The organism is Frankia sp. QA3, assembly GCF_000262465.1.
Taxonomy (GTDB): domain Bacteria; phylum Actinomycetota; class Actinomycetes; order Frankiales; family Frankiaceae; genus Frankia.
The window spans coordinates 3,207,098-3,247,638 of sequence record NZ_CM001489.1 but is presented as its reverse complement, the minus strand read 5'-3'; the positions used below and the strand labels follow the sequence as shown (position 1 = coordinate 3,247,638).

Genomic DNA, 40,541 nt, shown 5'->3' with positions numbered 1-40,541 from the left:
GTCGCAAGCGTCGCGAGGGTCTGGGCCGGCGCAACGCCCAGCTCGGTGGCGACCGCGAGGACCGCCAGCGCGTTGAGGACCGAGTGCCGGCCGGGGATCGCCAGCATCAGGGTGCCGATCTCCTGACCGGCGTGCAGGACGCCGGCGCGGGCCGTGTCGTCCCCGGGCGCCGTGGCGACGTCCACGGCGCGCCACAGGCGATCGGTCCCGAATCCGTAGTCGAGCACCGGCGCGCCCGCCGGCGCTGCCTGCCGGCGCAGCTCGGCGAGGACGGCGGCCACCCCCGGGTCGTCACCGCAGACCACCAGCCGGCCGCCCGGGCGCACCCGCCGGGCGAACGCGGTGAAGGCGGCCTGGACCGACGCCTCGTCCGGGAAGATGTCCGGGTGTTCCCACTCGACGTTGGTGATCACGGCGATGGCGGGTTCGAGGCCGGCGAAGGCGCCGCCGTACTCGTCGGCCTCCAGCACGAACACGTCGCCGCCGCCGGCGAGCGCGTTGCCGCCGAGCTGGGAGACCTCCGCACCGATGACCGCGGTGGGGTCGAGCCCGGCCGCGCGTAGCACCAGGGTCAGCATCGCCGAGGTGGTCGACTTGCCGTGCGAGCCCGCCACGGCGACCAGCCGGTAGCCGGCGGTCAGCTCCGGCAGCCATTCGGACCGGCGGCGAACCGGCAGGCCCAGCGATCGAGCGGTGAGGATCTCGGGATGGTCGTCGGCGAGGGCGCTGGAGGCGATCACGACATCCGCGCCGGCGAGTTCGGCGGCGATCGCCTCCGCCGCCGGCGCGGGCCCGACGCGGACGGGCACCCCGCGGGCCCGCAGGGTCGCCACGCGGGGGGAGTCCTCGGCGTCGCTGCCGCTGACCCTCCCGCCGCCGGCGAGATGGATCTGGGCCAGTGGCGACAGGCCGGCGCCGCCGATGCCGAGGAAGTGGACGTGCTGGGTGCGCTGACGGGTCACGCAGGCAGTACACCATCACCCCCCCGCCTCACCACGCTCCCCCTTGATCGCGCCCCCCGCCAACCTCGGAGGCGGGGCTGCTGGCCCAGGAAGATCACCGGAGGTGATCTGACGGAGTTCGGGTATCACAGTTGGCCAGGGGTCCCCGCGAATCGCCGGAGGCGGGGCTGCTGGCCCAGGAAGATCACCGGAGGTGATCTGACGGAGTTCGGATATCACAGTTGGCCAGGGGTCCCCGCGAATCGCCGGAGGCGATTCGCGGGGAGGGCTTGTGACGAAGCGGACGTGGCAGGAAGGGACGTGACGCGCCGACAGCATCCTTGACCACCGCCGTAGCCGTGCCTACTGTCCGATTCACAGTCGGAAGTTGACATAACTGTAACCGTCTAGCTGACGGTGAAGGTTGAGACTCTGACTGCTTTCCCCCGCTCGCCGCGTGAATCCGCCATCCCGCGGCGCCGCAGGGGCGGGGTAACCCCCCGTCCGACCACCGACGCCGCTGGAGGACCGACACCGCATGGCTGCCCCACAGAACTATCTCGCGGTCATCAAGGTCGTCGGGATCGGTGGTGGTGGCGTCAACGCCGTCAACCGGATGATCGAAGTCGGTCTCAAGGGCGTCGAGTTCATCGCCATCAACACCGATGCCCAGGCCTTGCTCATGAGTGATGCCGACGTCAAGCTCGACGTCGGTCGCGAGCTGACCCGGGGCCTCGGCGCCGGGGCCGATCCCGAGGTGGGCCGGCAGGCCGCCGAGGACCACCGCGAGGAGATCGAGGAGGTCCTCAAGGGAGCCGACATGGTCTTCGTCACCGCCGGGGAGGGCGGTGGCACCGGCACGGGTGGTGCCCCGGTCGTGGCGAACGTGGCCCGTTCGCTCGGCGCGCTCACCATCGGTGTCGTGACCCGGCCGTTCACCTTCGAGGGCCGGCGCCGCGCCACGCAGGCGGACACGGGCATCGACACTCTGCGCAACGAAGTCGACACGCTCATCGTCATCCCGAACGACCGTCTGCTGGCGATGACCGACCGTGACATCAGCGTGCTGGACGCCTTCCGCAGCGCCGACCAGGTGCTGCTCTCCGGTGTCCAGGGCATCACCGACCTGATTACCACCCCCGGCCTGATCAACCTCGACTTCGCCGACGTGAAGACGGTCATGTCGCACGCCGGCAGCGCGTTGATGGGTATCGGGCGGGCCCGTGGCGACGATCGAGCCACGGTGGCCGCCGAACAGGCCATCGCCTCCCCGCTGCTGGAGGCGAGCATGGACGGCGCCCAGGGCGTGCTGCTCAACATCTCCGGCGGCTCGGATCTCGGTCTGTTCGAGATCAACGCGGCTGCGGAGCTTGTCGCGGACGCGGCCCATCCCGAGGCGAACATCATCTTCGGTGCGGTGATCGACGACGCCCTCGGTGACGAGGTGCGGGTGACGGTCATCGCCGCCGGGTTCGACACGGTGCAGGATCGGCGGATCAGGACGCCCAACGTCACGGGGCGGCGGCCCCCCGGCCAGGGTGGGGCCGCCGGTGGCGGCGTCGGGAGCGGGGCTCCGGCCCCGGCCCCGGCCGCCTCGCCTGCGACGACGATCCTGCCGCCGCTGCCGACGATCCCGAGCGCCCCGCCCCGCGCCGTGCAGGCCGCGCCGCCCCCGCCTCCTCCGCCGCCGGCACCGGCGCCCGTCCAGCCTGCCCCCCCGACGCCGAGCTACCTGCAGGCGTCGCCGGCGCCGATCAGCCAGTCGAACGTCGGCCACTACCATCCCGAGCCGCTGCCGGGGGCGCCGGCCGCCCACGAGCCCGCCTCCCCGGGCGAGTCGACCGTGATCCCGACGGTGGAATCGCGTATCGCCCCGCCGGTGCGGGAGTCGGTGGAGCCGGCGAGCGCCGACCCCGGCTACGGCCAGCAGTATCGGGTCGACCCGCCGCGGGCGACGGGGCCGCGGCCGACCTACCCGCCGCGCCGCCCGGTCCGGCCGGTCGCCGACGACGACGAGCTGGACGTGCCGGACTTCCTCAAATAACCCGCGCCAGGCAGACTTCCGGCCATGCCGGTTCTCGTCACCTCGCGTGCGGGCGGGGTCAGCGCGCCGCCGTTCGGCGGGCTCAATCTCGGTGATCACGTTGGCGACGCCGCGGACGCAGTCGCCGCCAACCGGCACCGCCTGGCCGGGCGGCTGCGGATGCCGGTGCAGTACATGCGCCAGGTACATGGCACGCGCGTCGTGGTCGTACGCGAGCCCGCCCCGCCCCCGGAGGCGGACGCGCTGGTCACCGACGTGCCGGGCCTCGCCCTGGCGGTGATGGTCGCCGACTGCGCCCCGGTGCTGTTCGAGTCCCCGACCGCGGTGGGGGTCGCGCACGCCGGGCGGGTCGGCATGGCCGACGGGGTGATCGACGCGACGCTGGCGGCGTTCGACCGGCTGGGCGTCGCACCGGAACGGCTCACGGTCACCGTCGGCCCGTGCGTGTGTGCGGGATGCTACGAGGTGCCGGCGGAGCTGCGCCGGGAGGTCGAGCAGCGGGTGCCGGGCAGCGCGGCGGCGACGCGGCGGGGGACCGCCGCGATCGACCTACGGGCCGGCATCCACCACCAGCTCACTGCGGCGGGTGTGACCGATATCGCCATCGCTGCCCGCTGCACCGCGGAGGACCCGGAGCTCTACTCCTACCGCCGGGACGGCCGTACCGGCCGGTTCGCCGGCGTGGCGTGGCTCGGGCCGGCGGCATGATCGGGCGTGCGGACCCGTCCGCCGGCGCCGATCGGCCCGCAGCGGCGGGCGGCGACCCGGCCCGCCGGGCGGAGCTGGCTCGCCGGCTGGACGTGATCTCCGAACGGATCGCCGCCGCGGCGCGGGCAGCCGGCCGCGATCCGGCCGGGCTAACCCTCATTGCAGTCAGCAAGACCTATCCGGCCGAGGACGTCGTGATGCTGCACACACTCGGGGCCCGCCAGTTCGCCGAGAACCGGGAGCAGGAGGCCGGCCCGAAGGTGAATATGGTCACGCGCCTGCTCGGGGAGCCCGGCGGCGGTCCGGCGGCCGGCGGCGGGGGCGCGCCGGCCGGTGCGGGCGGGGCGGCCGGGGGGCATGAGCTCACCTGGCACTTCGTCGGCCAACTCCAGCGCAACAAGGCCAGATCCGTCCTGCGTTGGGCGGACTGGGTGCAGTCGGTGGACCGATCGAGCCTGGTCGGCGTCCTGTCCCGGCTCGCGGTCGAGCGGGGCCGTCCGTTGTCGATCTGTCTGCAGGTCTCGTTGGACTCGTGGAGTGATTCAGGGGGGCGGGTGGGGTCCGTGGTCACCGGTTCGGGCCGGGGCGGCGGCGATCCCATGGAGCTCGCGGCGCTGGCTGATCTTGTCGAAGAGGCGCCCGGGCTGACACTGCGCGGCGTGATGGCGGTTGCTCCCCGTGGCGAACCGGCACGTCCCGCATTCGCTCGGCTGCGTGCCGTCGCCGAACGGCTGACCGTGGACCACCCTCAGGCCACCGTCATCAGCGCCGGCATGTCAGGCGATCTTGAGGCCGCGGTGGCCGAAGGCGCGACACACCTTCGGATCGGGACCGCTTTGTTCGGTGAACGGCATGGTGTCCCTTAGAGTCGCGCCCATGGGGCTCGGGCGCAGGGCGATGGTCTACCTCGGTCTGGCCGAGGAGGACGAGGACTATCTCGACGACGACTACGACGACGACCGTCGTGCGGTTGGTCATGACGATCGGCGTGCTATGCACGAACCGGTCCCGATGGACCGCACGGTCCGTCGGATCGACGCACGGGAGGAGCCGGTCGCCATGCCGCGACGTCCGCCGGTCGAACCACTGCGCCCCGCGGGACCTGTGCCGATGCGCCGGGTGATGCCCGTCGAGGAGTCGCACCCCTACCGGATCACGACGCTTCAGCCACGTAGCTACAATGAGGCGCGGCAGATCGGCGAGGAGTTCAGGGACGGCACCCCCGTTATCATGAACCTCACCGACATGGACGATGTCGACGCCAAGCGGCTGGTCGACTTCGCCGCCGGGCTGATCTTCGGGTTGCGTGGCGACATCGAGAAGGTGACCAACAAGGTCTTCCTGCTCTCGCCGCACAACGTCGAGGTCACCGAGACGGACAAGCGACGCATCCGTGAGGGTGGGTTCTACAACCAGTCATGACGGGGAGCGCGGACCAGTGACGCGTCCCCAAGGTCCCCAGGAGAGAGCACCATCAGCACACTAGGCGACTTGATCTCATGGGTGCTGCTGGTCTACTTCCTGTTCCTGATAGCGCGGTGGATCACGGATCTGGTTCTCGTCCTCGGTCGATCGTTCCGCCCGACCGGCCCACTGTTGTTGATCTTCGAATCCGTGTACACGGTGACTGACCCCCCGTTGCGGTTCATCCGGCGTATCCTGCCCCCGTTGAGGGTGGGTAGCGTCTCGCTTGACCTCGGGTATCTGGTGCTCTTCTTGGTGATCTTGGTGCTGCGGAGCTATGCCCAGAGGCTGTGACGGGGTTGTGTGCACACCGCGAACGCGGGCGCGGCAGACTGCCCGCAGACCGCCCTCTCTTCGGGGAGCGGCGATGCCGCACGAGGAGGCGACGTGGCTCTGACACCACAGGACGTTCAGAACAAGGTCTTCAGTCCGACGAGGTTCCGCACCGGCTACAACGAGGATGAGGTCGACACCTTCCTCGACGAGGTCGAGGCGGAGCTGACTCGGCTGCTCGATGAGAACAGCGACCTGCGCCGGCAGCTCGACGAGGCCCGCCGCTCCGGCGGCGGCGGCCCCGGGGTGCCCGCGCAGATCCTCGAGGAGAACCAGGGGCTGCGCCGCCAGGTCGAGGAGGCCCGCCGCCAGCTGGCCCAGGTCCAGGCGCAGGCGGCCCAGGCCGCCAGGGAGCGCGCGCAACAGCAACAACAGCAGCCGCCCTCGCCGCCCGCCCCGCAGGGCGGCGCCCCGACCACGGTGATCCCCGCCGTCGGCTCGGGTGGCGGCGGTGTGCCCGCCCGCACCGGTCCCGCTCAGGCCTCCGAGGCCGAGATCGAGCAGCGGGTCGCCCGCACGCTCGTGCTGGCCCAGCGCACCGCCGACGAGGCGCTGCGCGAGGCGCGCGCCGAGTCCGAGCGCGCCCGCCGCGAGGCCCGCGTGGACGCCGACCGCATCATCGGCGAGGCCCGTGCCCACGTCGCCGAGCAGCTCGGCGGCCTGGAGGACGACAAGCGCCGCCTGGAGGGGCAGGTCGAGCAGCTGCGGGCGTTCGAGCGCGAGTACCGCACCCGGCTGCGCGCCTACCTGGAGATGCAGCTGCGGGACCTGGACGGCATGCCGACCCAGCCGCCGGCCGTCGGCGCGGGCAACACCCCCCGGCCCGGCCTGAACCCCGGTGGGCCGACGCCGCAGGCGGTGGGAATGGGCCCGAACGGCGGCCAGCAGAGCCCCGGCCACCAGCCGACGTTCCCGCCCGGCCCGCCGCTGCCCGCCGGCGCCATCGCCCGTGACAACGGCCACGGCCGCCCGGATCTGGACCCCAACCGGCGCGAGGCGCCCGGCATGCAGGAGTTCTGATCCGTCGCCTCGCCCCCGCCCCGCCCCGCCTCGTAGAGATCGTCCCTGCCATGGCCGCGTCGTCCGTGACCACGCCGCGTGCGGCCTGGCCTCCCGATTCGGTGCCGGCGAGCACCGCCGTGGCCGCCGCGGTGCCGCCGAACCCGCCGGCCCGACCCGGTAGCGCCCAGCGCCCTGGCCCGCAGCCGGTCTTCCCGGATCACCAGGACGTGGCATGCTGACTCTTTGTGGCGCACTGCTCGCGCTCTGCGCGGTGCTGGTCATCGTCGGCATCGTAGCCGGCAGCGGTTTCGTTTACGCCTCTCTGATCCTGACGCTCGTCGCCGCGGCGCTGCTGCCGTTCGGCGCGCTGCGCCGAACCTCCTCCTGACCGCTACGGTGCGCCGGCCCCGCCGAGTCGCCGCGTCCTGCGAGCGTCGCCGCATGCCCGGGCCGGGCCGGCGAGCGCCCGGCACCCCGGCTGTCGCCGAGGGGCGCCGGGATCGCCGCCCGCAGGCCGCCCGCCTGCGCTAACCGGCCGCCGGGGCGTGGCGCGCCAGGCTGAACACCAGGCCCAGCTCCGCGGCCGCCGAACGCACGCCCGTCCCGCCGCCACCCGGACCGTCCGGCCCCGCCGCCCCGGCCGCCTCGGTGGCCGCAATGTCCTCGGTGGTCTCGGTGGCCTCGGTGAAGGAGACCGCGAGCACCTCCTCGGCCACGGCGGCGCCGTGGGCGCGCAGGGCGAGCGAGGTGTCCTCGCGGGTCGCCGACCAGCGCACGTCCACCCGGTCGGTGATCTCCAGGCCGGCGGCCTTGCGCGCATCCTGCAGCACCCGCACCACGTCGCGGGCGAGCCCGGCCTGGGCCAGCTCCGGGGTGATCTCCAGGTCGAGCGCGACCGACAGTCCCGACTCGGCGGTGACGGCCCAGCCCTGCCGCGGCGTCTCCGTGATGATGAGTTCGTCGCCGGACAGCTCGACGGGCTCGCCGTCGACGGTGACGGTCAGCCGGCCGTCCACGGGCGTTGCGGCGCTCGCGATGGCGGCCGCGACGGCCTTGGTGTTCTTGCCGAAGCGCCGGCCCAGGGCGCGGAAGTTCGGCTTCACGGAGATGTCCACGACGTCCGAGGTCGCCGGTTCGACGGCGGTGACGTTGAGCTCCTCGGCGATCTGGGCGCGCAGCTCGGCGGACAGCTCGCCGAAGGCGGCGGCGCCGACGACGGCCCGGGGCAGCGGCTGGCGGGTGCGCACCCCGCTGCTGGCCCGCGCGGCGCGGCCGAGTTCGACGATGCGGCGCACGAGGTCCATCTGGGCGGACAATCGCGCAGAGTGCAGCTCGGCCGGCAGCTCGGGCCAGGCTGCCAGGTGAACCGAGTCGGGCGCCTTCGGGGATGCGTCGGCGAACAGCCGGGCCCACAGCCAGTCGGTCAGGAACGGCGTGAACGGGGCCATCACCCGGGTCAGCGCGTCCAGGCAGGTGTACAGGGTGTCCAGGGCGTCCGGGTCGCCGGCCCAGAACCGCCGCCGCGACCGGCGGACGTACCAGTTGGACAGGTCGTCGATGAACCGGGCGATCCGCCGCCCGGCGCGCAGCGAGTCGAAGCCGGCGAGCGCCTCGTCCACCTCGCTCACCGTGGCCGCGAGCTCGGACAACGCCCAGCGGTCCAGCACGTGCCGCTCGGCCGGCGCCGCCGCGGCCGGACCCTCGCCGGGACGCCAGCCGGCGGCGCCCGCATACAGCGCGAAGAAGGACGCGGTGTTCCAGTAGGTCAGCAGGACCTTGCGGACGATGTCCTCGATCGCCTCGTGGCCGACCCGGCGGTCCGACCACGGGGAGCCGCCGGCGAGCATCAGCCAGCGCACGGCGTCCGCGCCGTGCCGCTCGAACAGCTCGAACGGGTCGAGGACGTTGCCGACGTGCTTGCTCATCTTGCGGCCCTCGGCGTCGAGCAGCAGCCCCAGGCACAGCACCGTCTCGTACGAGGAACGGTCGAACACCAGGGTCCCGATCGCCATCAGGGTGTAGAACCAGCCCCGGGTCTGGTCGATCGCCTCGCAGATGTACTGCGCCGGGTACTGCCGGGCGAACTCCTCGGCATTGCGGTGCGGCGCGCCCCACTGGGCGAACGGCATCGCGCCGCTGTCGTACCAGACGTCGATCACCTCGGGCACCCGGTGCGCGGTCGCGCCGCAGGTCGGGCAGGCGATGGTGACCTCGTCGACGAAGGGGCGGTGCGGGTCGAGAGCGGCGAGGTCACGCCCGGCGAGCTCGGACAGCTCCGCGAGCGAGCCGACGCAGACGAGATGGTCCGGGTCGTCGTCGCAGCGCCAGACCGGCAGCGGCGTGCCCCAGTAGCGGTTGCGGGACAGCGCCCAGTCGACGTTGCCGCGCAGCCACTCGCCGTAGCGGCCGTTCTTGATCCGCTCCGGGTGCCAGGCCGTCGCCGCGTTCTGGGCCAGCAGCTGGTCGCGGATCGCCGTGGTGCGGATGTACCAGGACGGCAACGGGTAGTAGATCAGCGGGGTGTGGCAGCGCCAGCAGTGCGGGTAGCTGTGGGTATAGGTCTGGGCCCGCCACAGCCGGCCCCGCTCGCGCAGGTCGGCGGTCAGCGGGGCGTCGGCATCCTTGAAGAACATCCCGCCGACGAGCCCGACGTCGGCGAGGAAGCGGCCGTCGGTGCCGATCGGGTTGACCACGGGCAGCCCGGCGGCCCGGCAGACCGCGAGGTCCTCCGCGCCGAACGCCGGCGCCTGGTGCACCAGGCCGGTGCCGTCGGTGGTGGTGACGTAGTCGGCGAGCACCACCGAGTGCGGCGTGCCGGTGCCGGCCGCGAACCGCTCCGCGCCCAGCAACTCGAACGGGCGGGCGTAACGGGCGCCGGCGAGCGCCGTGCCGCGGAAGCGTTCGACGACCTCGGCGTCCTCGCCGACCGCGGCGGCGACCAGCGGCTCGGCGACGACGAACAGCTCCCCGCCGGCCGCGCGGACCAGCGCGTAGTCGACGTCCGGGTGCGCGGCGACCGCCGTGTTCGACACCAGCGTCCACGGCGTCGTCGTCCACACCAGCAGCGCCGCGCCGCGCTCGGCGAGCCCGAGGGAGTCGGCGACCAGCGGGAAGCGGACGTAGACCGACGGGTCGTCGACGTCGGCGTAGCCCTGGGAGACCTCATGGTCGCTCAGCGGCGTCTCGTCGCGCGGGCAGTACGGGGTGACCCGGAAGTCCTCGACGAGCAGACCCTTGTCGAAGATCTGCTTCAGCGACCACCAGACGCTCTCGATGTAGCTGGTGTCCATCGTGCGGTAGGCGCTGTCGAGGTCGACCCAGTAGCCCATCCGCTCGGTCATCGCGGAGAAGTCGGCGACGTGGCGCAGCACCGACTCGCGGCAGCGGGCGTTGAACTCGGCGATGCCGTAGGCCTCGATGTCGTTCTTGCTGGTGAAGCCGAGCTCCTTCTCCACCGCGAGCTCGACGGGCAGCCCGTGGCAGTCCCAGCCGGCGCGGCGCGGGACGTGGAAGCCCTTCATCGTCCGGTAGCGGGGGAACAGGTCCTTGAAGACCCGCGCCTCCACATGGTGGGCGCCCGGCTTGCCGTTCGCGGTCGGCGGCCCCTCGTAGAAGACCCACAGCGGGCGGTCCGCCGTGGACTCCAGCGAGCGGTGGAAGACCTTGGCGTCCCGCCAGCGGGCGAGCGTCTCGCGTTCGAAGGCGGGCAGGTCCACCTGCCCCGGCAACGGGGCGAAGGTGGGGGTACGCGGGGCGGTGGTCATCGTGGCGGACCCGGTCTTCCTCGGTCGTGTCTGGCGTCGGACCAACGGAGGGACGACGCCTCACCGGCCGCGCGCGACGGTGACCGGCGGGCCTGCCCGCCGCCACGTCCCGCCCGGGACCGGGGGTACCGCGGTACCACCCTCCTTGCACGTCCCCGCTCGACCGAATCCGCCGGGGGCGGACCGGGCGGGCCGTGGGACGGCCTCTCGTCAAAGCTCGCGGCGGCCGGGTCTACTGGGGGCACCGCCGGCTCGCGCCCGCGGGGTCCCGTTCTGCCGGCGGCTCGGGGGTGATCTTCACGACGTGCTGGCCACCGGGCTTCCACCAACCCCGGCTCGCTCGGGCTGCGCCCGCCGCTACTCGTCCCCGTCGACGCCGTGCCGCTAGGAGGGAAGTCTAGTCGACCGCTCGGCCGCTCGGCCGGTGCCCGGCGGGGATCCGTCGGCGCACCCCGTGCGCGCTGGCCCGTAGAGTGGATCGGGTGGGGGAGGCGACGACCATCGGGAGTAGCGTGTCCGAAGATCCCGTCGGCCGTGGGTTGGCCGCCACGAGCGGCGCCGCGGGCGCGTCCCGGCGTCCGGTGGCCACGCTGACGGCGGCCGCCGTCGTGATCCTGCTGCTCGACGTCGTCACCAAGCACATCGCGGTGGCCAAGCTGTCCGACCGTGGTCCCGTCGACGTCATCCCCGGCGTCCTCGACCTGCGGCTGACCCGCAACTCCGGCGCCGCGTTCAGCCTCGCCGGTGGGGCGACGGTCGTGCTCAGCCTCGTCGCCCTGGCCGTGATAGCGGTCGTGGTCTTCACCGCCCGTCGGCTGCGGTCGGTGGGCTGGGCGATCGTGCTCGGTGCCCTGCTCGGCGGCGCGCTGGGCAACCTCACCGACCGGGTCTTCCGCGCGCCCGGCCCGCTGCGCGGCCACGTCGTCGACTTCGTCCACCTGCACCACTGGCCGATCTTCAACGCCGCCGACTCGGCGATCGTCTGCGGCGGCATCCTCGCCGTCGTGCTGTCACTGCGGGGCATCGGGCTGGACGGCACCCGCTACGGCGATCCCCGCGCCGACCAGGCCGCGCCCGGCGCCCCGGTGCCGGACGGCGGCTCCCCGGCGGTCGCTGGGGATGCCGGCGTGATCCGGGCCGATCCGCCCGCCGACGCCGCCGGCCGAGGCGGCACCGGGCCGGGCGGGCAGTGACCGGCGCCGGGGGAGACCTGCGTTCGCTGCCGGTCCCGGACGGTCTCGACGGCGTCCGCCTGGACGCCGCGATCGCGCGGATGTTCGGGCTGTCGCGGACCGCGGCCGCCTCTCTCGTCGACGACGGCCAGGCCAGCCTCGACGGTCGGATCCGTGGCCGGTCCGACCGGGTCAGCGGCGGCGCCTGGCTGGAGGTGCGGCTGCCCGCCCCGCCGCGCCCGGTCACCGTGGAGCCGACCCCGGTGGCGGGTCTCGGCATCCTGCATGACGACGACGACATCGTGGTGGTCGACAAGCCGCCCGGCGTCGCCGCCCATCCGGCCCCCGGTTTCACCGGGCCGACCGTGATCGGCGCGCTGGCCGCGGCCGGCTATCGCATCTCCACCTCGGGCGCCGCGGAGCGCCAGGGCGTCGTGCACCGCCTCGACGTCGGGACCTCCGGGGCCATGGTCGTCGCCAAGAGCGAGCGCGCCTACACGTTGTTGAAGCGGGCCTTCCGTGAGCGCCAGGTGGACAAGCGCTACCGCGCCGTCGTGCAGGGCCATCCCGATCCGCTCAGCGGCACCGTCGACGCGCCGACCGACCGCCATCCCCGCCGGCCGGGCCTGTTCGCCGTCGTCGCGGACGGCAAGCCCAGCGTGACCCACTATGACCTGGTGGAGGCGTTCCGCTCGGCGTCGTTGCTGTCGATACGCCTGGAGACCGGCCGAACCCATCAGATCCGGGTGCACATGTCGGCCCTGCGCCATCCCTGCGTCGGCGACCTCGCCTACGGCGCCGATCCCACCCTCGCCGAGCGCCTCGGCCTGAGCCGGCAATGGCTACACGCGGCCCGCCTGTCGTTCGACCATCCCGGTCACGGCGGCCCCGTCGAGTTCACCAGCCCGGACCCGGCTGACCTGGCGGAGGCGGTGGAACGGCTGCGGGAGCAGGCATGACCGAACCGGCGGCGGTCGAGGAGCCGTCCCCGCCGACGCCGGACGTCCCGCCGGCCGCGCCCGCCGCGGCCGAGTCGCCCACCGCGCCGGCCGGAGCCGGCGCGGTCGAGCCGATCCCCGCTCCTCCCGTGGTGGAGGTTCTTCCCGTGGTCGAGGCTCTTCCCGTGGTGGAGTTGTCCGCCGGTGTCGAGCAGGCGCCCGCGGCAAGCACCGGCCCGGCGATGCAGGCGGCGCCGGCGGCCCTGGGGCCATCACTCGCGGGGCGCGACGGCTCGCCGACGCCGCGGGCCGCGAACCTGCTCGACCGGCTCGACGACGCCGCGCTGCCGACGGTGTTCCGCATCCTCGACGCCGCCCGGTCCCGCCTCGCCGACACCGCCGATCGCGAGGCCTGTCGCGCCCGGCGGCTGGCCGATCGGGCCCGGCGCGGGCGGGTGGGCGGCGACGGGCCGGCCGACGCCGAGGCCGAGGGCTCGCCGGCCCTGCTCGACGTGGTCGGCGTCGCGCCCGGCGGCGTGGTGGACCGGGGGGCGCGGGTGCTCGTCCTCGGCCTCGTCGCGCTGATCGTGGTGAGCGCGGCCGCGGCGATGCTGCAGAGCGTCGACCGGGACCGGCCGTCCAACGCGACGGCGCCCACCGACGCGCCGGCCGTCACCCCGCCACCGGCGCAGCCCGTGGCACCGACGGTGACGATCGGCCCCGGAGCACACGACTCGGTCGCCGAGTACCTCGGGGCCAGCCAGCAGAACCTCGCGTCCCTGACCGCTGCCGCACCCGCCGCGGACCTTTACGCCGTCGCGAGCCTCGCCGCCCCGGTCACCCCCGACCAGATGCTCGACGTCCTCGGTACGTACCGGGCCGTGCAGGTGTTCTTCACCGCCGGCTCCGGCGGCGAGGTCGAGCAGGCCACCGTGCGCGACCCGGTCGCCGACGTCCACGCCGCCTTCGCCTCGGCGGCGGCACAGGCGCAGGCGCGGGCCGCGGCCGAGGCGAAGGCCGGCGAGGGTACCGCGGACGATCGCGACCGCCAGGCCGCGGCGCAGCTACGGGCCGGGTGCGCGTGCCTGTTCGCCGCGGTGGTCCGGGCGCCGGCCGGGCGGTTGTCGCAGCTGGCGGCCGATCCCCGGGTTCGGGTCGTCGATCCCGCGCCGCCCGGCGCCGGGCCGCCGGCCGTGAGATTCCTCCCACTGTTGCCGGATCGCCGCTGACTGCGGGCGCGCCGTCCCGCATTATCTGGCCGGGTCGCTGCCATCCGGCGGACATGGCGCGGAGCCCCTGGCCGCCGCCGTCGTCGACCCCCGTACCGGTGGCGGCGGGCACGCGGGAGGATGACGGGGAACGCCCTCGTCAGCGCGGGATTGCCGGGCTCGGGGACGACGCCGGTCGCGGCGTTCACGACAAGCACTTCGGCCGACAAGCGGACGATGATGACAACCCGACGATGACGACAACCCGACGATGACGACAACCCGACGATGACGACAACAGGACGATAAGGAGCCCAGGGGTGAAGTTGGCGAAAGGCACCCGAGAGGTCTTCGACGCGGAGAGCCTGGTGGAGGAGTACCTGGGTCCCCGCAAGCGCGGGCTGCGTTACGCCTACCCCTACTACGACGGCCTGATCACCAACGGCGACCCTGATCTGCTGTGCACGGGCGACCTGCTGGCGCCCTGCCTGCTCGGCGTGCACGTCGACGTCGACCGGATGCACACGCTGACCGCGCTCACGCCGCTGTTGCAGCGGGCGCTGGACAAGCTGCCGCCCGGCATCGAGCTCATCGAGGCCGACGAGGTGACCCTCGACCTGGTTGCCGCGCTCTACGACCCGCTCGACGACCCCGACGTCTCCGATCGGGACGTCAAGGGCTCCCTGATCGCCAAGGTGCTGCACCGCAAGCGGCCGGCGCTCGTTCCCCTGTTCGACTCCAAGGTTCGGATCTTCTACCAGCATGAGGACTGCGTCCCGCCGTCCCCGCGCGACGGCCGCAGCTGGCGGCAGTACATGGGGTTGCTCGTCCGGGCCATGCAGTACGACCTTCGGGAGAACGCCGAGGAGTTCCGCCGGCTCGCCGCGCTGGTGCCCTCGAGCGGCCCGCCGGTCACCCCGCTGCGCATGCTTGACGTCGTGGTGTGGATGAGCAGCGCAGTGTGACTCGTCCCCGACGACGGCCCGGGGCCATCGCCCGCAGCCGGCTGCGAGAATGGGCGACGTGCTGAGCTACGCCGTCCGCGGGCTCACCCGCCGACACGGGGTGGGCGAGCACTCCGTCCTCGCCAACGACCGGATCGACCTCGACGTCCGGCAGGGCGAGGTGTTCGGGGTGCTCGGACCGAACGGCGCCGGGAAGACCACGCTGGTCCGCCAGCTGATGGGTCTGCTGCGGCCCGACGCCGGCACGATCATGATGTTCGGCCGCGACATCCGCGCCGCCCCGGACCTGCCCGCCCGGCTGACCGGCTACCTGGGCCAGGACGACCTCGCCCTGGCGGAGCTGCCCGTCGCCACCGCGGTGGCGACCACCGCGCGGATGCGCGGCGTTCCCCGCGCGGCCGTGCGGGAGGTCCGGGACGCCATCCTCGACGAGCTCGGCCTCACCGCCGTGGCGGACCGGCCGCTGGCCCGGCTGTCCGGCGGGCAGCGGCGGCTGGCCTGCGTGGCCACGGCGCTGGTCGGCGACCGGCCGGTCCTCGTCCTCGACGAGCCGACCACCGGGCTCGACCCGGTCGCCCGCCGTGCCGTGTGGGGGGCGTTACAGCGCCGCCGCGACACGACGGGCACCACCATCGTGCTGATCACGCACAATGTCCTGGAGGCGGAGTCGGTGCTCGACCGGGTCGCCGTCCTGGAGTCCGGGCGGGTGATCGCCTGCGACACCCCGGGCCAGCTCAAGGCGTCGGTGTCCGGCGACGTCCGGCTCGACCTCGCCTGGCGCCACGAACCCCCCGCCGACGACCCCACCGTCGCCATGCTGGCCGGCCTCGCGACGACCAACGGCCGGCGCTGGACGGTCCGACTGGACCCGGCGACCGCCCGCGAGGCCCTCGGACGGCTGACCACCGGCGCGGCCCTCGCCGCGCTGGACGATTTCAGCCTCGCCACCCCGTCCCTGGAGGACGTCTACCTCACCCTCGGCGGGGCGTCCCGAGACCTGGAGCGGACATGACTGTGCACCTACGTCGTCCGGGCCAGCAGGTGTGGTCCCGATGACCATCGTCCCGGACGCGCGCGACGCGTCGGCGATCCTCTCAGCACTGCAGCCGGAGCCGTCGCCGGAACCGTTCCTGGACCCGTCGTCGGGGCCGTCCACGGTGCCGTTGCCGCTGCCGATCCCGGCGCGGCTCGGGCCGCCGAAGATGCCGCTGGCCACCCCGTTCGGCACGGCGTTCGGCGCGGTCTACCGCGGGCAGCTCGCCCGGTCGAAGGTCGGCCGAATCCCGCTGCTGTTCGTCGCGTCGTTCCAGTCGATCGGGATCCTCGTCCTGCTGCGCGGCATCCTCGACGTCGACAACACCACCGCCGCCGGCCAGGTCGTCGCGGGCTCCACCGTGCTGGTGGTCGCGTTCGTCGCGCTGAACCTGCTCGCCCAGCGGTTCGGCGCGCTGCGGGCGGCCGGCGCCCTCGACTACTACCTGACCCTGCCGATCCCGCCGGCGGCGGTCGTGCTGGGCACGGCCGCCTCCTACGCGACGTTCGCCGCGCCCGGCACGGTCATCACGGCCGTGCTCGGCGCCCTGCTCTACAACCTGCCGATCACGGGCCTGTGGCTGCTACTGCCCGTCGTCCTGCTCTCCGGGGTGTGCCTGGCGGGCCTCGGGGCCGTGGTCGGCCTGCTCGCCCCGCGCCCGGAGCTGGCGACCATCGCCGGCCAGCTCGGGATGAGCATCGTGCTGTTCCTCGGGGTCATCCCGGCCGACCGGCTGCCCGAGATCGGCCGGTTCGCCCGGGACGTGCTGCCGAGCAGCTACGCCGTGGACGCGCTCGCGGCCGCCTTCCAACCCGGCGTGGACTGGTCGAAGGTGGTCATCGACCTCGCCGTCTGCGCGGCCGTGGGGATTGCGGCGCTGGCCGTCGCGGCGGTGACGCTGCGCCGCGTCGGAACCTCCTGACCTGAGCGGGCCGCCCGCGCCGGCGCCCGGGACCACTGTCGCACCCACTGTGGTCGGGCTGGTCGCCCGGCACGATAGTGTCAACCGTCCGCGGTGGCCGGCGCCGCTGCCGAACGTGATGCGGACGAGGAGACGGACACCTCTTGGCGGGGCGGGCGACGTGACGGAGCGTTCAGGGGAATTCCGGGGGGTCCCGACGGACCGCCCGGGCGCCGAGACGTCCCCGACCTCTCCCCTGCCCTCGCCGCCGGCCCGCTTGCGGTGGCGGGTGCCGCTCGGCGGCCGGCCGGACCTGCTCGCGGGGCTGATCTGCGCGGTGGCGATGGTGGTCGTCGGGTTCCCCCTCGGCCTGCTGTGGGCCGCCGTCGCGCCGCACCTCGACATCACCGGTGCCCTGCACGGCAACGAGTCGGCGTTCGCGGTCCAGAGCGACATCGACGCCCGCTTCGCGATGATCTGCGCGATCGCCGGGCTCGTCGGTGGTCTGCTGGCGTTCTGGCGGGCCCGGGACGCGGGTTTCCCGGTGCCGCTCGGGCTCGCCGCGGGCGGCATCGGCGGCGCGCTGATCGCCGGCTGGATCGGCCACCTTCGCCGGTCCCCGGATCTGCTGCACAGCCTGCCGCCCAACGCCTCGCCGGTGCTCGTGGACCTGGTCGACCTGCGGGTCCGCGCGCACGGGCTCTACCTGGTCATGCCGGTGGTCGCGCTGGGGGCCTTCGCGATCGGCCTGTGGGCGACCTCCCGGCCGAGCCGGCGCCCGCGCGCCGGCGGCTCGCAGCCGCCCCACCCCGTCACCGGTCCGGGTAGCGCCGGGCCCGGACCCGCGGGCGGTGTCAAGGGCCCGGACGGGCCGAAGAGCCAGGCGGACGGGCTGCAGAGCACGGCGGACGTCACGGGTCTGCGGACCCGACCGGCGAGCGCGGGGCCCGACGGCCCACGGGCACCCGACTGACCCTGGCCGGTTCCTCCTGGGCGCCACTGCAGCCTCACCAGCCGGCCACTGTGCAGCTTCACGGCCACGGTGCAGCTTCGGCTTCACGGCCAGATCACGGCCAGACCGCGCCGAGGTTCAAGCACGGTTTTGCGGCGCCCAGGGCCGAAAAACCGTGACCAAACCTCGGCACCACTGTGTGCCCAGCCTGTGACGCACGCCGAGGACCGCCGAGGCGCCGTTGCGTACGTGGTCGAGCGCAGCGAGATGCTGGAGGTTGATGACGGTCGTCGAGCCGGAGAACGGTGACCAACCTCCAGCAACTGGAGCCGCGCCCTCCGGTGCGGCGGCAGCGGGTCAGTTCGGGCTCGGGTCCACCCGGCGCAGCTCGCTGGACCCGATCGTGGTGATCTTCTGGAGCAGGCCGACCTCGCGGCGCAGCAGCGCCCGCTCGACGCGCAGCCGGGTGGTCGCGTCCGGCGCCGCGAGCAGGCCCTGGCGTTCGGTGAGGTCGGTGACGGCCGCCGCGGCGATCACGTAGGACAGGGCGATGGGATCGTCGGGCAGATCCGGTAGGGAGATCTGCACCGTGCCGGTGGCGGCCAGCCGCTCGGCGTAGGCGCGCATCAGCCGCTGCACCGGCGCCACGGACTCGCGGGCAGCCTTGGCGTCACCAAGCTCGTCGGGCAGGAACTCCACCTCCCCGACCAGGTAGGGCGCGCTGTGCTGGTCCACCGCCCCGATGCGGAACCGCTGCCCGCCGACGGTGATCAGGGAGAACCGGCCGTCCGGATGCTCCTGCACCCGGCGCAGCACCGCCGTGCAGCCGACCTCGTGGATCGACGGCAGCGCCGGCCCCGTCTCGCGGCCCCGCCGGATCGCCACGACCCCGAACCGGCGCGCCTCGTCGGCGGGCTGGGCGAGCAGCTCCCGCACCAGCGCGCGGTAGCGCTCCTCGAAGATCTCCAGGGGCAGCACGAGCCCGGGGAGCAGGACGGTCCCGAGCGGGAACAGCGGGAGTTGCGCGCTCATCGCCGGTGCCTCCCCCTTTCTGGCCCACCCGGGTCCTGCTCCACCCGAGCCGGTCGGATCGCCGATCGGCCGGCGCCGCCGGGGTGCGCACCGCGGCGGGTCCACCGCCGGGGCCGGGCATCGAACCAACCTTGTCCCGCGCCGGCCGCGGTGTCCATCCGCCGACCCCTGTGATTCTCACCGAACGAGGGCGTGTCGGCGCCGCCGGTGGTCCGCCCGGGGTGGCGCCACCGGGCCCGGGGGTCCTCCCGCGACCGGCGTTCGGGCGAGAATGGGCCGGTGTGGGGAACCGAACCGGAGCTGTTGGTCGTCCTCGAACATCCGGATCGCACCGCCGGCCCGCTGGCCATGCTGGCCGAGCTCGGCCGGGTGACCTCGGCGCTGCCGCCGCGGCTGGCGCTGCTCGCGGTGCCGGCGTCGCGAGCGGCGGAGGTGGGGGCCCGTGCGGGGGTGCGCGGCGTCTTCGTCGACGGGGTGCCCCCGGCGCTGCGGGAGACCCTCAGCCCCGCGGAGGCCCTGTTCGTCGACGGCTGGCTGGCGCGCCTGAGTGACAAGGACCGTCCCGCCGAGGGACGCCCCTGGGACGCCCCCGGCGCCTCGCCACCCGACCCGCCGCCACCCGACCCGCCGCCCGCCGGCTGACCCCGCCGGCTGACCCCGCCGGCTGATCTCGTGGCCGGCTAGAACACGCGCCGCGGAGCCGACCAGGTCGCCCCCGCCCCGGAGGAGCGCCACACCATGTGCAGCTCGTCGCCGACGCGGGCGAGGACCTCCAGGTGGCCGTCGAAGTTGCTCTGGATCATCGAGACGGCGTCGACCTTGCCCAGGGCGGCGGCGAACGGGCGCGGCCCGCTCCAGAACGGCGTCGGCGCGCCGTTGTTCCGGTAGTAGTGGATGAGCCCGCCGCCGGCGGCGGGGACGACCACCTCGAAGTTGCGCGCTCCGTCGGAGAAGGAGCTCTGGATCAGCGACGGGTTGCCCGTGACCCCCTCGCCGAAGACGGGCCCGGTCCGCCACACCGCCGAGTTGTCCCGGGTCAGGTGCACCAGCCGGCTGCCGACCCGGGCGACGGCCTCGAGCATGCCCGCGCCGCCGCCGAGGGTGCCGTGGATGAGGCTGACCGCGTCGACCCGGCCCAGGTTCGCGCCGAACAGCCGCGGCGGGCTCCACGGATAGCCGTAGACGTCGTGGTTGCGCCACAGGTGCAGGATGCCGACGTCCGCGGCCGGGATGAGCAGCTCGAAGTTGCCCTTCGCCCCCAGCCGGCTCTGGACGAGCGACGGCACTCCGCCGACGCCCTGGGCGAGCTGCTTGGGGTCGTGCCAGGCGAACGCCCCGGTGCTGTCGCGCCACAGGAAGTGCAGCGCCGACCCCGCCCGGACGGCGACCTCCAGCGGTCCGGGATTGGCCAGGGTGCTCTGGACCATGGCGAGGGCGTCGACGCGGCCGAGGGACTGGGCGGTCTGCCACGGGTCGCGCCAGGGGAAGCCGGCGGCGTCGTTGTCCCGCCACACGTGGGTGAGCCCCGCGAACGCCGACGGCACGACGACGTCGAAGTTGCCGAGGCGGCCGAGCCCCTTCGACTGGACCAGCGCCGGGTTGCCGCCGACGCCGTGGCCCCAGCCGATGTGGCTGTGGGTGTAGCGGCACAGCGCGAAGCTGTTGGAGCGCATCAGGCAGTCCGCCGGGGCCGGCGCGCAGGTGTCGCAGTTGCCGTTCGGGGCGCCGAACGCCCCCCACTGGCCGCCACAGTCGCAGCCCGCGCCGCCGTACTCGTCCGGCGCGCCGAAGATGTGTCCGGTCTCGTGGGTGAAGACGCGGTCGATGTTGTCCGGGCCCCAGCCGTCGTTGGCGTACGACATGACGATCCGGGGACCGCCGACCGACGAGTAGGCGAAGTAGCCCAGCGGATATTTGGTGAAGAACGCGCAGTAGGCCCAGCGGGTGCCGAGCCGGGCGCGCAGCGCGTCGACGTAGTCGTAGACGCCGTCGAAGTTCGCCGCGTGGCCGAGCCGGCCCATCGCCGGGTCCCGCCACAGGGCCTCCAGATCGGCCGCCTTCGGGTTCGCCGGCACGGGCAGGCGCACGAGCTGGATGTCGTAGTGGAACATGAGGTCGGCCGCCGGGTTCGTGGTGGCGTACCAGGACAGCCCGTTCTGGACCTCGGCCACGACCTTGGTCCGCTCGGCCGCCGTGAACTGGAGGTCGACGGTCGGCCCCTCGACGAGGATCAGGCCGATGGCGACGGAACCCTCCAGCTTCGAGCTGGTCGGGGAGCCTGCGGCGCCGGCCACGGGGCCGGCGGCGGCGCCGGCGGTCAGCGTCATCAGCGGGCTCTGCAGGAGCGAGCGGCCGTTGGCGAAGGCGCGCGGGGCCGGCCGGTCGGGGTCCGGCCCGGCGGATCCCCGCGGGGGCGGGACGTCGGTGCAGGGCCGGTCCATGTCCCACGGATGGCCGTCGCGGGGGCGGTCCTGCTTACGCCGGCGGTAGGCGGTGCTGGCGCGCAGCCGGAAGGCGTCCAGCCCCAGCGTCTCGGCCCGGTTCAGGCCGGGGGAGATGCCCGTGGTCGACACCACGCTGCCGTCGGCCGGGGGCAGCAGGCCCGCGCCGGTGCGGGCCGCGAGCAGCCCCGCCCCGCCGGGCGCACCGTCCCGCGGGCGGCCGAGCACCTGGACCCGGCCGTAGCGGTGCAGGGTCCGTTCGCCGCCGGCGCCGGGGGGCGCGCCGTCGTCGGACGCCGGGTTGCCGGCCTCGGCCAGGCCGGTCGCGTCGGCCCTCGCGGGAGCCGCAAGCAGCGAACGGCCGGCCGCCGCGTCGGTCGGGGTGATCAGGGCGCGTTCGTCGACCGGTACGTCCCCCGCCATGCGTGATCGTTTTCCCTTCGATGAGGAATGGCTGTGCGGAGTTGTATCGTGTTGCGGCTTTGTTGTGTCGGCTTTTGCGGAAGCAAGCGCCAGGAGTGTCCATCCGGCATGTGTGCCCCGGTTTGTTCCCATACGGGCCGCGCGGGGATCCGGACGGGGCGAGGCGTGCCGCCGTGGGCGGACGATCGGGCCTGGCCTCGGCCTCGGCGGTCACCGGCAGGTCAGCCGACCGCCGGCGGGCGGGTCAACGCTCGGGTGGGAAGGGGCTCTGGCCGGGGGAGATGTCCGGCCAGGCGGAGCCGACGGCCGACCGGTCCGGCGCACCCATCGCCGGACCGCCCAGCGCGGAGCCGCCTGCCGCCGGACCGCCCGGGCCGGAATTACCCGTCGGGGAAGCGGCCATCGCGTCGGCGACCTTGCGCATGATTGCCTCGACGAGGCGGACGGCCTGGGGGGTCGAGAGGTTCAGCACGATCTCCGAATCCCCTGCGACCTGGAATCGCACCGAAACGTCCGCCATGACGAGTTCCCCTTCCTCGTGGCTCGCCACCCCTGCGCAGGTGCGTTGCCAGAGGTGACGTTACGGGGCGAAGGGTGCGTCGCGTGCGGGACCTCGGCGCCGCGGCGGGCGCCGTGACCGGCTGGTAGGCACCCGCGACCGTGCGGGTAGGGTCACCGTGGTGAGCACTAGGGTGGCGACGGTCGGTGACTGCGTGGCCGTGCTGGAGCAGGCGTTCCCGCCGGCCTGGGCGCAGTCGTGGGACGCGGTGGGCCTGGCGGTCGGCGACCCCGAGGCCCCCGTCTCGGCGGTGCTGTTCGCCGTCGATCCCACGCCCGAGGTGGCCGTCGAGGCGGCGGGCGGGGCCCAGCTGCTCGTCACCCACCATCCCCTGTTCCTGCGTGGGACCCACGGGGTGGCCGAGACCGGACCCGGCGGGCGGGTCGTCGCCACCCTGATCCGCGCCGGGGTCGCGCTGTACACGGCGCACACCAACGCCGACGTCGCCGACCCCGGCGTCAGCGACGCGCTGGCCGCGGCCCTCGGGCTGCGCCGGGTCGGCCCGCTGGACCCGGCGGGGGCGGGCGACACCGCGGCGCAGCCGGCCGGAACGCAGCCGGCCGGAACGCAGCCGGATGGGGATGGCGTGGCGACGGTGCCGACGGTGTGTCGGGGGCTGGGGCGCATCGGCGAGCTGCCCGAGCCCGAACCGCTCGACCGTTTCTGTGCCCGCGTTGCCCGGGCACTGCCCGCGACGGCAGGCGGGGTGCGCGCGACCGGGGTCGCCGACCGGCTCGTGCGCCGGGTCGCGGTGTGTGGCGGCTCCGGCGGGGAGCTGGCCGGCGCGGCGCGGGCCGCGGGGGCGGACGTCCTGGTCACCGCGGACGGTCGGCACCACCACGTGCTCGATGCGGTGGGGGCGCACCCGATCGCCGTCGTCGACGTCGCCCACTGGGCGAGTGAGTGGCCGTGGCTCGCGCAGGCCGCCGCGCGTCTGGAGGCCGGTCTGCGGGCCCGGGGACGTACGGTGAGTGCATCGGTGTCCGCTATCGTGACCGATCCCTGGCGGTTGCACGTTCCGTCCCGGTAGTCGGCGTCGCAGGCGCGGATGCCGGGCTCGTCGGGCCGGGTTCGCCTCCGGTCCCGCCGACCGCGCCGGCTCGCGGGCCGGGCGGCGCGGTACCGGCAAGGGCGTGGTCGATCGCGACCGACGTCGATGAGGACATACCGGTGAGGAGTCCATGAAGGCCGACCCAGCAACCCAGCTCCGCCTGCTCGACCTGCAGGCCCTCGACGCCGGCCTCGACCGGCTGGCTGCCCGCCGCCGCGGGCTGCCCGAACTCGCCGTCATCACCGAACGCACCGCGGCCCTGGGCCCTCTCGACGACGAGGTCGTCGGGGTGCGCACCGAGCTGGGGGACGTCACCCGCGCCCAGAGAAAGCTGGAAAACGAGATCGAGCTCGTCCGGACCCGCTCGGCCCGCGATTCGCAGCGGCTGGAGTCCGGTGCCGTGACGAACTCCCGGGAGCTGGAGAACCTCCAGGCGGAGCTCGCCTCCCTGGCCCGCCGTCAGGGCGTCCTCGAGGACGACGCCCTGACGAAGATGGAGACGGTCGAGGGCCTGGAGGGGCAGCTTGCGGTCCTCGCCCAGCGTCGCGCCGACCTGCAGGCCGAGATCGACGCCGCGACCATCGCCCGGGACAAGGCGTACGCCGAGATCGACACCGAGTCCGCCCGGCTGCGTCAGGAACGCGAGGCCCTCGCCCCGCGGCTGCCCGAGGCGCTGGTGACGTTGTATGAGCGGATCCGGGCGTCCTCCGGCGGGGTCGGCGCCGCGCCGCTGCTGCGCCGACGCTGCCAGGGCTGCCATCTGGAGCTCTCCGGTGGCGACCTGCGAGCGGTCGCCGCGGCCCCCGTCGACGAGGTCGTGCGGTGCGAGGAATGCCGGCGCATCCTGGTCCGTACCCCAGAGTCGGGGCTGTAGCGGCAGGTCGGTTCAGGCAGGGCGAGGGGAGTCGCAGATGAGCACGGTGCGCAGGCTGGTCGTCGAGGCCGACGGCGGATCCCGGGGCAATCCGGGCCCGGCCGGCTACGGCGCCGTGGTCCGTGACGCCGCGGATGGGACGGTGCTCGCCGAGCGCGCAGCCTCGATCGGGCATGCCACGAACAACGTCGCCGAGTACTCGGGCCTCATCGCCGGGCTGCGGGCCGCCGCCGAGATCGCCCCGGACGCCGAGGTGGAGGTCCGGATGGACTCCAAGCTCGTCGTCGAGCAGATGAGCGGTCGCTGGAAGATCAAGCATCCGGCGATGCGCCCCCTGGCCGACGAGGCGGCCGGGCTCGCCCGCGGCTTCCCCGCCGTGCGTTACCAGTGGGTGCCCCGCGCCCGCAACGCCGACGCCGACCGGCTCGCCAACGAGGCGATGGACGCCGCCGCGGCCGGGCGGAGCTGGGAGCCGTCGGTCCCGCAGTCACCCGACCCGGTGCCGCACCGCGCCCCCACCACCAACCGGCTCTCCGGCTGGATGGCCCCGCCCGCCCCGCCGACGACCACCGTGCTGCTGCGCCACGGCCAGACCCCGCTGTCGGTCGAGAAGCGGTTCAGCGGGACGGTGGAGGCATCGCTGACCGACCTGGGGATGAGCCAGGCCGCCGCGGTCGCCGAGCGGCTGCGCGACGAGCCGTTCGACCTGATCGTCAGCTCGCCGCTCAAGCGCGCCCGGCAGACCGCCGAGGCGCTGGGCCGCGACTACGTCGTCGACGACGACCTGCGGGAGACCAGCTTCGGCGCCTGGGAGGGGATGACCTTCGGTGAGGTGCGCGAACGGTTCCCCGACGAGCTCAACGCCTGGCTCGCCGACCCGAACGTGCCGCCGCCCGGCGGGGAGAGCCTGATCTCCACCGTGACCCGGGTGGCCCGGGTCCGCAACCGGCTGCTCGCCGAGCAGCCCGGCAAGCGGGTCCTCGTCGTCTCGCACGTCACGCCGATCAAGGGCCTCACCCAGCTCGCGCTGGCCGCCGAGCCGACCGTCCTCTACCGCCTGCACCTGGACCTGGTCTCGCTGACCACGATCGACTGGTACTCCGACGGCCCCGCCGTCCTGCGCGGCTTCAACGACACCCACCACTCCGCGAACCTGACCACCTACGGCGAGTAGGCCCGCGCGGCGGTTCAGGCGGCGGTTCAGGCGTTCGGGCCGAGGGTCGCGGCGACGAGCCGGGCGACGTCGGCGACGATCCGGTTGTCGCCCTCGGCGTGGTCGTCGGTGCGAGTGGTGTAGATCGCGATGACCACCGGCCCGGCGCCCGGCGGCCAGGCCACGGCGACATCGTTGATCATTCCGCGTACGCCGGCGCCGCTCTTGTCACCGACCCGCCAGCCGGCGGGCAGGCCGGCCCGGATGCAGGCGCCGCCGGTGGTGTTCGCGACCAGCCAGGCGACGAGCTGGTCGCGGTCCTGACCGGCGAGTGCCGGACCAAAGGTGAGCGCGCGCAGAGTCGAGGCCATCGCGGCCGGCGTCGTGGTGTCCCGCGGATCGCCCGGGATGTTGGTGTTGAGCTCGGGTTCCCAGCGGTCGAGCCGCGTCGCCGGGTCGCCGAGCGCGCGGGCGAAGGCCGTGATCGCCGCCGGTCCGCCGAGCTGCCGCAGCAGCAGGTTCCCGGCGGTGTTGTCGCTGTGGGTGAGGGCCGCCTCGCAGAGCTGGGCGACGGTGAGCCCGGTGGCGGTGTGCTGCCCGGTCACCGGGGAGTTCTCCACCACGTCGCCGGCCTCCCAGCGGATCAGCCGGTCGAGCAGGCCCGGCTCCTGCTGGCGCGCCCGGCGCAGGACCGCCGCCGCGGTGAGGACCTTGAACGTGGACGCGAGCGCGAACCGCTCCGTGGCCCGGTAGTCGACCCGCGCCCCCGTCCGCGGGGCGAACGCGGCGAGCCCGATCCGCCCCGGATAGCCGCGCTCCAGCTCGACCAGCCGCTGGCGCACCTGCGGCGCCGTGCTCGCCACCGCCGCCGAGGCCGTGCCGCCGGTGCCGCCCCAACCAGCACCGTCCGCCGCCGCGTCCCCGAACCCATCCCATCGAGGCGGGCAGAAGTCTCGCCAGACACTGGTCTTGAACCTCCTGGGAAGCGCCCACCTGACTGGGGGCCGGACACGCATCGGACTTGAACCCAGGCCGTTGCCACAGCGCTACTGGGCCTGAATCGCGGCCGCCGCGGCCTCGATCTGCTCCGGCGTCGGCGCCACGTAAGCGAAGTTCCGATCGCGGACATGAGCCAGGAACGCCGCCTCGGGCGGCAGATCATGTTCAACCAGGTAGTAGGCGACGGATGCACTCCATACCCATTCGCCGTCCGTCAGGTAGGCGATGGGGACCTGCTGTCCCCGCGACTCGTCCAGCCGGTCGACCGAAAGGCCGGCGGCGCGGAGAATCACCTTTCCCTGCCGAAGGTAGGCGAGGAAATCTGATCGTTCGCGGCCGGCGGGAAGCGCGGGGCGGTCGACGACGAAGGGAGTCCCGTCCCTCATGCCGTCGAACAACTTGGCTATCTTGACGTCTCCGACCACCTCAGGCATTCTTGCCACCTTCATTTCTCGGTTTGAAATCGACCCAGGTGCCGTCATGGGGAACAGTCGGCACCAGACGGCCGTACTCGTTTTCTTTCATCGAGGCCGTCACGACGTTACCGCGGCCGTCGTTGAAGGCGAGTTCGGTCGGTGCGGTCACGGTGACGCCGAGTTCGTCGGCGACCTTCTGGGCGATGGGGTCGTCGCCCTGTCCGGTCTCGCAGGACACCAGCCGCACCGGTCGACCGCGCCAGTTCTCGTCCGCGCGGATGAGCGCGCTGAGCTGCCGGGCGTCGAGTCGTGTCCGGCCGACCCGGAATTCCGAGGGGTTGCCGTGCAGGTCGGCGGTGTACTGACCCGGGGCCGGTCCAGCTTCCGCGGCGGTTGTGCGCATCTCCACGTCGGACTTCTCGTAGAAGGCCCGTCCGTCGGCGGTCGGCAGGCTGTCCCGCCAGATCCGCGTCAGCTTCCAGCCGAGCCTTTCCGGTCCGTCCGGTCCGTCCCGCTTCCTAGCTGCCGCGTCCCGGCCCACGTCCCCGGCCGGATCATCGAGGGTGGCGCCGTCAAGCTGCGCCAGCCTGCGTTCCAGCGGTGAAAGGCGGGTCTCGGGCTCGACCGCCGTCCGGCGATCGGCCGGCTGTGGCCGATCATCCGACAGTGCGCGACGTTCCAGCGCATCCAGCTTCGACTCGATTCTCGACCGCTCCGTAGGCCCCGAGGGACGGTCGACGCGCGGCTCTCCGGACTGGTCCGGTATCGGCGACCGCTCGGGACTCGTCGCCGGCCGCTCGATAGGCATCGCCACCCAAAGTAGCAGTGTTGCCACACGTCTGGGAGTGAACGGTCCGTGACCAGACCCCGCTATTGTCGTCTCCGACAATGTGCCGACCGATCCTGATCTGCGGGATTTCGGCCCGGTCGGCTGGCCGGCTGGCCGGCGAGGGGCGTCACCCCAGGCGGCCGACGCTCCTCGGCCTGCTACGCGTCGGTGAGCTCGTGGGCGTGCGTTCCAACCTCGCGGAACGTCTGGTCCCAGTCCGGGGCCGCGCCGCCTGTCGCGTGGACGGCCGCGCGCGTCGCCGCGCGCGTCTTGCGTAGGGCCTGTTCGAGAGTCGTGACATCCACGATCATTGTGACGTCGAGACGACCCGTCTTGAGGTTGGTGCTCAGATCGAAGTCGATGACATCATGAAGTTCGTACGGCGCGTCGGCGAGTCGGTCGGAAACCTCGTCAAGGTCGTCCAGCGGGCCGAATACCTGCAGCTCGATCAGCATCTGGTACTTCATGGCGGGGCCCCCTCTCGGAGGTCTCGGTACGCCTGCGTCGATGGGCGACGCGGACGATCGTGATGAGGATTCGGCCGTCGTCGGCGTGGTGGATCACTCGATGGTCACCGACTCTGATCCTCAGGACGCCGGCCGGCTGACCGGCGAGGGCACGCGCGCCGGGCGGGCGCGGATCGGCGGCGAGCCGGGTCACCGCGAGCAGGACACGGCGCGTGGCGGTGGCATCCAGCTTGCGTAGCTCGCGTAGCGCCGCGGTCGTCCACTCGATGGCGTCTGCCGCCACGTCAGCTCAGCTCAGCCCGAACTCAGCCAGCACCTCGGCGTGGGGTATCCGTGGCTCGTCGGCGGCCAGTGCCTCCCGCGTGGCGGCGAGATCGGCCGCGTCCTCGGCGGCCTCCAGCTCGCGAAGATCCTCGATGGAGATCACCGCGGCGACCGCGCGGCCGTGACGGGTCAGGATGACCCGCTCCTGGGCATGCTCGGCCTTGGAGACGATCTCGCCGAGATGATCACGCGCCTCGCTGATCGGCATCTCGCTCATCCCCAGATTGTACAAACTGGGGAATGATTCGGCGGAGCAGCGGTCAGGTCAGAGGCGGTCTGGGGGCGGGGGTCGGGCGGGTGAGGAGCCACTGGGCGACGAGCAGGTTGGGGACCCAGCAGAGGAACGGGACCACGTGGTAGGCGCGGTCGAAGGCGACGTCCGAATCGGTGCCCGCGCCGATCTGCGCGGCGCTCAGGACGAACATCCACAGCCGCAGCGTCACCGCGGCGTAGGTCAGCGCGAAGGTGCGGATCGCCCACCGGCGATGCGCGTGGACGTCGCCGCGTCGGATCGTCCGCACGGCGATGACGGCGAAGCTCGCCCAGAGCACGGCCAGCAGGCCGAAGCCGGCCGTTCCGATCGGCCCGGCGAGGTTGACGGTGCACAGCACAGCGCCCGCCGTGCCCGCGACGCAGATCGCCGCCACGGTGGTCCGGCCGGCGACCCGGTGCAGCCAGGGAAGGCGCGCCCGGACCCGGGTCGAGAGCTGCAGCGGCGAGAGCGTCAGGGCGACGGCGCCGAACACGATGTGCAGGTACAGGAAGACCTGCAGCGGGGTCGACCGGTCTACATAGTTGACGGCCACCTCGTTGCCCTGGTCGGCCTGCTCCCGCAGCGATGACGTCAGGTACGGCACCAGGGCGAACACCGCGATGGCCAGGGCACTCAGGCCGTACCACCAGGCGGCGACGGTGGTTCGGGCACGGGGGCGGCCAGCGGGCCGGTCGATCGTGGTCATCGAGTCCTCTGGGAGAGGGGCGGGACAGGGCGGGTCCGGTCGGTGCGGCGGCCGGTCGGGCCAGCAGGCCCGGCCGGTGCTCGGGAACCGGGCGGGACCGGGCGGGGCCGTGCGAGGTGCGTCGGGGGCTGGCCGGACGACCCGGTTCAGGGTGGGAGATCGGGCCGAACCGCGTCGACACCCTGGCGGGTGGAAGGGTGGTCGGCCCGGGGCGGTGCCGTCTCCCCCGGACGGGTGAGACGCGCTGCCCGACCAGGGGGTCGCGCCCGCGCCCGCGGCCCGGCACCGGTCACCATGGGTCGTGTCCTCGATCGCGACGACCTCCGACGCCCCGTCACCGCGGGCGAGCAGCCGGCCCCGCGCACCCGGAGAGTGGCGGGCCCGCGCCGCCCGGTGGGCACGCCCGCACCCGGCCGATGTCTGGCTGGCCGTGGGCCTGGCCGGCGCGGCGATGTGCGTCGCCGCCGTCGCGGGCTACGTCCTGCTGGATCACGGCCAGACGGTGACGACGGACCTGGCCGGGGTGGTCATGTGCTTTCTGATCGCGACGATCGGCGGGGACGCCGCCCGCAGCCGGCGGCGTTCGCCGCCGCCCGGCAGGCCAGGACCCTGGGGGAGGCCCGGGAGCAGGCGCTGGCCGCGGAGCGGGTGCTCCTGACCGAACGCGGCCGGCTGGCGGGGGAGGTGCACGACGCGCTCGGGCACACCGTCAACGTCATGGTGTTGCAGGCCGGGGTCGCGCGGCGGGTGTTCGAGGACAACCCCGGTTTCGCCCGGCAGGCGCTGGCGGACATCGAGACCGCCGGGCGCGACGCCCTCGGAGAGCTGGATCGGCTGCTGCGGATACTGCACCCGTGGGAGACCGACGCGGGGGGTTCTCCCGACCTGGGTGACCTGGCGGCGCTCGCCGAGCGGATCCGGGCGACCGGCCGGGAGGTGGACCTGGCCGTCGAGCCCGTCGCCCTGTCGCCCACCGGCAGCCGGACGTCGTACCGGATCGTGCAGGAGGCGCTGACGAACGCCGTGCGGCATACCTGCTCGGGTCGGATCCGGGTCCGGGTCACCCCCGCCGGGGACCTGGCCCGGATCGAGGTGTTCAACGAGGGCGTCGGGTTCGCCGCGCCGGTGGCGGGGCGGGGCCTGGTCGGCATGCGCGAACGGGCCCGCCTGGAGGGCGGCTCCCTCGACGCCGGCCCGGTGGACGGCGGTTTCCGGGTCCTGGCCACGTTGCCGGCTCGACCGGACACCGTTTCATGACCACTGTGCTGCTGGCGGACGACGACGGCCCCGTACGCAGCGGGCTACGCGCTCTGCTGGACGCCGAGCCGGGCATCACCGTCGCCGGTGAGGCGGCCACCGGCGACGAGGCGGTGCGGGCGGCCCGCCGGCACCGGCCGGACGTCGTCCTGATGGACGTGCGGATGCCGCGCCAGGACGGGGTCTGGGCCACCCGCCAGATCGCCGGCTGGGCGCCGCCCCGACCGCGGGTGCTCGTCCTGACCACGTTCGACCTCGATCAGGTGGTGGAGGACGCGCTGGCGGCCGGGGTCGACGGCTTCCTGCTCAAACGGGCCACGCCGGAGCAGTTGATCGAGGGCATCCGGACCGTGGCCGGCGGCGACGTCCTGGTGGCCCCCGCGGTGACCCGCCGCCTGCTGGCCGTCCTGGCCCGCCGCCGCGCCCCGGACCGGGACCTGCTCGCCCACGCCGAGCAGCTCACCGAGCGGGAGACGCAGGTGCTGCGGGCGCTGGCCGCGGGTCGGTCGAACGCCGAGATCGCGGCCGAGCTGACCGTGTCCGCCGAGACGGTGCGGTCCCACCTCAAGCGGGTGCTGAGCAAACTCGGGGTCCGGGACCGCACCCAGGCGGTGGTGTGGGCCTACCGGACCGGATTCGTCGACACCGCCGACCCGGACCGGTGACCGTCTCGCCGTCCGGCGGTCAGCCGTTGGAGCCGCGGCCGTTGCCGGCGAAGTGACCGCCGGGCTTGGACCGCTGCGAGCGGGGCTTCTTCCCGGGCTTGTCGCCCGACCCCTTCTCGCCGGCGCGCTCAGGCTGTCCGAAGACGATCGCGGCGCATCGACCGTCGGCGCGGACCAACGGTACGACTCGCAGCCCCATCCTGGGTGCGCCGGCCGCGGAGCAGGCACTCGACGTGCCGACCGGGCCGGACGAGCCCCGAGGCGGGGCGGTGCTCGGGCGCGTGCCGGTGGGCCGTGGTTTCGGTGCGGGGGCGACGCGGGCGACGGCGGCCGCGGTGGGCTGCGGCCCGATGGGGATGGGCTGCGTGGCGGTCGCGCCGACCAGGGAGACCGATACCGGGCTCGGCGCGGCGGGGGTGGCGGCGGGAGGGGTCGTGGTCGCCGCGGGGCGCGTAGAGGAGCCGGTGGGGGAGGCCGGCGTGCTGGCGGTGGACCGGGATGTCTCCCCCGGCGCGGCCACGAGGACGGCGGTGATCGCGCTCGCCGCGGCGAGGACCGTCGCCGTCGCGGCGACCCCGCGGCGGTGCACCGGGCGCAGCGCGGGAAGCCGGGAGAGGACGGGGGCGACGAGGGCCGGCCGGCGGTCGCGGCCCGGTGGTGACCCGGCGCCGACCACCACCGCCGTTGTCGGGCCGAGGGCCGCGGCCCGCGGGAGCGGGGCGGCGGGGAGCCGGTCGAGGAGCTGGCGGGCGGTGGGCCGGCGGTCGGGCCTCTTGTCGAGGGCCTTGGCGACGATCTTCCCGAGCCGGGCGGGTAACCCGTCGACCGCGGCGTCCTCGTGCAGGGTCCGCAGGAGCAGGGCCTCGAGGGGACCCTCCCCGAACGGCGGGCGACCGCTGGCCGCGAACGACAGGGTCAGGGCCCAGGAGAAGACGTCGGAGGCCGGCCCGGGCGAGCCGGTCGTGGTGAGCAGTTCGGGCGCCATGTAGCCGACGCTGCCGAGCACCACGCCGGTGACCGTGACGGTCCCGGGCACCCCCGCGGCGATCCCGAAGTCGATCACCTTCGCCCCGTCCTCGGCCAGCATCACGTTGCCGGGCTTGAGGTCGCGATGCACCACTCCGGCGCCGTGGATCGCGTCCAGGGCGATCGCCAGCTCCACCGCCAGGGTCTGCAGCGCCGCGGCGGACAGCGGGCCGTTGCGCGCCACCTCGGCCGTCAGGGTCGGGCCCTCGATGTACTCGGTGGCAAGCCACGGCATCTCCGCCTCCGGGTCGGCGTCCACCAGCCGCGCGACCCGGGGGCTGTCGACCGCCGCGGCCGCCCGGACCTCCCGGGCGAACCTGCGCAGGAACGTCTGGTCCCCGGCATGCTCGTCGCGCAGCACCTTCACCGCGAACCGCCGACCGGCGGCGTCCTCGCCGAGATAGACCACCCCCATGCCGCCGCTGCCCAGGCGCGCGGTCAGCCGGTACGGCCCCACCGCATGCGGATCGATGGCGCGCAACGGCCTCACCGGCATCGGACCCCTCCGCTCGTCGCCCACCGTCATCGATGAGCTATCAGATAGCGGCGTGGTCGCGTGCGGCATCGCCACGATGTCCGCGTCGCGGTCGACACATGCAAGCGAATGCCCGCTTTGCCGCATCCTGTGTGCATGTCCCCAGTGCGGCACCCAGTAGTCCAATTATGTTGGACAAATCGGCGGGGCTGTCGTTCCGGGCTCGGACAGTCGCTCGGCGACAGGATCAGAGATCTCGGTCGCCGGCTCAGAGCTCTCGGTAGACCTCAGAGCTCTCGGTAGACCTCAGAGCTCTCGGTAGACCCGGCGCCGATGAGCGACCCGGACGATCGTGACGAGGACCCGGGGGTCGTCGGCGGCCAGGGCCTCCCGCGCGGCCGCGAGATCGGCCTCGTCCTGCGCCGCTTCCAGCTCGTGCGGATCCCTGATCGGCGGGACGTGGGCCCTGTCCTCCTCGGGAGTAGCTGGCGGCTTCTCACGCGCTCCCGCCGGACTGGAGCTTCTGCACGTCCTCGGTGGTCATGCAGCGTCCCCCGATGCCCCAGTCCCCGCTTCGGACCTCCTCGACGACGACATGGGTCACCGGTCGCATCGCCTCGCCCTCGATACCGACCATGACCTCGGTCAACTTGGCGATCATCTCCTGCTTCTGCTGAGGGGTGAAGACGCCCTCGATCACTTTCACGTTGATGAACGGCATGTCCGTTACCTCCAACGCGGTGCCTCTGGCGCCAGCCGCCGTCCGGTGGCCGGCTGACCAGGATGTACCCGCCATTGTCGAGGACAGCGAGACCATCAAGACCGGGATCGAGACCCAGAAGGGCCAGGTGGCCGCGGGCGAGCCGCTCGACTTCTCCCGGCTCACCGCGGCCGCCGCGAGCATCGACGCGATGTCCGAGGGGATGCCCGCGTGAGGCCCGCAACGGGGCGGTGGCGGTCGCAGGCCGATTGTCGTCCTACCTGGCAAAGGGATAAGGATAGTCCGAGCAACCGAAGGCGTTTGAGACCCTCGACCGCCAGCTTGTCTCGGCGGCTTGCTGACCGATGGGGGCAGGGCCTCGCCGGGCCGACCCGCAGCGTCCAGCGGCCTCGCCGGGCCGACCAGCAGACTGGAGGGGGCATGAGTCCTCAGATGCGGCGCCTGTCGAAGCGCCCCCCGAGTGCGCGGGACGCCGGGCCGGCCATGACCACACCGCCGCTGCTGCGGCTCGCAGGCATGTACCCGTCTGTGCACCGTCAGGTCGGGATCAGCTACCGACGCCGTGTGGCGTTCGTCGACGAGGGCCTTGCGGACCTGATCCGCGCATTGTGGGTGGCCGCCCTCGACACGGACTACTCATGCCAGGGTGGGCTCAATCCGCTGTGGGGTCCGCAGGGGACGGCCGGCTATGTGGCCTTCGGCAACGCCTCGACGTGCCGCCGCCTTTCCACCCTGCTCCCGGTCGACCTGGCCGCGCGGTTGACCTGGGAGCGCCGGGCGGTGCGGTTCCAACCGGAGGAGATCTCGGCGTTGGTCGCCGCGCTCACCCGAGCCGGTTGCTGAGCACCAGGCCGACACCAGCCAACGGTGCCGGCCGGCCTGCGCGGCAGATGCATCCCGCGGAGATCTCACCAGCGCTGATAGCCGCCTGCAGGCAGCACTTGCTAGGCGGTTGGGTGGAGCCGTGCTGGTGGCACGAGCATGGCCGCCTACCAGCTCCGGGGTTGCTGTCGCGCCTGCGCGGACACCTGGTTGAGCAGGTCGCGGATCTTCATGGGCTCGGGAACGGACTGGAGGATCACGGTGTCCTGTCCCCATCCGCGGCGGACATGGACAACGACGTCGCCGACGCCACGGGCCCGTTGGATGAGGGTCTGGCGAACGTCGATGTCGAACAGCCATCCGAGCTCGTACTGCTCGGTGGTGGTTGTGGTGATGCCCTGGGTGGCATAGAGCCGGATGTCGGTGAGCTTGTAGCGGCCGGCGGCACGTCCACCGGATGCCATGCCGGCGATCGTCTGGCTGGTGGCTTCCCACAGGATGCGTTCGCCGTGGGGGCTGGCGCCGGCTGGTCCGCCTGGCGGTGGGGGTGGCGGGTAGCCGTATCGCGGGTCGGGTTGGCCCTGTCGGGTGGGCGGGTATTGGCGGTCTGGCGGGTACGGATTGCTGTACGGCTCCGGTGGCCCTTGATAGCTCACGATGTTCCCCCTCGCGGTTGGCGGGGGGACGCTAGTAGCTAGCTGTGAAGCAAATGGATTTAAGGGGTGGCGATTGGCTCGCTGTTGCCCCGACCATGGGTGATCGGAGGGCATCCCGCCACCTGACCGGTACTGGTCCAGCCATGTCTCCGCGTCGACCCGACGCCACAGGCGGATCGGCTTGCGTTTCGGGGCCACGTCAAGCCCCGCAAGCCCCGCAAGCCCCGCAAGCCCCGCAAGCCCCGCAAGCCCCGCAAGCGTCGTTGTCTGCCCGTCTCGGACCGGTTGGGCCGGCCGGCAGGCTGCGGCAAGGGGCCGGCCTGGCAGAGCGCATGATCTGCGAACTCGTGTTGGTAGCGGACGAGGTGGCCTGTAAGCCGGGTCCTGTGCCGGGTCGCCTTGCGGCTCGCCGGTGGCGGCCATCTCTCTACGGCTGCCGTTGCCGGCAGCCTCCAGCGGTCTACCCGCAGGCTCGGGCGGGCAGCCCTCGAACGCCTGCGCGGCTCGCGACCGGTTACGGCCGCGGGCCTTCTGACCTTGCTCCGGGCGGGGTTTACCGAGCCGCCCAGGTCACCCTGGGCGCTGGTGCGCTCTTACCGCACCGTTTCACCCTTACCGGCGCCGTGGCCGGCACCGGCGGTCTGTTTTCTGTGGCACTGTCCCGCGGGTCACCCCGGGTGGGTGTTACCCACCGCCCTGCCCTGTGGAGCCCGGACTTTCCTCGGCGGCACCGGCGTGAACCGGCGCCGACGCGGCCGCCCGGCCACCTCATCCGCATCTTCAGCATAGGGCACGCGCCCGCCTAGACTCCCTGGGCACAGGGGACGGAACTGGACGGTGCCGGCAAGGCCGTGCAGGCGATCATGATGGATGGGGCGACGATGGCGGGACCCGACGAGCCGGACAAGAGGATCGACTACACCCGCCCCATGAGCCCGCCGCCGGCTCCCGGCGGCCCCGCCGTCCCAGCGCCTGGTACGGGGCCGGGGGCGGTGCCGGTCGGCGGGCCCCCGCCGGGCCCGGTGGCCCAGCCCCACCCTGCGGGCACTGCCTATCCGACAGGGACTGCCTATCCGACAGGGACTGCCGGGGGTCCGGGAACTGCCGGCGGTCCGGTGGCGCCGGGAACGCCGGCGGCACCCGGCGCGCCGGCGGGCGGGCCGCCGCCGCGGCGCGGGGTCGCCTACACCACGTATGCGGTCACCGTGCTGGTGCTGGTCATCGCGATCCTCGTCGTCGTGTTCGTGGTCAAGAACGACGCGCGGGTGAGCATCTGGCTGTTCGGCTCCACCCAGCGGATTTCGGTCGCCGCGGCGCTGGCCGCATCGGCCGCCGCGGGGCTCGTCATCGGCCTGCTCATCGGGGTGATTCCGCAGATCCGGCTGCGCCGAGAGCTGCGCCAGCTACGCAAGGCGGCCCGCGGCCGGTAGGACGCCGAACAGGGAAACCAAACTCCTGCGCCGGCGGCGGGTGATGCGGTGCCGGTGTGCGGGTACCGGTTTGCCTTTGTTGATCGTGTCGGCCTCGTCCCGGTCAGCCGCTGGAGATCGGTGAGCGGCGAGGGCGGACATACCTGATCCATCCGCGGGTGAAGAACGGGACTCCCTTCCGCCGGCCGCTGGTGGCGGGGCTCCCTCTGCCACCGTCTGACCGTTCGAGAGGTTGAACCACGGGGCTCGGGCGGAGCGCGGGGAGGTGATGGAGATCCTCATCCGGCCCGCCGGTGAAACGTGGCCGCACCCGAACCAGACGCGACGTCGACGTGCTGCTTTTCGCTGACGCAGCCGCGCATGTTCACGAGCACCGGTTGGTAATCCAGATCGGCGACTTCCCGCGCGGTCCCCGGCTGACATGCCAGCGGCCGGGTCGCGCCGGGTCGTGTCCGTGGCGGGGGGGAGCGCGGGCGTTGCCGTTGCATGAGAGCGCTGAACAGTGCCGGTCATGCCGTCTCGCCTTGCGGTGAGGCACCTCCGGTCTTGCCGGCCGGAGCCGTGCCGGGTTCCCGCTTCACTGCCACCTCTACCAGCGGCCGGCGACGACCAGCCGGGAGCCCTACCAGCCGGGAGCCCTACCAGCCGGGAGCCCTACCAGCCGGTCTTGTAACCCAGCTGGCGGCGGACCTCGGCCATCGCGGTATCGGAGACCGCACGGGCCAGGCGCCGGTTGCGGACCATCCCGGCCAGGTGCGGGTCTTCCACCACGATCGCGTCATGGGTGGTCGCGAGCCGGGTGGTGAGCTTGTGCAGCCCGTCCCGGCGCTGGCTGGCCACCTGGGCGTGAAGACGGGCGAGGCGGGCGGCAGGCCTGCGACGGCCCACGCTGGCGGGCTTCGACCGGGCGTGGGCCCGCGAGGCGGTCCGCAGCCGGCGCAGCGAGGCGGCCAGCTGCTGCGGGTTGGGGATCATCTCGCCGGTCACGAGCACAGCGAGATGCTTCACCCCCAGATCCACCCCGACCGGGCCCGCGCCGCGCTGCCGCGGCAACGGGCCGGTGGGGACCTGCCGGTCGACCTCGACGGTGAACGCCACGAACCAGCGTTCCGCCGTGCGGGACACCGTCGCCCCCAGCGGCCGGGCACGGCCGTCGGCGAGCCGGCCGGTCAGCGCGCCCATCGGCTCGCAGACCTTCACCCGGCCGACCCGCGGCAGCTTCACGTGCCGGTCCCCGTCCGGGCCGTAGCTGCCGGTGGTGTAGCGGAAGCTGGCACGGGCCCGCTTTGTGAACCGGGGAAACCCGACCCGGCGGCCCCTGCGTTTCCCGCTGCGGGAATCGGTGACGTTCTTCAGCCCGCGGGCGAGCTGGTCCAGGCCGGCGGAGTAGGCCTCCTTCGAGCACTCCGCCCACCACGGGGCGGCGGTGCTCTTCGCCGCGTTCCATTCCCGGCGCAGCGCGGCCAACGTCCACGGCACCGGGCTCACCACATCATCGTGCAGGCCGTAGGACTTCTCGGCGTCCCGCTGCGCGAGCACGGCGGTCACCCGGGCCAAACCCCGGTTGAACGCGAACCGGGCCGCACCCGCATGCCGGAACAGCCCGGCATGCTCGGCGGGGGTGGGGGCGAGGGCGAGGGCGAACCGGAACGCCTGCAGTGTCGTCACCCGGCAGCACCGGCGGTGGCTTCGAGGTACTCGGCACCGAACCACTGCCGCGCGGTGGAGTACCCGACTCCGTTCGCAGCTGCCCACCCCTTCAGGCTCACACCATGACCATGGATCACTACCCGGCGCTACCAGGAACTGGATCGGCAACAGTTTTCAACCCCCCTCCCCCCGGCCGGGGTGACCCGGGCCGTCCGGCTCCCGCCTGGCGGGCCGGACGGCCCGCCACGGGCCAGGCCGGGCGGCGGGACCGGCCACGCATCGCCCGAAAGGGCCATCGGTCCAGGGCGAGCGCGGCGCGCCGGCCCCGGCGGCGCGGGATGTTCGCCGCTAGGGCGGGTGGGGTGCGGATGTAGCCCCGGGCGGTGCTGGTGGGGTGGACAAGCTCGTGCCGTGTGCGCCTCTTGTGTCCCGCGTCGCTCGTGAACCGCACCGCGGTGGGGGCCCTAACGCCTCCGGTGGTGCTTTCGGTGCCGTGCTCGGCCGGGGTCCCGAGCCTGTTGCGGGCCGCGCGCCCGGACCGCCGTAAACCCCGTGGACCTCGCGTTTTACCGCCGGCAAGAGCGTGGCAGCGGAATTCTGCCGGCGGGAACCGGGGACGCGGGTCGACGCCGGTGGATTATTAGCCGCCTCACATTCACCGGAGTCAACCGGGTGGGTGTTCGTCGTTCTCCCGTTGTCGAGTAACGTTTCGAGTGCAACTTTGATCTGGGAGGTTTCGTGGCAGAAACGAAGGCCATTCGCCGACTGGGTCGGACCGCATGCGCGGGAATCACCGGTTCGGGCGTCCCGGGCGCCGCCGCGGGCCGGAACGACAGAATCATCGTCGTGCGCGCCGGTGCCGTCGGCGAGGCCGGTCACGCCCCGTCGTCGGGTGCGCCCGCCGACTCCGAGGAACGGGTCGAACTCGTTGATCGAGTCATTCTGGTGAGGGCTCGACGGGACGTCCCCGAAAGCTGACCTTTCCCGCGGCGGAGAAGCCTCTGGCGAGGCGCCACCGGCTTCTTCGTCGCGGTTTGGGGACTTTTTCGGTGGAAGGGCCGAGGGGGCCGCCTGGAGAGGTGGCCGGTTGGGGTAACCGATAGGTGGGTGTCCGGGGAGTCGAATGGCCGGGTAGCTGTGGTTCCATCGGTACAGTCCGATTTGTGACACCGCTGCGAACCGTTCCGCCTCCGGGGGCACACTCCCCGCCGCGTCCGGCGACGGTACCGAGGCCCGCTACCCCACTGCCGCCGCACTTTGTCCATTTCTTTGGCGGCGGTGAGCAGCCGGCCTCCGGCCTGCACCTTCGGATGGCCCTCGCCGACGGGTCGGCGCCGCGGGACATCGTCGACGTGCCGATCGGACACCGCGTCACCCCGGCCCGCGCCGAGGGCATCGCCGCGGCCGAACGAAACCCGGATCTGCGCCGGCTCCGAGAACGTCCGACCATCCGCTGACGCTCCAGGTGGAACGCGCACACCACGCCACCCCGTCGAGGGTTCCGTCGCTCGTCGGCGATTCGCGCCACGTCCGGCGACGGAACTTCCCCGACACCCGGAGTCGTCTGATGAGGACGTGGGATGCGTGGCCCGACCGTCGCACATCTCCACCACAGGTTCCGCAGGCACGGTGGGGTGGTGCCGGCGGCCGGACCTTCGGCCCCGACCGGAGCGGCCCCGACCGGAGCGGGCCAGAGCCGGACGGCTCCTTAGGCGCCCGGCGCGTGGGCTGACGATCGCCGATGGTGGAAAGAACGACGTAAGGAGGGCGTGGTGCCGCCGAGGCCGCTGCGCTCGGGTGACCCGGAGCGGGTCGCCCGATTCGCGCTCACCGCGCGGCTCGGCTCCGGCGGTATGGGCATCGTGTACCTCGGCGCGGACGACGACACCGGCCAGTTGGTCGCGCTGAAGGTGATCCGGTCGGACTTCGCCGCCGAGCCGGAGTTCCGCTCGCGTTTCCGCCGCGAGATCGAGGCGGCCCGGGCGGTCGGCGGGGCCTGTACCGCCCGGCTGGTCGACGCCGATCCCGACGCCGAGGACCCGTGGATGGCCACCGAGCTCATCCCCGGTCAGAGCCTCGCCGAGACGATCGCCACCCGCGGCGCCATGGACACGGCGGTCGTCGTGGCGCTCGCCGCCGGCCTCGCGGAGGCGCTGACCGCCATCCACGGCGCCGGCATCGTCCACCGTGATCTCAAACCCGGCAACGTCATCCTCAGCGGTGACGGCCCCAAGGTGATCGACTTCGGCATCGCGGCGGCGGTCGACGCCACGGTCGCGACCCGCACCGGGGTCCTGCTCGGCAGCCCCGGCTACATGGCGCCCGAGCAGGTCACCGGGCACGGCGAGGTCGGCCCCGCGGCCGACGTCTTCGCCTGGGGGCTCACCGTGCTCTACGCGGCGACCGGCAGACCCCCGTTCGGCACCGGCCGCGCCGACGCGCTGCTCTACCGGGTCGTGCACAGCGAGGCCGACACCGGTGACGTGCCCTCCGAGCTGCGGCCGGCGGTGACCGCGGCGCTGGTGAAGGAGCCAGCCGGGCGCCCCAGCGCCGACGATCTGCTGCGGGGGCTGATCGGGCCCACCGACGATCCGGCCACGGGGACCCGCCGGCTGCTGCGCGAGGCCTGGAACCCGCCGCCCATCGACCCCGCCGCCTTCGTCCATCTGCCCACGTTCACCCCGACGCCCAACTCGTCGCGGGCCGGCGACCGGCTGCGCGACGGCGACTTCCACGACAGTCAGACGCTGGTCGGGTTGCCCTCGCCGCGGCCGTCGGTCAGCTTCGTCACACCGACCCAGCGCACCCCCGAGCCCAGCCGCCCCACGGCCCGCGCGGTCCGGCGGCTGCGCGGCTGGGCGCCGGGCGTGTTCGCGGGGCCGACCGG

General features: G+C 73.4%; 41 protein-coding genes and 1 other RNA gene. 25 read left to right on the top strand and 17 right to left on the bottom strand.

The window, feature by feature from the left end:
* Positions 1 to 962: UDP-N-acetylmuramate--L-alanine ligase (gene murC / locus FRAQA3DRAFT_RS13380; RefSeq protein WP_009739567.1), on the bottom strand; the 962-nt coding region annotated here is incomplete at its 3' end.
* Positions 963 to 1,479: 517 nt separating this feature from the next.
* Here murC and ftsZ point away from each other — a divergent pair.
* From ftsZ to FRAQA3DRAFT_RS36035, 7 genes are all read left to right on the top strand, one after another.
* Positions 1,480 to 2,985, top strand: a complete 1,506-nt coding sequence (gene ftsZ / locus FRAQA3DRAFT_RS38250) for a cell division protein FtsZ (RefSeq protein WP_009739566.1) — start codon at positions 1,480 to 1,482, stop codon at positions 2,983 to 2,985.
* A 24-nt stretch (positions 2,986 to 3,009) separates the two neighbouring features.
* Complete coding sequence (pgeF, locus tag FRAQA3DRAFT_RS13370) at positions 3,010 to 3,693, top strand: peptidoglycan editing factor PgeF (protein WP_009739565.1); 684 nt, start codon at positions 3,010 to 3,012, stop codon at positions 3,691 to 3,693.
* Positions 3,690 to 4,559: a YggS family pyridoxal phosphate enzyme gene (locus tag FRAQA3DRAFT_RS13365; protein ID WP_009739564.1), complete on the top strand. Its 870-nt coding sequence runs from the start codon at positions 3,690 to 3,692 to the stop codon at positions 4,557 to 4,559. Before pgeF ends, FRAQA3DRAFT_RS13365 begins: the two co-directional genes overlap by 4 nt.
* A 10-nt stretch (positions 4,560 to 4,569) precedes the next feature.
* Positions 4,570 to 5,115: a cell division protein SepF gene (locus FRAQA3DRAFT_RS13360; RefSeq protein WP_009739563.1), complete on the top strand. Its 546-nt coding sequence runs from the start codon at positions 4,570 to 4,572 to the stop codon at positions 5,113 to 5,115.
* A gap of 81 nt (positions 5,116 to 5,196) precedes the next feature.
* Complete coding sequence (locus FRAQA3DRAFT_RS13355; RefSeq protein WP_009739562.1) at positions 5,197 to 5,451, top strand: YggT family protein; 255 nt, start codon at positions 5,197 to 5,199, stop codon at positions 5,449 to 5,451.
* A gap of 93 nt (positions 5,452 to 5,544) precedes the next feature.
* Positions 5,545 to 6,510: a DivIVA domain-containing protein gene (locus FRAQA3DRAFT_RS13350; protein WP_009739561.1), complete on the top strand. Its 966-nt coding sequence runs from the start codon at positions 5,545 to 5,547 to the stop codon at positions 6,508 to 6,510.
* 214 nt (positions 6,511 to 6,724) lie between these two features.
* On the top strand, positions 6,725 to 6,880 hold the full coding sequence (locus tag FRAQA3DRAFT_RS36035) for a hypothetical protein (RefSeq protein WP_009739560.1): 156 nt from the start codon (positions 6,725 to 6,727) through the stop codon (positions 6,878 to 6,880).
* Positions 6,881 to 7,019: 139 nt separating this feature from the next.
* On the opposite strand, the gene ileS is transcribed toward FRAQA3DRAFT_RS36035, so the two are convergent.
* Positions 7,020 to 10,256: an isoleucine--tRNA ligase gene (ileS, locus tag FRAQA3DRAFT_RS13345; protein WP_009739559.1), complete on the bottom strand. Its 3,237-nt coding sequence runs from the start codon at positions 10,254 to 10,256 to the stop codon at positions 7,020 to 7,022.
* 512 nt (positions 10,257 to 10,768) lie between these two features.
* On the opposite strand from ileS, the gene lspA reads away from it, so the two are divergent.
* The 7 genes from lspA to FRAQA3DRAFT_RS13310 all read left to right on the top strand — a co-directional run bounded on the left by lspA (position 10,769) and on the right by FRAQA3DRAFT_RS13310 (position 17,446).
* Entirely contained in the window at positions 10,769 to 11,449 is a 681-nt protein-coding gene (gene lspA / locus FRAQA3DRAFT_RS13340) for a signal peptidase II (RefSeq protein ID WP_232292039.1), read from the top strand.
* Complete coding sequence (locus tag FRAQA3DRAFT_RS13335; protein WP_009739557.1) at positions 11,446 to 12,387, top strand: RluA family pseudouridine synthase; 942 nt, start codon at positions 11,446 to 11,448, stop codon at positions 12,385 to 12,387. The genes lspA and FRAQA3DRAFT_RS13335 overlap by 4 nt, the downstream gene beginning before the upstream one ends.
* On the top strand, positions 12,384 to 13,595 hold the full coding sequence (locus FRAQA3DRAFT_RS34130) for a hypothetical protein (RefSeq protein ID WP_009739556.1): 1,212 nt from the start codon (positions 12,384 to 12,386) through the stop codon (positions 13,593 to 13,595). The genes FRAQA3DRAFT_RS13335 and FRAQA3DRAFT_RS34130 overlap by 4 nt, the downstream gene beginning before the upstream one ends.
* Positions 13,596 to 13,894: 299 nt before the next feature.
* Positions 13,895 to 14,539: a DUF6308 family protein gene (locus FRAQA3DRAFT_RS13325; protein WP_009739555.1), complete on the top strand. Its 645-nt coding sequence runs from the start codon at positions 13,895 to 13,897 to the stop codon at positions 14,537 to 14,539.
* A 49-nt stretch (positions 14,540 to 14,588) separates the two neighbouring features.
* Positions 14,589 to 15,551 (top strand): ABC transporter ATP-binding protein, encoded by a 963-nt coding sequence (locus FRAQA3DRAFT_RS13320; protein WP_035920944.1) that lies wholly within the window; start codon positions 14,589 to 14,591, stop codon positions 15,549 to 15,551.
* 40 nt (positions 15,552 to 15,591) lie between these two features.
* The gene (locus tag FRAQA3DRAFT_RS13315) at positions 15,592 to 16,494 is read left to right on the top strand and encodes an ABC transporter permease (RefSeq protein WP_009739553.1); all 903 of its coding nucleotides are present in this window, start codon (positions 15,592 to 15,594) and stop codon (positions 16,492 to 16,494) included.
* Positions 16,495 to 16,654: 160 nt separating this feature from the next.
* Entirely contained in the window at positions 16,655 to 17,446 is a 792-nt protein-coding gene (locus FRAQA3DRAFT_RS13310; protein WP_009739552.1) for a hypothetical protein, read from the top strand.
* A gap of 336 nt (positions 17,447 to 17,782) precedes the next feature.
* Here the strand turns inward: FRAQA3DRAFT_RS13310 and FRAQA3DRAFT_RS13305 are convergent, their stop codons facing one another.
* Positions 17,783 to 18,457, bottom strand: a complete 675-nt coding sequence (locus FRAQA3DRAFT_RS13305) for an LON peptidase substrate-binding domain-containing protein (RefSeq protein WP_009739551.1) — start codon at positions 18,455 to 18,457, stop codon at positions 17,783 to 17,785.
* A 279-nt stretch (positions 18,458 to 18,736) separates the two neighbouring features.
* Between FRAQA3DRAFT_RS13305 and FRAQA3DRAFT_RS13300 the strand changes: the two genes are divergently transcribed.
* Positions 18,737 to 19,099 (top strand): hypothetical protein, encoded by a 363-nt coding sequence (locus tag FRAQA3DRAFT_RS13300; RefSeq protein WP_009739550.1) that lies wholly within the window; start codon positions 18,737 to 18,739, stop codon positions 19,097 to 19,099.
* 38 nt (positions 19,100 to 19,137) lie between these two features.
* Here the strand turns inward: FRAQA3DRAFT_RS13300 and FRAQA3DRAFT_RS13295 are convergent, their stop codons facing one another.
* Both FRAQA3DRAFT_RS13295 and FRAQA3DRAFT_RS13290 read right to left on the bottom strand, forming a co-directional pair.
* Entirely contained in the window at positions 19,138 to 21,321 is a 2,184-nt protein-coding gene (locus tag FRAQA3DRAFT_RS13295; RefSeq protein WP_009739549.1) for a hypothetical protein, read from the bottom strand.
* Positions 21,322 to 21,565: 244 nt separating this feature from the next.
* The gene (locus tag FRAQA3DRAFT_RS13290) at positions 21,566 to 21,841 is read right to left on the bottom strand and encodes a hypothetical protein (protein ID WP_009739548.1); all 276 of its coding nucleotides are present in this window, start codon (positions 21,839 to 21,841) and stop codon (positions 21,566 to 21,568) included.
* A 157-nt stretch (positions 21,842 to 21,998) separates the two neighbouring features.
* On the opposite strand from FRAQA3DRAFT_RS13290, the gene FRAQA3DRAFT_RS13285 reads away from it, so the two are divergent.
* From FRAQA3DRAFT_RS13285 to FRAQA3DRAFT_RS13275, 3 genes are all read left to right on the top strand, one after another.
* Entirely contained in the window at positions 21,999 to 22,910 is a 912-nt protein-coding gene (locus tag FRAQA3DRAFT_RS13285; protein WP_009739547.1) for a Nif3-like dinuclear metal center hexameric protein, read from the top strand.
* Between the two features lie 151 nt (positions 22,911 to 23,061).
* A complete protein-coding gene (locus FRAQA3DRAFT_RS13280) occupies positions 23,062 to 23,805 on the top strand; it encodes a zinc ribbon domain-containing protein (protein ID WP_009739546.1) in 744 nt (247 codons plus the stop codon).
* Between the two features lie 37 nt (positions 23,806 to 23,842).
* Positions 23,843 to 24,979, top strand: a complete 1,137-nt coding sequence (locus FRAQA3DRAFT_RS13275; protein WP_009739545.1) for a bifunctional RNase H/acid phosphatase — start codon at positions 23,843 to 23,845, stop codon at positions 24,977 to 24,979.
* Between the two features lie 26 nt (positions 24,980 to 25,005).
* On the opposite strand, the gene bla is transcribed toward FRAQA3DRAFT_RS13275, so the two are convergent.
* The 7 genes from bla to FRAQA3DRAFT_RS13240 all read right to left on the bottom strand — a co-directional run bounded on the left by bla (position 25,006) and on the right by FRAQA3DRAFT_RS13240 (position 28,952).
* Complete coding sequence (gene bla, locus FRAQA3DRAFT_RS13270) at positions 25,006 to 25,821, bottom strand: class A beta-lactamase (protein WP_198287088.1); 816 nt, start codon at positions 25,819 to 25,821, stop codon at positions 25,006 to 25,008.
* A gap of 183 nt (positions 25,822 to 26,004) precedes the next feature.
* On the bottom strand, positions 26,005 to 26,391 hold the full coding sequence (locus FRAQA3DRAFT_RS13265) for a hypothetical protein (RefSeq protein WP_009739543.1): 387 nt from the start codon (positions 26,389 to 26,391) through the stop codon (positions 26,005 to 26,007).
* Complete coding sequence (locus tag FRAQA3DRAFT_RS37220) at positions 26,384 to 26,914, bottom strand: hypothetical protein (protein ID WP_232292038.1); 531 nt, start codon at positions 26,912 to 26,914, stop codon at positions 26,384 to 26,386. Before FRAQA3DRAFT_RS37220 ends, FRAQA3DRAFT_RS13265 begins: the two co-directional genes overlap by 8 nt.
* A gap of 446 nt (positions 26,915 to 27,360) precedes the next feature.
* Entirely contained in the window at positions 27,361 to 27,657 is a 297-nt protein-coding gene (locus tag FRAQA3DRAFT_RS13255) for a hypothetical protein (protein ID WP_083873602.1), read from the bottom strand.
* Positions 27,614 to 27,952, bottom strand: a complete 339-nt coding sequence (locus FRAQA3DRAFT_RS38755) for a type II toxin-antitoxin system RelE/ParE family toxin (protein WP_009739541.1) — start codon at positions 27,950 to 27,952, stop codon at positions 27,614 to 27,616. Before FRAQA3DRAFT_RS38755 ends, FRAQA3DRAFT_RS13255 begins: the two co-directional genes overlap by 44 nt.
* A 6-nt stretch (positions 27,953 to 27,958) precedes the next feature.
* Positions 27,959 to 28,210, bottom strand: coding sequence for a type II toxin-antitoxin system Phd/YefM family antitoxin (locus FRAQA3DRAFT_RS13245; RefSeq protein ID WP_232292036.1), 252 nt, complete (start codon positions 28,208 to 28,210; stop codon positions 27,959 to 27,961).
* A gap of 43 nt (positions 28,211 to 28,253) precedes the next feature.
* Entirely contained in the window at positions 28,254 to 28,952 is a 699-nt protein-coding gene (locus FRAQA3DRAFT_RS13240) for a DUF2306 domain-containing protein (RefSeq protein WP_009739539.1), read from the bottom strand.
* Between the two features lie 531 nt (positions 28,953 to 29,483).
* Here FRAQA3DRAFT_RS13240 and FRAQA3DRAFT_RS13235 point away from each other — a divergent pair.
* Together FRAQA3DRAFT_RS13235 and FRAQA3DRAFT_RS13230 are read left to right on the top strand one after the other, a co-directional pair.
* Positions 29,484 to 30,209, top strand: coding sequence for a sensor histidine kinase (locus FRAQA3DRAFT_RS13235; protein ID WP_009739538.1), 726 nt, complete (start codon positions 29,484 to 29,486; stop codon positions 30,207 to 30,209).
* Positions 30,206 to 30,874 carry a response regulator transcription factor gene (locus tag FRAQA3DRAFT_RS13230; RefSeq protein ID WP_009739537.1) on the top strand — a complete coding sequence of 223 codons (669 nt, stop codon included), beginning with the start codon at positions 30,206 to 30,208 and terminating at the stop codon, positions 30,872 to 30,874. The genes FRAQA3DRAFT_RS13235 and FRAQA3DRAFT_RS13230 overlap by 4 nt, the downstream gene beginning before the upstream one ends.
* A 19-nt stretch (positions 30,875 to 30,893) precedes the next feature.
* On the opposite strand, the gene FRAQA3DRAFT_RS13225 is transcribed toward FRAQA3DRAFT_RS13230, so the two are convergent.
* Both FRAQA3DRAFT_RS13225 and FRAQA3DRAFT_RS13220 read right to left on the bottom strand, forming a co-directional pair.
* Entirely contained in the window at positions 30,894 to 32,396 is a 1,503-nt protein-coding gene (locus FRAQA3DRAFT_RS13225) for a serine/threonine-protein kinase (protein WP_009739536.1), read from the bottom strand.
* Between the two features lie 475 nt (positions 32,397 to 32,871).
* Positions 32,872 to 33,096 (bottom strand): 4-oxalocrotonate tautomerase family protein, encoded by a 225-nt coding sequence (locus FRAQA3DRAFT_RS13220; RefSeq protein ID WP_035920938.1) that lies wholly within the window; start codon positions 33,094 to 33,096, stop codon positions 32,872 to 32,874.
* Here FRAQA3DRAFT_RS13220 and FRAQA3DRAFT_RS13215 point away from each other — a divergent pair.
* Together FRAQA3DRAFT_RS13215 and FRAQA3DRAFT_RS13210 are read left to right on the top strand one after the other, a co-directional pair.
* Entirely contained in the window at positions 33,095 to 33,310 is a 216-nt protein-coding gene (locus tag FRAQA3DRAFT_RS13215; protein WP_035920936.1) for a hypothetical protein, read from the top strand. The two genes, FRAQA3DRAFT_RS13220 and FRAQA3DRAFT_RS13215, sit on opposite strands and share 2 nt — an antisense overlap.
* 269 nt (positions 33,311 to 33,579) lie before the next feature.
* Positions 33,580 to 33,939, top strand: a complete 360-nt coding sequence (locus tag FRAQA3DRAFT_RS13210) for a hypothetical protein (RefSeq protein WP_157467347.1) — start codon at positions 33,580 to 33,582, stop codon at positions 33,937 to 33,939.
* 146 nt (positions 33,940 to 34,085) lie between these two features.
* On the opposite strand, the gene FRAQA3DRAFT_RS13205 is transcribed toward FRAQA3DRAFT_RS13210, so the two are convergent.
* Together FRAQA3DRAFT_RS13205 and rnpB are read right to left on the bottom strand one after the other, a co-directional pair.
* Positions 34,086 to 34,382 (bottom strand): PH domain-containing protein, encoded by a 297-nt coding sequence (locus FRAQA3DRAFT_RS13205; protein ID WP_035920932.1) that lies wholly within the window; start codon positions 34,380 to 34,382, stop codon positions 34,086 to 34,088.
* A gap of 549 nt (positions 34,383 to 34,931) precedes the next feature.
* Positions 34,932 to 35,345, bottom strand: an RNA gene (gene rnpB / locus FRAQA3DRAFT_RS31995) — RNase P RNA component class A.
* Positions 35,346 to 35,689: 344 nt separating this feature from the next.
* Here rnpB and FRAQA3DRAFT_RS37210 point away from each other — a divergent pair.
* Entirely contained in the window at positions 35,690 to 36,004 is a 315-nt protein-coding gene (locus FRAQA3DRAFT_RS37210) for a lipopolysaccharide assembly protein LapA domain-containing protein (RefSeq protein ID WP_009739532.1), read from the top strand.
* A gap of 654 nt (positions 36,005 to 36,658) precedes the next feature.
* Here the strand turns inward: FRAQA3DRAFT_RS37210 and tnpB are convergent.
* Positions 36,659 to 37,672, bottom strand: a complete 1,014-nt coding sequence (gene tnpB / locus FRAQA3DRAFT_RS13195; RefSeq protein ID WP_009739531.1) for an IS607 family element RNA-guided endonuclease TnpB — start codon at positions 37,670 to 37,672, stop codon at positions 36,659 to 36,661.
* 1,292 nt (positions 37,673 to 38,964) lie between these two features.
* Here tnpB and FRAQA3DRAFT_RS37205 point away from each other — a divergent pair.
* Together FRAQA3DRAFT_RS37205 and FRAQA3DRAFT_RS13190 are read left to right on the top strand one after the other, a co-directional pair.
* Positions 38,965 to 39,111 carry a hypothetical protein gene (locus tag FRAQA3DRAFT_RS37205; protein ID WP_232292035.1) on the top strand — a complete coding sequence of 49 codons (147 nt, stop codon included), beginning with the start codon at positions 38,965 to 38,967 and terminating at the stop codon, positions 39,109 to 39,111.
* A gap of 315 nt (positions 39,112 to 39,426) precedes the next feature.
* Positions 39,427 to 40,541: serine/threonine-protein kinase (locus FRAQA3DRAFT_RS13190; protein ID WP_009739529.1), on the top strand; the 1,115-nt coding region annotated here is incomplete at its 3' end.

What these genes read in the sequence shown, in the direction of transcription:
- ftsZ (WP_009739566.1), top strand. Translation starts at nt 1,480, where the DNA reads ATGGCTGCCCCACAGAACTATCTCGCGGTCATCAAGGTCGTCGGGATC.
- pgeF (WP_009739565.1), top strand. Translation starts at nt 3,010, where the DNA reads ATGCCGGTTCTCGTCACCTCGCGTGCGGGCGGGGTCAGCGCGCCGCCG.
- FRAQA3DRAFT_RS13365 (WP_009739564.1), top strand. Translation starts at nt 3,690, where the DNA reads ATGATCGGGCGTGCGGACCCGTCCGCCGGCGCCGATCGGCCCGCAGCG.
- FRAQA3DRAFT_RS13360 (WP_009739563.1), top strand. Translation starts at nt 4,570, where the DNA reads ATGGGGCTCGGGCGCAGGGCGATGGTCTACCTCGGTCTGGCCGAGGAG.
- FRAQA3DRAFT_RS36035 (WP_009739560.1), top strand. Translation starts at nt 6,725, where the DNA reads ATGCTGACTCTTTGTGGCGCACTGCTCGCGCTCTGCGCGGTGCTGGTC.
- ileS (WP_009739559.1), bottom strand. Translation starts at nt 10,256, where the DNA reads ATGACCACCGCCCCGCGTACCCCCACCTTCGCCCCGTTGCCGGGGCAG.
- FRAQA3DRAFT_RS34130 (WP_009739556.1), top strand. Translation starts at nt 12,384, where the DNA reads ATGACCGAACCGGCGGCGGTCGAGGAGCCGTCCCCGCCGACGCCGGAC.
- FRAQA3DRAFT_RS13320 (WP_035920944.1), top strand. Translation starts at nt 14,589, where the DNA reads ATGGGCGACGTGCTGAGCTACGCCGTCCGCGGGCTCACCCGCCGACAC.
- FRAQA3DRAFT_RS13315 (WP_009739553.1), top strand. Translation starts at nt 15,592, where the DNA reads ATGACCATCGTCCCGGACGCGCGCGACGCGTCGGCGATCCTCTCAGCA.
- FRAQA3DRAFT_RS13305 (WP_009739551.1), bottom strand. Translation starts at nt 18,457, where the DNA reads ATGAGCGCGCAACTCCCGCTGTTCCCGCTCGGGACCGTCCTGCTCCCC.
- FRAQA3DRAFT_RS13295 (WP_009739549.1), bottom strand. Translation starts at nt 21,321, where the DNA reads ATGGCGGGGGACGTACCGGTCGACGAACGCGCCCTGATCACCCCGACC.
- FRAQA3DRAFT_RS13290 (WP_009739548.1), bottom strand. Translation starts at nt 21,841, where the DNA reads ATGGCGGACGTTTCGGTGCGATTCCAGGTCGCAGGGGATTCGGAGATC.
- FRAQA3DRAFT_RS13280 (WP_009739546.1), top strand. Translation starts at nt 23,062, where the DNA reads ATGAAGGCCGACCCAGCAACCCAGCTCCGCCTGCTCGACCTGCAGGCC.
- FRAQA3DRAFT_RS13275 (WP_009739545.1), top strand. Translation starts at nt 23,843, where the DNA reads ATGAGCACGGTGCGCAGGCTGGTCGTCGAGGCCGACGGCGGATCCCGG.
- FRAQA3DRAFT_RS13265 (WP_009739543.1), bottom strand. Translation starts at nt 26,391, where the DNA reads ATGCCTGAGGTGGTCGGAGACGTCAAGATAGCCAAGTTGTTCGACGGC.
- FRAQA3DRAFT_RS13255 (WP_083873602.1), bottom strand. Translation starts at nt 27,657, where the DNA reads ATGCTGATCGAGCTGCAGGTATTCGGCCCGCTGGACGACCTTGACGAG.
- FRAQA3DRAFT_RS13245 (WP_232292036.1), bottom strand. Translation starts at nt 28,210, where the DNA reads ATGAGCGAGATGCCGATCAGCGAGGCGCGTGATCATCTCGGCGAGATC.
- FRAQA3DRAFT_RS13240 (WP_009739539.1), bottom strand. Translation starts at nt 28,952, where the DNA reads ATGACCACGATCGACCGGCCCGCTGGCCGCCCCCGTGCCCGAACCACC.
- FRAQA3DRAFT_RS13230 (WP_009739537.1), top strand. Translation starts at nt 30,206, where the DNA reads ATGACCACTGTGCTGCTGGCGGACGACGACGGCCCCGTACGCAGCGGG.
- FRAQA3DRAFT_RS13225 (WP_009739536.1), bottom strand. Translation starts at nt 32,396, where the DNA reads ATGCCGGTGAGGCCGTTGCGCGCCATCGATCCGCATGCGGTGGGGCCG.
- FRAQA3DRAFT_RS13215 (WP_035920936.1), top strand. Translation starts at nt 33,095, where the DNA reads ATGTCCGTTACCTCCAACGCGGTGCCTCTGGCGCCAGCCGCCGTCCGG.
- FRAQA3DRAFT_RS13220 (WP_035920938.1), bottom strand. Translation starts at nt 33,096, where the DNA reads ATGCCGTTCATCAACGTGAAAGTGATCGAGGGCGTCTTCACCCCTCAG.
- FRAQA3DRAFT_RS13210 (WP_157467347.1), top strand. Translation starts at nt 33,580, where the DNA reads ATGACCACACCGCCGCTGCTGCGGCTCGCAGGCATGTACCCGTCTGTG.
- FRAQA3DRAFT_RS13205 (WP_035920932.1), bottom strand. Translation starts at nt 34,382, where the DNA reads ATGGCATCCGGTGGACGTGCCGCCGGCCGCTACAAGCTCACCGACATC.
- FRAQA3DRAFT_RS37205 (WP_232292035.1), top strand. Translation starts at nt 38,965, where the DNA reads ATGGCCCTCGCCGACGGGTCGGCGCCGCGGGACATCGTCGACGTGCCG.